The sequence below is a fragment of the Corynebacterium sp. 401_CJEI genome, assembly GCF_001076435.1.
GTDB lineage: Bacteria > Actinomycetota > Actinomycetes > Mycobacteriales > Mycobacteriaceae > Corynebacterium > Corynebacterium jeikeium_D.
This window is the reverse complement of record NZ_JVIP01000018.1, coordinates 173,015-227,907: the sequence shown is the minus strand read 5'-3', so window position 1 is coordinate 227,907 and position 54,893 is coordinate 173,015. Positions and strand designations below refer to the sequence as shown.

The following is a 54,893-nucleotide window of genomic DNA, read 5'->3' as shown; positions in this document are numbered from 1 at the left end:
GGGTTAAGTAGCAAAAAGTGTGTCCGCTCGGCGTGTTGCGGGGCGGGCACACCGTTTGTTACTTCATGGGGCCTTTTCTGATTCCTATCGAGTGTTCGTACTCGGTTGGGATAGCGTTGTCGTAGAAGGCTGGTCGGCCTGTTTCATGGTCGGCTTTGTTGTGGTCTTCTTCGACAAGATCGTTGACTTTGGCGAGTTGATCTTGGCCGAAATTGCACTGCCTGGCGATCTTTAATGGGTCGTCAGGCAGTTGCGTTTTCGAGTGCAGGTACCACTCGAGCATTTTTCGTTGGCGTTCCCCGGACCTGCCGCGATGCGCGTCGGCGATGCGTTTGAGCCCGGCGTTGATGCCGCCTTCCAGACTGTTTGTCGTTGAAGCCCAGCGTTGAGGCTCAAGCGCATTCGGTGGTGGCTGCAGGTAGGTAAACAGCCATCCTTTCCGTGAGAGGTGCAGCAGGGAGTTGTATGCCTTGCGAACTCGCAGATGGGTCCATTCCCACTGGTTGTTGAGTGTGCGGCGCTCTTTTGACACGGGCGTTTTCTCGTTGAGGAATGCTTTGAATACCTGTCCGAAGTCGTGCAGACGCAGCGTCCACTCCCGTGCCTGGTCGAGTGTGGTGATACGGGTCAGTTTCAACGCCAGGGCGTAGATGGCTTTGCCGGCGTCGGTGCGTGGTCGTGATGTGGTGTAGCGGCGGATGACGCGTTGCGCATGGACGAGGCATCGTTGGATTATCGCGTTCGGCCAGCAGGCTTTAATCGCAGTAAGTGCGCCTTGTCCGCCGTCGAGGACGACGCAGAGCGGCTCAGCGATTTTGCGGAGTAGCTGCGTGTAGGCGTGGGCGGTTTCGTGTTTGGTCCAGTGCCATGCGATGACGTGGTCGTGGCTGGCTGCGACGAGCAAGCATCCGGCGGCGGTGTAGGTACCGTCGATGAAGATCTGGTCGTAGATGCGCTGTGGGTCACCGTCGTTGGGGATGTCGATGAGCCAGAACGGTTTGAATCGGCGGTCAAGTGTCCAACGGCTTACCCCTTGTTGCTGGGCGAGTTCAGACAACGTTGCTGTGGAGGTGGCATAAGAGACGAAGGCTTTAAAGTCGCGGGTCTGCGTGCGGTCGGTGCGGGTTCGTGTCGTGGAACTGCCGCAGTTCGGGTCCTTGCATCGCCACCTGGTTGTGCCTTTAGAAGTGGTTCCGTTTTTCTTCATTTGCCCAGCGCATATCGGGCATCGTGGTCTGTTTTTACTCACCCGGAAAGCACACCAACCCCCGATTAGCACATGCGGGTGCCATTCCGGTGGATTGAACACTAATCGGGCGGATATAAGGTCTTGATGCTTATATCCGCCCGATTTACCCAGCCTAATCAGCAGTAATGCTGAAAGTCAGACACACTTTTTGGGGATGCGGACGTTTTTTTGGACAGTTTCAATCTCACGCTACATTGACTTTTCGGTATTCGGCAATGCTCAAACCATCGAGGCTGATCTTGATTCGGTGATTGTTGTAGAACTCAATGTATGTCGCGATTGCTTCTTTGAGCTCTTGAGGGTTCTGCCAGGTTCTGCCGTAGTACATTTCGTTTTTCATTCGGCCGAAGAACCCCTCGCATGCTGCATTGTCGGGGCTACAACCTTTCTTCGACATCGAGCGAAGTATTCCGAACTTCTCGGTCATACTTCGCCAGCTGCTGCCTCGATAATGTGCTCCGCGGTCTGAGTGAATCACCAAGGAGCCATCCATTGCCGGCTTTTCGGTTGCGATTGCTGCGTACAAAGTTTCTTCTGCTAACTCCATGGTGGGATGAACACTTGTTTTTGCTGCCACGACCTTCCCGTCAAAACAGTCAATGATGGCAGACAGGTACACGCGACCTTGGTTAGTAGCGAAAACACTGATGTCAGTCAGCCACAACCGATTTGGATGCTCAGCATGAAAATTACGGTTCACCAGGTTAGGTGGTGCGGGAGAAATTTCCCCTTGATAGCTGGAGTAACGCCACTTTCGTTTCGGGAACCAGGGACGAATTCCCTCTTCGTGCATGAGACGGCGGACGACCTTCTCACTGATAACGATCCCGCGATGGCGCAGTTCCCACCAAAGTCGGCGATAGCCGTAGGTGTTATTCGACTCAGAACTAATCTCATGAAGCAATTCGCGGATATGCGCGTGCTTATCCGGAGCAAATCGCTGTTGGAGTTGGTAGTAGAAGCTTGATGCCGCAAGATCAATAGCAGCAAGCAGCATAGATAACGGAAACTCGCCGCGTAACGCGTCAACCACTTCAGCCTTGTGCTTATTGCTGAGCTGCCCCGGGATGACGCTGACGTCTTTTTTTACAAGTTCCAGCTCCTTTTCCAAAACAGCCTTGTCAACGAGCAGTTGAGCCATTTGCTTTTTCAGTTCTGCAGGATCATCGGCTAATGATTTCTCGAATGCTGCTCGGGTGGGCATGCGAGTGTGCTCTTTGCGTTCTCTTTTCGACATCAAACCCCATTTTCCCTCTTCACGGTGGCGTTGTGCCCAAGAATAGACACTCATCTTTGAGCGCAGCTCGCATTCCACAGCGGTGTCAGCTGGCCTCCAACCAGCGTTGAAGAGCTCAACAGCACGAAGCTTGACCTCAAACGGGTAGCGGGTCAATGTTTTTGACTGTTTGCGGGGTCGACCAGGTTTGGCGGGTTCACGCAACCATTTGTACAGCGTCCATCGCCCTGGATAACCAAGTTCACGGACGGTCTTGGTCACCGATTGAGTACGCTTGTAAACCTGCAGAGCTCTGCGTCGCTGCTCCTTGGTGTATGAGCGGTTCATGATGGAATCCTCCAAGATTCCGTCCGCATCCCCTTTTGCTACTTAACCCTCAACGGGTAGCAGGTCTGAAAGTGACTAGGTTCATGACACATGAATTGAATTCACCCGCGGTTTTTTGTCATAAACCTAGTCACTTTCAACACCTTTTCGATGCCTCGTCGATACCGCATCCTCGCTTTCCGGATTAACCATCCGCCAGAACCTTACCAGCGAGTTTGGAGCCCAAACCCCACCGGAGTAACGTCTGATAACAGAGCTTTTACAGCAGCTCCAGCTAGGTTGCTCGAAAGCAATGGGGCTATAGCTCAGTTGGTAGAGCGTCGCGTTCGCAATGCGAAGGTCAGGGGTTCGATTCCCCTTAGCTCCACAAATAGCTCCACAAAAATATCCCAGGCCACATCACCGTGACCTGGGATTTTCCCATTACGCATTACGCATTACCGTATTACGCAACATCGCATTAAGCATCAAAGGAATACGCGCCAAAAGATGACGCACCTAACCTAGCCGCCAGCAGCTACCTGCGATACTCCACCCGCGTATAGGACACACGAATCCGAGTGGTAATGCGCTGACGGAGGTCCTCAGGGGCAGGTTGCTGGCAGCACCGGCGCAGCAGCCGTCGTATAGCTTGCTCGGAACCGAACTCTTCCAAGCACTGAGGGCATTTGTGAATGTGTTCCTCGAGAAAGCGGCGTTCCTCCGAATCACACTCTCCATCCAAAAATGCGTGTAGGCGCGAGTGGACATCCTGACAGAAAGCATCTTCACAGGCGTGCCCGCGCTCTGGCGTCTGCTCCATATCTTGGCTCGACTCTCGGCTCATCGCGGAGAATCTCCCTTCTCTTCTTTCAAGAATCCACGTTCCACGGCTACGTTGTGCAACGCGTCTCGGAGCTGTTTTCTTCCACGGTGGAGCCGACTCATCACAGTTCCGATGGGCGTGCCCATGATTTCGGCGATTTCCTTGTAGGGCAATCCCTCGACATCGGCGTAGTAGACCACCATCCGGTAGTCCTCTTTGAGGCTCATCAAAGCGTCACGAATTTCCTCATCAGGAAGCTTTTCCAGCGCTTCAACCTCAGCAGAGCGCAGCCCTATCGAAGTGTGCGACGCGGTTTCCGCGATCTGTGAATCCGTGATGTCATCGGTGGCGTACTCGGCAGGACGTCGCTGCGCCTTGCGGTAGCTGTTGATGTACGCATTCGTCAGAATGCGGTAGAGCCACGCTTTCAGATTCGTGCCCGGCTTGTAGGAGCGGAAGCCCTGAAAAGCCTTGATATAGGTCTCCTGCACCAGGTCTTCGGCATCGGCGGGGTTGCGTGTCATCCGCAGCGCCGCTCCATAGAGCTGATCCAAAAGCGGCATGGCATCACGCTCAAAGCGCTGCGCAAGCTCCTCATCCGACTCATCAGTCCGGATGGCCGATGTTCCTGTCTGATCACCTGACATGCTACCTATCCTAAAACATCCGCACCCACGAGTCGGCCAGACCCCCGTCACCAGGCATTTCGTCGCGTAGCTGCACTGGTGTGCAACGATGGGAAATTATGTCGAAGAAGTCCGCCAAGAAATCCGCTGCCGCCACCCCGGCAATCGCCGTCTGTCAGAACGCCGGAATCGACTTCCACGTTCACCAATTCCCCCACGGCAGCGACAACTTCGGCGAAGAGGCCGCCTCTTGGCTACTAGAGCATCTCGGAGTCGAGCCCGAACGCATCTTCAAAACTCTCATTATCGAGCTATCCGGCAAACGCACTGGGCTGGCCATCGCCGTCGTCCCCGCCACCGGAATGCTCAACCTCAAGGCCGCCGCCGCGGCTGTCGGGGCTTCCAAGGCAACGATGGCCGACCCCCATGACGCGTCACTTGCCACCGGCTACGTTCCCGGCGGCATCTCCCCGCTTGGCGGTCGCCGCAAGCTCCCCACAGTCATTGATGAGACAGCCACTCTCGCCGACACTGTGTTTGTCTCCGGTGGTCGCCGCGGGTGGGACATCGAACTGTCACCCGCTGATCTGGTTTCGCTTTGCGACGCCACGGTCGCCGACATCGCCCGCTAACCCTGCGGCTACTCCTGCAACCTCCCCGCTGATACGGCCTTAAAACAGCTCCTCGTTGTGGCCGGGTGCTGCTCCATCGGGCCCATTCAGCAGGTGCGATCCTTCATTCGCAACATTGCCGACGGCGCGGTTGACCGGTCGGATGGTCAGCTTGTCCACCACTTCTGCGCTGGTCATGCCAACATCTCCGTCTGCTGCCCAGGCCGAGAGATCCAACCAGTCACTGACTTCGTCGTCGGCAAGCACGCGCGGCATACGATGATGAAGATCCGCGAGCTGTCTCACGGCGTCGGTGGTGAGAATTGTGGCGGAGACGATATCGCCCCAGCGCGCCCACAGCCCCGCGACGGTGAAAAGCGGTGCGTCATCGCTGAAGCTGACGAAGTAGGGCTGGCGATTCTTCCACTCGTACCAACCGTTCATGGGGATTGCGCAGGGCAGGCTGTCCCGGAAAGTCGGTTTGGACTGCCAGGTTTCCGCACGAGCATTGAAGAAAGGTGTTGTTGGCACTTCGCGGGCCCACTGCGGAATTAAACCCCAGCGCACGGTGGCAGCAATGGTTCCTGTGCGGCCGGGGTGCTCGCGGGCAAGAGCAACTATTGGCATGGTCGGTCCGATGTTGTAGCGGGAGGTGGGCAACGGGCCGTCGGCACGCACGGGCGCCAAACCGGGAATCTCAGCCGTGGTGCTGAGCAGTTCTTCGGCGACTGTGAAATTGACGAAACGACCACACATACCAACTGATTGTGCCGTTGACTCCCCCTCTAGTCGAGGTATGGAGTGAAAGTGTTCCATAATTGGTTGTGTGTGTTCCCAAAATCAGAATTGGTCCGCCCCTACTGTAAGTGTCGACGGTGCCGAGGCCGGTCGACAGCCTTTTAGTGCCACGGTGCAGATTGCCGGCTCGAAGTCGATTACGAACCGTGCCCTTGTCATCGCGGCGATATCTTCGACACCATCGGTTATCCATGGTGCTCTGCGCTCTCGCGATACCGATCTTATGATTCGCGCACTGCAGGCTCTGGGAACTGACATCAGTGCCGACTCGACATATTCGGGTGCCCCGAACCACACGCTCCGCGTCACTCCACGCATGCTTCGCGGTGGTGTCGTGGAATGTGGTCTCGCAGGTACGGTTATGCGCTTCGTGCCACCTATCGCAGCTCTTGCGCAGGGGTCGGTGTTCTTCGAAGGCGACGTAGAAGCCAAGGCTCGCCCGATGTCGGCCGTGCTGGATGCCCTGCGCAGCCTCGGTGTGAACATCGCGGGCAATGGGCTTCCCTTCACGGTCAATCCGCAGGGTCCGAATCAGGGCAACCGCCTCGGTGACTCGGTCCAGGAGCAGGATCTGCCGGACATCGGCGGCGAAGTGGAAATTGACGCTTCGGCTTCGAGCCAGTTCGTCTCTGGCCTGTTGCTGTCAGCACCGCGCTACGGCCGTGGCCTGGTACTTCGCCCGACCGGTGAGATTCCTTCCCGCCCGCACATTGACATGACCCTGGACATGCTTCGCGAGGCCGGTGTGCAGGTCGAGGAGACCACGGCCGACACACCTGAGGGACCACGCACAACGTTCACCATTCACCCGACCGAAATGATGGGTCGTACTTGGCAGGTCGAGCCTGATCTGTCCAACGCCGCCGCCTTCCTGGCCGCTGCGGCTGTCACTGGTGGCAGCGTCACCGTGCCCGACTGGCCAGAGCACACCACGCAGCCGGGCGACCGCATCCGCGAGATCCTCACCGCTATGGGCGCTACCGTGACGTTCAACCGTCACGAGAGTGGCCGCACCAGCCTCACCGTCGTGGGCCCAAAGCCGTCCGAGCTGCGCGGAATCACGCTGGACATGTCCGAGATTGGCGAGCTGACCCCCACCGTCGCGGCCATCGCCGCCTTGGCCACTACCCGCACCGAGCTGACGGGTATCGCACACCTGCGCGGTCACGAGACCAACCGTCTCGCCGCGCTCACCACGGAAATCAACCGTCTCGGCGGTCGCGCCACCGAGCTTGACGACGGCATTGCGATCGACCCCGTTCCGCTCCACGGTGGCCTCTGGCACAGCTACGCCGACCATCGAATGGCCACCGCTGGTGCCATTGTTGGCCTGCGCACGGAGGGCGTGGAAGTCGAAAATATCGGTACCACTGCTAAGACCATGCCTGGATTCGACCTGCGCTGGCTGGAGATGCTCGGACTGGCCTCCCCCAGCCCTAGTTCGTTGGAAAAGTCAGTCGAAGCTCGACTTGATGGTGTGGACAACGGAACCGAGGCAGGGAAATAACAGTGGCGGCACGCAGGCGTGGACGGCAATGGGACGAGTCCGATGTACGCATCCGCCCCGGTAAAGGGTCGCGACCACGGACGAAGGATCGCCCCCGCCACGCCGATGCCCACTGGGGCATGGTGGTGACCAAGGATCGTGGTCGTTGGGGTGTAGTCCTCGATAACAACCCTGATGTTGCAGTGACATGCATGCGTGCCCGCGAGCTCGGCCGCACCAATATCGTTGTCGGTGACCGTGTCGGTGTCGTAGGCGATGTCAGCGGCCGTGCGGGCACACTGGCCCGCATCGTCAAGCTGGCAGAGCGCAGCACGGTTTTGCGTCGCACCGCCGATGACAATGACCCGTATGAGCGCATCGTCGTGGCCAATGCCAGCCTGCTGCTCATTGTGTGCGCAGTCGCCGATCCTGAACCTCGCACCGGTTTTGTCGAACGCGCGCTGGTCGCGGCCTACGCCGGCGGTGTCCGCCCCGTGCTCTGTCTGACTAAATCCGATCTGGCCGACCCAGAGGAATTTGCCGGGGAGTTCTCGGCACTCGGAGTGGATGTCGTTGTCTGCGGTATTAATGATGACTTGGCTCCCTTGTCAGAGCTCATCGATGTCCCCGGACGAGTGACAGCTTTGGTTGGGCATTCCGGTGTGGGGAAATCAACCCTTGTCAACCGGATTGTTCCTGAAGCCAACCGTGAGACTGGCGAAGTCAGCGGTGTGGGTAAGGGCCGCCATACCTCCACACAGTCGGTGGCGCTGATGCTGCCGTCGGAAAGCGAAGACAGCGCGACGTCGTGGATCATTGACACCCCGGGCATTCGTTCCTTTGGTCTAGCCCATGTGACACCGGAGACGCTGCTGGCGGCGTTTCCAGATATCCAGGCAGCGACAGATGAATGCCCACGTGGTTGCACCCATTTGGGGCCGCCCGCGGATCCAGAGTGCGCCCTCGACAAGCTGGAGGGAGTTCAGCACCGTCGAGCGATGGCCGTGCGTCGCCTGTTGAGCGCCATCAGCGACAACGAGGACTGGGAGCTGGACATTGAAAGAGACTAGCCACACCGATTCTGTGGAGACGCCCTCTGAAGCCGCGGCTGGTGCTGAGTCGGACAAAGCGGGCTCCGGACTCTACCCCGCTCCCGGCAGTTGGATTCGGCTGTGCATCTACACGCTTATCGTGGGTCTTGCGACGGGGCTCGGAGCTGCCGGGCTCGCGCTGATCATGCACGGCATCGAGTACGCGGTCTACGGGCAGCACGAGGGTGACGTAGCGGTCGTAACCGATGGCACCACTGGCCTCCAGCGCTTTGTCGGAATTGTGTTGGCGGGACTGATTGCAGGACCGGTGTGGGCAGCGCTGCGCACAAAGGCCACGCCCATTGAGAGCGTTGAGGCAGGCATGAACGGTCGACTCATGCCGGTGTGGTCAACTCTTGTCAATGTGTTTTTGCAGATGGCGACCGTCGCTGCAGGTGCATCCATGGGACGCGAGAATGCCCCGCGTGAGCTCGGTGCGATGGTGGCTTCACAGATGTCGCATCGACTGCGCATCGATCCGCTACACCGCCGTATTCTGGTCGCAGCAGCAGCCGGTGCCGGCCTGGGGGCGATTTATCACATCCCGTTGGCTGGAGCGGTTTTCTCGTTGGAGATTCTGCTGGGCTCACTGAGCATTACCGCGGTGATGGTGGTGCTGGCGTGTTCAGCCATCGCCACGGTGACGTCGGGCATCGTGGTCGGCAGTAGCCCGCTCTACAGCCCAATAAATCTCTCGGACGGCTGGGGCAACCTCGGGGCAGCACTGCTCATCGGTGTTATCTGCGGTGCCATCGGCTACGCATTTCGCATTCTCAGCTCGCGGATGTCGGACACAGCACCGACTGGCTGGCATTCTGCCTGGGCCATCCCCCTCGCATTCACACTGGTTGGTGTGATTTCACTGTGGGTTCCAGAAGTGTTGGGCAATGGCCGTATCGCTGCGACCACAGTTCTCATGGATCGCCCGCTGCTGGGTTTTGCAGTCATCCTGCTGATTGCGAAAGCTGTCGCGGTTCTCGTTACTTTCCGTTCGGGGGCCGTCGGTGGGCTCTTGACTCCCGGCTTTGCCCTTGGCGCGCTCAGCGGTTTCATCGTCGGCTGCTTCGTACAGCCATTGATGCCCTCAGTTCCGCTGAGCGACTTTGCGATTCTCGGCGCGGCGGCCTTCCTGTCGGCGTCCATGGCAGCTCCACTTTTCGCACTGATCGTGACAGTGGAGTTTACCGGCCAGAATTCCTCGGCTTACTTAGCGCTCTTCCTCGCTGGTGCAACTGCGACGCTGACCGTGACCATGATTCGCGCCTGGCTGCGGCTGCCCCACAAGCAATCAATGCCATGGAACCGCGAACCGGCAGTCGCGGCTGCGGTCCGCAAGCGGGTCGAGGACTAACCGCGCGCAGCAGTGTGCGTCGAGCGACCTGTGTAGGCCCGGACAATTTCCCGGACACCTGGGCGAAGACGGCGGAGCATTCGCAGGCCCGTCGCTAAGCCCTTGCGTTGCGGGGAACTGGACTGGAGCTCCGCTTCAACCTGCGGATATTTCTTGAACGCCGCCTCCGAACGCACCTCTGGGGCGTTGTCCGGGTCAGCGACTAAGAAGCGATCCGGCAGCGACAACTTTAGTAGTGTGCGCTGGACCTGGAAGAACTGCTTCGGGAACGACCCCGTGTTGTATGGCAGGTCGTATTCCCGGCAAATCTGCTGAACCTGCTTCGAAATCTGCGCAAGCCGGTTGGATGGCATGTCTGGGAAGAGGTGGTGCTCAATCTGGTAATTCAGATTTCCCGAGAGCACCGACAACGCCAGCCCACCGTGGAAGTTCGCCGAGCCCAGCATTTGGCGCAAATACCACTCACTCTTGTCCTCGGTGTTGTACTGCTCCTTGGTGAAAGTCTCGGCATCATCCGGGAAGTGTCCGCAGAAGATGACAGCGTAGGCCCACAGATTACGGGCGAGGTTGGCCATCATGTTCGCAAATGCCACTTCGCGGTAACGCGGACCCGCCATCGCCGGGAAGAGAACGTAGTCCTTGAGCACCTGGCGCCCCGACTTGTTGAGCACCTCCATGAGCTGCGGCCGAGCCTCATCCCAGGATTTCTTGCCTGCGAACACGCGCCCGAGCTCGACGTCGTAGAAGGCCACTGCCCATTGGAAAAGGCTGGCCAACACCACGTTTGTCACCGGCTGCAGCAGCGTCGAAGGCTTCCAACGGCGGTCACGAGTCACCCGGAGAATGCCGTATCCCACATCGTTGTCCATACCGAGCACATTGGTGTACTTGTGGTGGACAAAGTTGTGGGAGTGCTTCCACCCGCTGGATGGGCAGGAATTGTCCCACTCCCAGGTGGCCGAGTGAATCTCGGGGTCATTCATCCAGTCCCACTGACCGTGCATAGTGTTGTGGCCGATTTCGAGGTTTTCCAAAATCTTTGCCAGCCCCAGCGCTGAGGCACCCGCCCATTTGAAACCCCAGTGCGCGGTGTTCTTCCACGACTTCGGCAGCATCCCTAGTTTGTTTAGGGCCATGCCTGCGGTCGGCACCATCAGCAGACCTCGACCAGTCACCTCAAGGGTGCGCTGAATGCGGATGAGCGTGCGGATGTAGCGAGCATCCTTCTGCCCCAGCGAATCGCGGTGTTGCTTTTCGATTTCCGCAAACCGACGCCCAATCTCTGCGACGTCTTCTTCGCTCAAGTGCGCATACGATGCGATATCGGAAATTGCCATGGGAAGGGTCCCAACTCCTTTAGGTAGTTTCTCCTGGTTAATGTAGGTTGAGATAGATGTGGGGCGAACTTACAGTTCGATACGCGCGTGCCCCGCCGGCGCACAGACGCACGTTCGGACCCGCTCGCCCGCCACAAACGTCGCACCGGTGCGGATGTCCCGCGCTGTGCCGTCGGAGAGTTGCTGCACGCACGTCGCACAAATTCCCATCCGACAGCCGTACGGCAGGTCGACCCCGACGCTCTCGGCCGCCTCCAGGATGGTGGTTGCACCGTCTACGTCGATATCGCCTCGGCTGCCGAAACTCACCGTGCCGCCGACCTCCCCCGCCGCCGAGCGGTCAACGGTGAAACGTTCCGTCCGCAGCCCGGGAAACTCCGGCTCAAGGTTTTTCAGCAGTTCAACCGGACCACAGGCATAGGCGCTTGCCGACGATGCCAGCGCTCCAAAGTCAGCAATGATGTCGGTAACCGCCGCAGCGTCAATCCGCGGCTGCGTCTCCGTATTCCGGGCATGCAGGCGATACTTCAACGCGCTAGTAGCACTGCGCTGTTCCAGCTCGCGAAGCTCATTGACAAACACAGCTTCTGCCTCGCCGCGGTAGGAGTGAATGTGCTCGACTTCCACTGAGGCATTGCGAGCTGAAAGATCACGCAGCATGGAAATCACCGGAGTTACGCCGGAGCCTGCGGTAACAAACGCAATGCGGGCTGGGAGCGGCTCCGGAAGATGGAAATCCCCAGCCGGGGCAGCCAGGCGGACGACAGTACCCGGCTTGACATTGGCGACGAGGTGTTGGGACACGTAGCCGTCGTTGAGCGCACGGATGTTGATAGTCAGCAGCCCGTCATGAGGCCGCGGCGCATTTGTCAGCGAGTAGGAACGCCACAGGTATTTCCCCTTGACCTCTACGCCAAGTCCGATGAACTGGCCTGGCTTGAAGTCTGTTGGCATCCCCCAACCCGGACGGATTATCAACTCTGCTGAAGTAGGAGATGTGGGATTGATGGCCTCAATCTGACCGCGCAGCTCGCGACTTGACCACAGCGGATTTAGCAAATGCGTGTAATCATCGGGCAAAAGTGGCGTGGATAAATGCTTGAATACCCGGGAAACTTTGGTCTTAAGCCCCATTTTTGGCCCTCCTGACTGTCACGGGCGAACAAGTAATAACGCTGTTCATCAGTAGGCATGCCCCACCCGATTCATTATTACGTGTCCGTAGGTTACTTAGACGTAGACTACGGAGCGGTAAGTTATTGGTCAAGAGAAACAAATGATTTTGACACAAATAGCGAAATTGTCATTACCCCCACTCCCGTGCGAAACACCCCCTTTGACATGGAGCTTATCCACACAAAACAATCCCGTCTTTTATACCCCCACTGAAAACACTTGTGCCATACAAAAAAGGGGCTGGGTTCCTAAACCCAGTCCCCTTCTTTAACGCCGAGCACGCGCTACTACAGGAAGTCGACCACCATGCCGAGCTCAGCTACGTCGTACCACGCCAGCGGGATCTCCAGCGCATCGCCGACAGTGAGCTCCGCATCCTCGTCACCGAGATCTGCCTTATCGACGGCATCAATCGCAGCCTCAACCTTGCTTTCCGCCTCTTCCACATCAATGTGGAGAGCTGCAACGTCGGCAAGCGAAATTGGGCCGCCGACCTTAACCACAGCATCTCCCATATCCGACTGCGGCTCCGCCTCCACATCAACGGAAATGACCACTCGACGGTGCGGGAACTTCTCTTCTGCGGCATCGAGCAGACGGAGCGACGCACGCGCAGCCTCATCAAAGGCTACGTCTGCCAGTTCCTCATCATCGCCCTCAGTAAAGAAATCGCGCAGCGCTTCAGTGACAGCAAAGCCCCAACCACCGCGGGCGTGGAAGAGCTCATCCTCCTTAAGCGCCTCAAGCATGGAGAAAGTCGCTGGGATATAGACGCGCATTAGAACTCGCCCTCGAGACCCAGCAGACCGGCAATCTCGACCACTGCGCGGTCGAACTGCTGATAGAAGACTCCCACCATGCCGTTAGAGACGGCCGCATGGATGTTCTCAATCGAATCATCTACCAACACGCAGTCCCGTGCCGGCAGTTCAATAGCCGCAGCGGCTGCATTAAAAGCCTCTGCCGAAGGCTTCTCATGGCCAATTTCACCAGAGAGCACAACTGCGTCTACCAGGCCCTCATCTTCGAGCTTGCGAATCGGATCCGCCGATGGGCCACCTGGGTCATTCGACAGGACTGCCAGGCCAACACCATTTGCACGCGCCTCTACCAGCAAATTACGCCAACGTGCCTGGTCTTCATCCGTGCCGTCAAGGACACCACAGTAATCGATAATCATTCCGCGCATGGCCTGTAGTTTATCGCATGACCTGCACGTTTGCCTTTTTTCCAGTTCAGCGTGTTAATTGGCTGTTCGTTACGCCCATTTGTAGACGACCAGAACGGCCTTGACGGAAACCGATAGGACCATTAACAGCGAAACACTCAGCCCATTTCGCGACTGCGCCTTCTCCACAATCCCCCCACGCCGGCCGTGAATTCCCCTTCACAAGCTGCACACTTAAAGCACTTGTAGGACAATGGTCTTCAGCAAGGGGGAACTTGCCAATGGAGAGTTTTTAGGGGGATTAATCCATGGCACCAACGTCTCACGTACCAAAATCTCAGACACCGATGCCTTACGCGCTGTCGCACGCCGCTGAGCACCGCTCCAGTGGCAGGGAATCCATTGAACCGGCAACGGGCTTTTCGCTTCTCCACACAATTCAACTCGGCCAGTCAGCTAATGCCGCCGCCTCTCAAACCGCAAAAGTGGCACCGACCTACAGCGGATGCTCGGCTGCCACCGGAGCCGCTGTCATGACGGCATTACCGCCCGTCGCGGCCGCTCCTGCTGCAAAAAAGACGCCGCAAACACCGCACGTCGTCCAGCACTGTGAACAGAATCTGAGACAGGAGCTTGGCACGATTACTCGCCGCGTCTTCGACATCATCGCGGGTCGCAGGCGAGTCAACGATCTACGTCGCATCAATATCGACCCGATTATTCACGCTGCGATACTCACGCTGTCGAAAAACACCAGCCTCAAGGGTGTCGCGTTGCAATCCTTTCACGCCAGCGCTTCCGCGGACGGCAAGAAGGTCGAGTTCCTGGGTAGTTGCCGTGTCGGTCCGCGCGTTCGCGCGTTCACGGGCACTTTCCGCCGCGGAACAGCAAAAACGCGGCCATGGACCATGACCGCGTTTCGGGTGCTTTAGTGCTTAGCGACGGCGCTTGCGAGCCGCCTTCCGACGCTGCGCTCGGTTGCCCTCAGACTCTTGATCCACGCGCTGCTGCTCTGCACTGCCGTCCTCGCTGGGGCCGGAGTAAGTCATCTGCTGATTTTGCTCAGCAGCTTCCGTTGGCAGAGCTGGAGCCTGGTTCTCCTGCCCCTCGGCGTTTTCCACTGCGGGCATAACCTGCTTACGGATCAGGAACAACTGACGAACCGATTCTTCCTTGATGCCGTCCATCATCGCGGTGAACATGTCGTAGCCCTCACGCTGGTACTCCACCAGCGGGTCAGCCTGGGCCATGGCGCGCAAGCCAATGCCCTCCTTGAGGTAGTCCATCTCGTAGAGGTGCTCGCGCCACTTCTGGTCCATGACGTTCAGGATGGTGAAGCGCTCGATGTTGCGCATCTGGTCGTCGCCGCCAATTGCGGAGACCGCATCCTCAAGCTGGTCGTAGCTGGCCGAGATGTCCGTGTGCAGAGCCTTGGACAGCTCATCGGCCGAGAGGTCACCTGGGGTACCGAAGTCAGAGCCATCAATAAGCTCTTGCGCCGTAAACGTCGGGCTGTAGAGCTGCTCAAGGGCATTCCACAGCTCGTCGAGGTCCCAATCCTCCACGTAACCGTCAGCGGTGGCACCGTTGACATACGCATCGACGACGTCGTCCTGCATGTCACGGACCTGAGTCTTCAAATCCTCACCTTCGAGGATGCGACGGCGCTCAGCGTAGATGACCTTACGCTGCTGGTTCATAACCTCGTCATACTTCAGAACATTCTTACGGATTTCGAAGTTCTGGCTTTCCACCTGAGCCTGAACGCTCTTAATGGAGTTGGAAACAACCTTGGAGTCAATAGGAACGTCATCCGGGACATTCAGAGTGTTCATCAGCGCTTCCATGCGCTGACCGTTGAAGCGAACCATGAGATCATCGCGCATGGACAGGTAAAAGCGGGTAACGCCCGGGTCACCCTGACGACCGGTACGACCACGCAACTGGTTGTCAATGCGGCGTGACTCATGACGCTCAGTACCCAGGACGTAGAGGCCACCGGCCTCACGTACCTTGTCAGCTTCTTCCTTCGACTGCTGACGAACACGCTCAATCTCAGCGTCCCACGCCTCTTCGTACTCTTCCGGAGTTTCCACCGGGTCCAGACCACGAGAGCGCAGATTCAGGTCAGCGATAATGTCCGGGTTACCGCCCAGCACGATGTCAGTACCACGACCGGCCATGTTAGTTGCCACGGTAACGCCTCCGAGACGACCCGCCACTGCGACAATCTCAGCTTCCTTCTCGTGGTGCTTAGCGTTCAGCACAGAGTGAGGAATACCTTCGCGCTGCAGGAGCTTGGAAAGGTACTCGGATTTCTCGACTGACGTCGTACCAACGAGAACTGGCTGCCCCTTTTCATGGCATTCGCGGATGTCTTCGACAACAGCGGCGAACTTTGCCTCCTGCGTCTTGTAAATCAGGTCGGGCAGATCCTCACGCTGCTTCGGGCGATTCGGCGGAATCGCCATGACATTCAGCTTGTAAATCTGGTGCAGCTCAGCCGCTTCAGTCTCAGCCGTACCGGTCATACCGGACAGCTTGTCGTAGAGGCGGAAGTAGTTCTGGAGCGTAACGGTTGCCAGCGTCTGGTTCTCGTTTTTAATCTCCACCCCTTCCTTGGCCTCAATTGCCTGGTGCATGCCCTCGTTATAGCGACGGCCTGCCAGCACGCGACCGGTGAACTCATCAACGATGAGAATCTCACCATTACGGATAATGTAATCCTTGTCGCGGGTGAACAGCTCCTTGGCCTTCAGGGCATTGTTCAGGTAACTGACCAGCGAAGAGTTTTCCGGAGCATACAGGTTGGCAATGCCCAGCTGATCCTCAACGAATTCAACACCCTCTTCACGAATACCGATGGTGCGCTTTCGCTCATCGACTTCGTAGTGAATATCGCGCTTCATACGCGGCACAATCTTGGAGAACGCCAGGTACCAGTGCGGATCGCCATCTGCCGGACCGGAAATGATTAACGGAGTACGGGCCTCGTCAATCAGAATCGAGTCAACCTCATCGACGATGGCGAAGTGGTGCCCACGCTGCACCAAATCGTCGAGCGAATGCGCCATGTTATCGCGCAGGTAGTCAAAGCCGAACTCGTTGTTCGTGCCGTAGGTGATGTCGGCAGCATAGGCCTTGCGGCGCTGATCCGGGCTGAGCTCAGAGAGAATCACGGAAGTCTCAAGCCCCAGGAAGCGGTGGACTCGACCCATCCACTCCGCGTCACGCTTAGCCAGGTAGTCATTAACCGTAACGACATGAACGCCCTTGCCTGCCAACGCATTGAGGTATGCGGGCAGCACACAGGTCAGGGTCTTACCTTCACCAGTACCCATCTCGGCAACGTTGCCGAAGTGCAGTGCCGCACCGCCCATAACCTGGACGCGGTAGTGCTTCTGCCCCAGCACGCGCCAGGATGCCTCGCGCGCCGTGGCGAAAGCATCCAGAAGCAAATCGTCTACATCGGCACCGTCAGCCAGCTGCTTCTTAAACTCCTCGGTCTTGGCACGGAGTTCATCGTCTGAAAGAGCTGCGTACTCGTCTTCCTTGGCGATGACCTGATCTGCAATATTGCCAAGCCTCTTGACAGCGCGGCCTTCACCAATGCGGAGCAACTTGCTGAGCGAAAACACTAAATTGGGACCTTTCCGGCCGATTCACGTCGAACTTTAATGTGCAACGGTTGATTATACGACGAACCCGCCTTCCCTTCTAAGAGAAGACGGGCTCATGTGAGCAATTACTTACCAATACACAGCTCTGCGCGGTATTGCGTGCTCTTTTTGGTGAAGACTTACTTCTCGTCTTCGTCTGCCAGCTCAATCAGACCGTAGTCGTACGCGTGACGACGGTAGACCACGGACGGACGAGAGGTTGCCTCGTTAACGAAGAGGTAGAAGTCGTGACCGACGAGCTCCATCTCAGACAGAGCATCTTCCACCGTCATCGGAGTTGCGGAGTGCTGCTTGGTACGCACAACCTGGCCCGGGGTCACGTCCTCAACCAGATCCTCGTACGGATCAGCCTTTTCCGGAGCCGCTGCCTCAGCCTCTGCAACCAGCGAAGCAGTTGCCTCGCCGACGGACATCGGTGCACGGTGGCCAGAACGGCTAATCTTGCGGCGAGCCTTCACCTTACGCAGGGAGCGCTCCATCTTGCCCAGAGCAGACTCCAGTGCAGCGTAGAAGCTATCTTCCTTGGCTTCCGCACGAGCCAGGTGACCCTTGCCAGTAGCGGTGATCTGAATACGGTCAGAGCGGTCTGCACGGCGCGGATTCGGCTCGTGCTGGAGCTCCACGTGGAAGAAGGTCAAAGTCGGGTCGAGGCGCTCAATCTTCGCCAGCTTCGCCTTAACACGATCTGCGAAGTGCTCTGGAACCTCAACATTGCGCCCGGTGATGGTCACCTGAGCGTTCGGGCTGAGTACCTCGTTGTTGTCAGCAGGTGTGGACACTTGCTACCTACCTCCCGGTATGGCCACCGCCCTTCCGTGAGCGGGATTACTCACGGCGTCTACGGTGACGAGTCTTTCTGCACCCCCAGGATACAGTTCCGGGGGTAACCAATGCCACGTTCCCCTCGTTTATTTTTCGCTTGCCGACGACACCCCCTGCGTCTACGCCCGGGCGAGCACCAACACCATGTCGATGCGAATCCCCAATGACGCTGCCACCAACTCGGTTTCCGCTGCAGTGGCACCAGTGGTGGCCACATCATCAACCAGAATTACTGTCGCCTGCGCACAGCGTTGTCGCAGCTTGTCGCTAATTCCGCGCTTGAATTGCGTCAGCGGCACAATGTGGCCAGAAAGATTTCGTCTGCGTTGAGAAGCCCCCAGCTCCGCGGAATCCCGCGTGCGCCCGCCAATGCGCACCAGGGGCAATACCGAACTGGAGGGGAGCTGACTGCAAGCAAAGTCGCAGGCAATTGTTACCGGGTCCCCACCCCGTTGTCGACGGGATGACGATCTTGTCGGCGCGGGAATCAAAATGACGGGGGTAATTTCCGGGGGCATTATATGGCCATCAGAGGCCAGCCTTCGTACCGCAGCGGCGAACACGGCCCCCATGATTCGTCTGGCTTCACCACTGCCCCGTTCTTTGGCCGACAAAATGAGATGTCTCCTCGCACCCGAGTACGGACCGCAGGTCCACGCTGCTGCGCGTAACGCAGCCCGCGGTGAAAACCGCACTGGAGGTTGCTGAAGATCGTCCTTGCAACCGCGACACAGCGCCCCGGAGCAGCCGCACACCGGACAGGTTTCCGGTATCACGAGGCCGATCGCGTCGCGAGTGACGTCGTAAAGCGCGCGCAGAAATTCCTGCGATGACCTCCCCTGCGCCATTAATCCCCTCCCCGATTTGCGCTTATTCCACAGACACCGGGGCCATTCGACCGCGCGCACCCGGAACCTGGCGCCAGAACTGCTGCTGCCCCTCGCTGGAGATCAGCTCCATGACACCGGTGGCATCCAATGCGTAACGCTTCGACGAGGTCGCGGTAACTACAGGAATTGGCGGTGTCAGGTTGAGCTTCGGCAGAACGGAGCTAGTCGCACCGTCCGGGAAGGCACTCCACATCGGGGTGTCTCCGCTGTAACCACCCACCGTGACCGTTTGATTCGGCGACCACGTCAGCGACACCGGGGAAACGTTTTCAGGGAGCGGCAGAGCACGCGGGTGCGTCAACTTCCACGGTTTATCGTCATGCCTTTCGATGGTGGCGATATAGACTTCACCAGCGATAATCATCGCTACCTGCGTGCCTGAAGAATCGACGCGGAATTCAGAAATGCCGGCGCTCGGGCGCCCCGTGCCTGCGCCGCCGTCAAGAAGGTGATTGAGCTCAGAGGTATCAACCTCCTCCTGCTGAATCCGAGATGACGTCGACTGCCGAACCAGGCGTACGACGGTTGTACCGTCCTTCACTGTCCAGACCGCCTCGGCGTCTGGAGACCATGTCGGACGGGTGAGACTCTCGCCAGTCAGCACAGGAACCGGCTGATCTTGTATTCCGCCGAGCATCAATGTGGACTCCCCGAGGTCATACGACCCAGCACGACCATCCACGGCCGAGCGGAACACGGCGGCAATGAGCTCGCTGCCATTGGGGTTGGTGCCCACTGCCGCGGAGAACACCGCGGTGCTGCCGCTGGCGGTCCAGCCGCGTCCCACAGGTGTGGCGTGGCCGTCAGCGATCTCGTAGATACCGCTGCGGTCGACCGTCCGTAACGGTGCGTTATCAGCCGGTAGATGATTCGGGTCGTAGAGCTGGATTGTGTCGGTGTCCTTCGTCCACGGCTCGTCGTGGCTGGCAACTAGTGGTTCGCCGTCGGCCATGAGGATCCACGGACCACGGAAATCTGCCGAGTCGAGAGTCCAGATAATCTGCGCCGCGAGCATGACACGCAGTTCCTCGGAAACATCACCCAATCCGGTGATTTCGACCCTGCGACCGTCCGCGTTGGACACAGGTCCTGCTTCCACCGCAATTGAGGCATTGGGCTTGAGCACGGTGGTGACGCCCGGCCGCAGTGGTGCTGATGGGCCGTTCTTCAGCTTCGTCAACAGATTGGTCGCGCCATCGGTGACGCCACGATAGAGCCAACGACGATCTGTGACCAAATGATTACCCGCCGGATCGAGGAAATAGATATTGCGAGGCACATTGTTTTCCAGGAATGCCTGACGCTCCATGACAACACCGTCGGGCAGCGAGGAAATGCGCCACTGCCCATCCGAACCAAGCTTCATCTCCACGGTTTCCTCATAGTCACCGGACTGGGGCTCATACGCACCATCAGTACCGAATTGACCAACGCTGCGACCTCGGGCAACGAAGGACTGTCGCGATCCTCCTTCATCCCTCTGGGCGATGAGGTTGACACCGTCGAGAATGCGGGCACTATCCTGCGGTTTCCAACTGGCCGCAAGTTCCGGGGTCATGAAGGCACGCATAGCTTGAAAATCATCAACCGGATGCGCGGCCGCGGCGAAAAAGTCGCGCAGGACAATGTCTGCATTGACATTCGGTCGTGGCTGAGGAACTTCAATACGAACTTGGGGCGGCTCAAACGGACGCAGCACCTGGGGGCTGGTGTTTCTCGGAATGGTGGTACATCCTGCGGCCGTGCCCAAAATGATCACTGAGCTAAGCGCCACTGTCTTACGCAGGACGCGACGAGCCTTTGACTGTTGCTGCGCCGTCATTTAAATATCCTCCTCTCGTGCCTGTCGGGATTCGCTATCGCTAGTCGGCTGCCCCTTACCCTGATCCTGGCTCTTGACTTGCGGTGCAATCGAATCCGATTCCAACTCCCGTGCACCAATTTCCTGCTGATGCGGAATCTGATCGGGCAGCGGCGGAACTTCCAGGCCGAGCGGATGCTCACCGAAGCTCGCATCAGGCTCCAGTGGCACAGTCAGGCGGAAACAGCTACCGACCGTCGGCACGCCAAATGCCTCCAGTTCCCCACCGTGCAATTGTGCGTCCTCGCGCGCGATTGCCAGGCCAAGTCCGGTACCGCCGGTGCGTCGGACGCGCGAGGGGTCAGCACGCCAGAAACGGTTAAACACCAGTTCCTGCTGCTCCGGCTTTAGCCCCACACCGTGGTCAACGACCGTAAACGAAACCGCGGAATCGCTCGCCCGCACTGTGACATCCACCGGATTGCCCTCACTGTGGTCAACAGCATTGGCCATAAGATTGCGTAGCACGCGCTCGATACGACGCGAGTCGACTGTTGCCATTACCGGTTCATCGGGCAGGTGGAAGCGGATGGGCGTACCGGTCTCCTTAGCCACGACTGTTACCTGCTGATAGGCAGCATCCACACAGCGACGGACATCGACCTTTTCTGCAGACAGGTCAGCAACGCCGGCATCGTGGCGTGAGATCTCAAGCAGGTCATTGAGAAGCATCTCAAAACGCTCAAGCTCCTCATTCATCAGCTCAGCTGCGCGGCGAGTCGCCGGATCGAGGTCCTCAGCGCCGTCAGCAATAAGGTCGGCGGCCATACGCACCGTGGTCAGAGGCGTCCTCAACTCATGCGAGACATCGGAGGTGAACTGTCGCTGCAGACTGCCGTATTCCTCCAGCTGTCTAATCTGCGTCGACAGCGATTCGGCCATCTTGTTAAAGCTCATGGCCAGTCGCGCCATGTCATCTTCACCCTGCACGACCATGCGTTCGCGCAAGTGGCCGTCGGCAAAGCGCTGGGCAATCTGGGCGGCGGAACGCACTGGTGTCGTCACCTGATTGGAGAAGAACCAAGTAATACCGCCGAGAAGCGCCATGATGATTACTGTCGCACCGGCGAGCAGACCACGAACCAACTTAATAGTCGATTCCTCTGCGGCCATAGAGGTGACCAGATAGAGCTCGAGCCCATCAACCGAAGTAGAAGTGGGGCTACCGATAATTAACGCCGAGTACGTATCGCCGCGGTTATCAGTGACTTGGCGTACCTGATACGCAATTTGCCCTTGTCGGACTACTTCATGCAATCGTTCTGGGACATCAGCCTTAATCGGCGATGAAGCCAACACCGTGCCTCGCGGCACCGGCGCCACGAGCAGTGGTTCATAACTTGTCAATGGTGCAGCACCGGAACCGGCTGCACGGTTCACAAGGGCATCGCGCCCCACGTTGAGCAGAGCTTGCAGCTCGTTGGACGAAGAGTTCTCAATCGCCCGCTCCACCACTGCGCGAGCACGGTCAATTTCCTCGTCGGCAGCGGTAACCTTTGCGTCGATAAGCCGCTGGGTAACAATAGTCGCCAGCGCGAAACCGAGTACCGCAATCACCATCGCGCTCAGTACCACCACAGAGGTCAGAATGCGCGCTTGGATAGACGTGCGCCAGAGCGTAACCGCCCAGGTCACTCCCCTATTGGTGAAGTCTCGAAGCTTCGTTATTAATCGACGCAAGAATCGGCTCCCACTAAAGCTGACTGGCCTTGTTTAGTCACCCGTCTTGTACCCGACACCGCGGACGGTCAGCACAATCTGGGGGTTTTCCGGATCCAGTTCAATCTTCGAGCGCAGACGCTGAACGTGAACGTTGACCAGACGAGTATCCGAGGTGTGCTGATATCCCCAGACCTTTTCCAACAACTCATCACGGGAAAAGACCTGCTTCGGACGGGATGCAAGAGTGTGCAATAGGTCAAACTCCAACGGGGTCAGAGAAATCTCCTTGCCATCACGGAACACGGCGTGACCGGGCACGTCGATGGTCAAGTCGCCGACCTCGAGAGTCTCACTCGGGCTGTCGTCTTGACGACGCAGCCGAGCGCGCACGCGCGCCACGAGTTCCTTCGGCTTAAAGGGCTTTGTGACATAGTCATCCGCACCGGATTCCAGGCCGAGGACCACATCGACCGTGTCGGTCTTCGCAGTCAACATGATGATCGGCACCGCCGATGTCTCTCGCACAGTGCGACAGACATCGACACCACTCATGCCCGGCAACATGAGATCCAGCAGAATCAAATCTGGGTTCTCCCGCTCTGCTGCCTTGACAGCTTCGAGGCCATCGTCGACTACTACTGTGTCGAAGCCCTCGCGCTCCATCACCATCGTGAGCATTTCGGCGATGGCCGGATCATCATCAACAACCAGGATTTTTGAGCTCATGCATCATATTCTAAACGTAAAGCTATCTAGTTCTGTAGTTTCCCGTTGAGGTGGCTAGCGCAGGCGTGCACTGATCCATTCCACAAGGCGGTCCGCCCCATCGTCCCCCGTAAGCATCAGCCATGGTGACTGCCACGAGCCTTCCGCGAACTTCTGGTACGCCGCTAGTGTGCGCTCCTGCAAACTCGAGTCCTTTTCGTAGGCATCCCTCGTTCGCTGCACATCAGAGGCTTCCCGCTTGCGTGCGCGGTCGGCTGCCACTCCCACCGACGTGGCCAGACAGACCTGAACGTCGGGAAGCGGAAGTTGGAAATCTCCGAATTCGGTCTTCTCAATCCACCCGACGATCGCCGGATCCTGTGTGCGCGCCAGGGAGTATGCCGCGTTGGATGCGACGTAGCGATCGATAATCAGAACATCGTTCTCGCGCACTGCATCAACAATCGCTTCACGACGTTCTTTGCGGTCCAGAGCGAACAGGAGTGCCATTGCCCAAGCGGAGTCCGCGGTGTCGCCGAGCTGACCGTGCAAGGCTTGATCGGCGAAATCAGCGAAGATTGTCTGCCGGTACGCCGGAAAGGTCATCGAAGAAACGGAGTGTCCTTGACTTCGGAGTTGATTGGTAACAGCTGTGACAAGCGTGTTCTTGCCAGCACCGTCGATTCCTTCGACTGCGATAATCAAATTCTTCTCCTCGCACACATGGCTACGGCCTAGCCTTGGCTAGAACTAGTAGCGGTAGTGCTCTGGCTTATACGGGCCCTCGACGTCAACGCCGATGTATTCGGCCTGTTCCTTGGACAGTCGGGTGAGCTCACCGCCGAGTGCCTCGACGTGAATGCGAGCGACCTTCTCATCCAGAATCTTCGGCAGACGGTGGACAGTGTTGTCGTACTTATCACCGTTGCAGTAGAGCTCAATCTGCGCGATTGTCTGGTCGGCGAAGGAGGTCGACATTACGAAGGACGGGTGTCCGGTGGCATTGCCCAGGTTGAGCAGACGCCCCTCGGAAAGCACAATCAGAGAGCGCTCCTCGCCGTCTGCATGCGGGAAGATGTACTCGGTGACCTGCGGCTTGATCTCCACACGACGGACATCATCGCGGTGGTGCAGGCTGTGCATGTCAATCTCGTTGTCAAAGTGGCCGATGTTGCCCAGCAGCGCGTGGTTCTTCATCTGCTGCATGTGCTCGAAAGTAATGACGTCCTTGTTGCCTGTGGCGGTGATGACAATGTCGACATCTGCGATGACGCTCTCAGTAGCGACGACGTCGAAACCGTCCATCAATGCCTGCAATGCGTTAATCGGGTCGGCCTCGGTGACCTGAACGCGAGCGCCCTGCCCCGCCAGCGCCTCCGCGCAGCCCTTACCCACATCGCCGTAACCGCAAACCAGCACATTCTTGCCGCCAACCAGCATGTCGGTACCGCGGTTAATGCCGTCCAGAAGGCTGTGGCGGGTGCCGTACTTGTTATCGAACTTGGACTTGGTGACGGCATCGTTGACGTTCATGGCCGGGAATGGCAGCACGCCCTGCTCTGCGAAGTGGTAGAGGCGGTGGACACCAGTGGTGGTCTCCTCTGTGACACCCTTGACCGACTTTGCAATTCGGTGCCAACGGCCGGCATCCTTCTCCAAGCTGGCGCGAAGCATGTCCTTGAAGGCAATAAACTCGTCCGAATCCGACTCTTCTGCAGGCGGCACCAGGCCAGCATCCTCGAATTCCATACCCTTAATGACAGCCATGGTGGCGTCGCCGCCGTCGTCCAGAATCATGTTGGCATCTTCATCGCCCCAGTCAAAGATGCGGTCGAGGCACCACCAGTACTCCTCCAGCGTCTCGCCCTTCCAAGCGAAAACCGGAACACCCTGCGGATCCTCCGGAGTGCCGTTTCGCCCAACGACGACAGCCGCAGCGGCCTCATCCTGAGTGGAGAAGATGTTGCACGAGGCCCAGCGGACCTCTGCGCCCAGCGCCGTCAAGGTCTCGATGAGCACTGCGGTTTGAACCGTCATGTGAATGGAGCCGGAAATACGGGCACCGGCCAGTGGCTGCTGCTCTGCGTACTCTTCGCGCAGCGCCATTAGGCCTGGCATCTCGTGCTCAGCCAGACGAATCTGGTGACGACCGGCCTCAGCCAGGGAGAGGTCTGCAACCTTGAAATCAATGTTCTTCGAGGACATGTAACGCTTTCTCTAGATTCTTTGACGTGAGATTCTTCTTAAAGAATCACTACTGGGGACGCGAGAATTACTCTACCGCTTCGACGCAGTTTTCCAGCGCCGCCTGGTCAGACTCACTGAGTTCCCCCAGAAGACTATCGAACACCTCGGAGGCGATAGCCAACGCATCCTCCTCGCTGCCGTGTGCCTCCGAGATTCCCTCCCGAATGAAGCTGTAGTCCTCCACAATGTCACCGCCGCTAAATGGCGCACCATTCCAAATTGCAATAATCACAGCCGCCGCGAGTGCGCATGCTTTCTCATCGCTACTTTCGGAATCCACCCCAATGCGGCCAGCATCAATCAATGCACCAACGCGATCCTGCGAGTCGAGATCCTGAACCTCATCGAACAGTTCAATGACCGAATCGCTACCAAAAACCTCAGTCTCCCAGATGGACATGATAGGTGGCCACGCTCCTTTCGCGCTTCGAACCAATTGCCAGTTTTCGTCTTCGACGAGCGCTTTCCAAAGAGCGCTTTTCGACGAGCCCACGGTAATCTGGCCGCCGACCAAATAGCTGTCGCCTGCACGTACCGCTAGCCGGAAAACCGCATGTGGCCTTACCGAAGTTCTACCCGACTTTTCGCCACTTTTACAGTGCGAGAGACTTATTTAATCCCCTCAACACAATTTTCACCCTAGAGAGAAGATAACGGGCATGTTAAGTTAGTTCCCAGACCTCGTAATGTAACTGTTATCTTTTTCGTTACAGGGCGATTTCACGCATGACACGAAAGGAGTACCTACCATGGTGAAGAAGGCCTTTGGAGCTCTTCTGCTCGCAGCCCTTCCCCTGAGCGTTTCGCTCGTTGGCTGCTCCGATAGCAGTGCTGCCGAGGGGGCGAATCCGGAAAACGCCGGCTCTCAGTCGAAAATGGAGACCTCTGCTCCACTACCTCCAGTTCCTAGTGATGCCGAGCTGCAGCAGAGCACTGAATCGAATTCAGATTCCTCGCTGACTGAGACGACTGGCAGTCTGGTACCTCGTCCGACCACGCCATCGAGCACCGAGATTGTAGAGGATCCGTACCTGCCACCGCAGGCGTACATCCCGCCGACTTCCACAAACTCAAGTACGACAACTCCGACGTCGACCACATCAACACCTCCGACGACCACGGAGACCACAGAGCCCACGTCTGACGACGTTTCTTCGCCGACGCCCAGCAAGCCGGTGCCACTGCTACCGGAAGATAACTCGGAAAAGCCGAACGACAGTCTTCCGGAAGGCGACGGTGACGCAGCAGCTGAGCCGAAGCCGCCTTCATCGCAGGCGCAGTCTCAGTCGGGTACGCAAACCACAACTCCGTCCGAGACTCCTCAGAAAACTCCTTCGAACGAGCCGACGTCCCCGAAGGGGCCGACACCTCCGAACAACCAGGCCCCTTCGAAGGAGAAGGACACCGCTGGCGGCAATGGGGCTAGCAATAGCAAGATTTCCCCAATCCCGGAAAAGCCAAAGGACTCCGGATTCCTGGGAAATCTCTTCGATAACGACGAGGACTAACCCACCCGCGGGACGGTCGCGACAAAGACGGTTGCCCCGTCTTGGCGCGCAGTCAGCTCAATATCGGCTGCGTCGACAGCCGGAACCCAGGCCGCATGGCCGCTGGGAACCTCAACCACGGAGTCGTCGTGACGCAACGTAACCGTGCCCGCTGTAGACAGCACAACCGTGGCGGAATCTTCGTCGAGCAGAACATGTTCGCCCGGCTCCAGGTCCCGCGAACGAAGGCGGAACTCGCGCACCGGCGCGTCATAGTCATTCCAGCCATCATCGGTCAGCCGCGACTGCAGCACCGGATCTGGCAGCGGGCGGAAAGAGAGCACGCGCAGTAGCTCTACGACATCGACATGCTTAGAGGTCAGGCCTCCGCGCAGCACGTTGTCGGAGTTGGCCATGATTTCCACGCCCATGCCATTGAGGTAAGCATGCAGCTGTCCCGCACCAAGGTAGATGGCTTCGCCCGGCTGTAAGCGAAGGCGATTAAGCAGCATCGAGCCCAGGACTCCCGGGTCCCCCGGATACTTTCGAGCCAGTTCGCAGGTGGTCTCGGCTACTCGCGAGAACTCCTCGTCCTCGCCACTGTAATCCGCGCACTTGGCAGCCACGGCTTCGACCAGCTCATCGAGGACATCCTGGGGCAACGTCAACCACGTTGTAAACAATGCCCGCAGAGCGCTCTCGTCATCGGCGGCATCGAGCAGTCCCATGTAGTGGTCGAACTCCGGTACCGCCAGCGCCGCGAGCAACTCCTTCGTGCGCTCCACCGGGCGGAATCCGGCCAACGCGTCGAAGGTAGTCAGGGCGACAATGAGTTCTGGCTTGTGGTTATTGTCCCGGTAATTGCGGAAATGTGCAGTGGCCGGAATGCCCTCCGCATTTTCGCGTGCAAATCCCTCCTGAGCTTCTGCCAAGGTGGGGTGTGCCTGCAGCGACAGCGGCTCATCGGCTGCGAGCAGTTTCAACAGGAACGGCAGCCTGCCGTTGTCGGTGTCAATTGCGCATCCGAGCGCAGCCGCCGGATCCTGCGCAATGAGCTCATCCAGCGGCGTGCCGGCTACGGTGGCCGATGCCAGTGCATGCGCACCAAACCACAGTTCCGCCCAGGGCTTCGATGTGGGAGCGTCCGCACCGGTGATTCTCGCCAAATGTGTACGAGACCCCCAGGGGTACGACTGCAGCACGGGGTCCAACAGCTCCATGCCCGTATCACTCCTCTAATAGTCACTACTGGCGCAAGCACGCCAATCTCACCGAAGCCCCAAAAGCCTTCGGTGACACCCGGCGATTACGCAGAAAACGCCGCAATCGCACCAACTCTGGCTGCAGTAACACATACTTCAACCAGTGGATGATGAGTCTCCGCATCGAGCGCAGGGCACTCCACACGAGCCCATCCAGCTTCGCCGTAGTGGTCCCGGTAGTGGCTCACATTGTTCGGCGCAGCTAAAACAATCGCCCCCAACGGTAGCACTGTCGCCCCTTCATCCCCACCATCAATGAACGGGTCATAGAAAATATCCCGGCTTGCCTGGGGTTCTGCAGCGAGCAATGCGCCCACGCTAAGAGACAATTCGCTTATCGACGACGCTGCCGAGACCACGCCTGCCTCGAGCATCTGTAACGATGCCAGCTCCGCTACCGGCGCCAGCGCCGAGGTCGTCGACACTGCAAGCATTCTGCGGCCTGCCACCCACTGCGCTACCTGCCGCGCGGGGTTAACTGTTTCATCTCGCTGCGGAGCACAAGCGGCAATATCGGCGTCCACCGCATCGGCGACTTCCTCGACTATCCCAGCCGGAGCCAGAGCGGTGGCGCCACATTCGGTGAGCGCGCTGGCGATGGCACCGACATAGGCGGTAAAGGACGCCGACTCCGCCATCGCCGGGCGCGGAACCACAACCGTATCGGGGCTACCTGCGGCACGCAATGGCCCTTCACCGGGATCCACCACGACCGTGGCTGCTCCTCGCCTATGAGCTTCAGCCAGAGCTGCACCGAGTGGGCTGCCGGGGTTGTCGTCACAGACGATGACCAAATCGAGGGCGCCGACATAACTGGGCAACTGACGCGCAATTACGACCGGGCAGCGGATGTCGTCGGCAAGCGCGCGCACGGATTCGGCGGCGAGCTGCGCCCGACGATTTCCCACGAGGATGACCGCGCTGCGCGGCAGTGGAAGTTGAGCAAACGCTCCCCCGCGAGTCGCGGAGGCAGCAGCTCTGAGACCTGCGCCGGCAGTGGCCATACGGTAGAACAGGGCCTCTTGGCGCGGGTTATGGGAGGAGTCGAATGACGAGGTCATACTCCCAAGCATGCCTGAAAACGGGCGTGTGGGGTTGATTAACCGCGGATGATGCCGAGAACTTCGTCGACAAGCGCATCGACCTCAGCACGCGTCGGCGCCTCGACGTTCAGACGCAGCAGCGGCTCCGTATTGGAGGCCCGGACGTTGAACCACGCCTTGGAGTCCGCCAGCTCAATGGTCAGGCCATCCATCCAGTCCGAGGACTCGGTGCGATCGGCAAAGGCAGTCTCGATTTCCTTCTGCTTTGCCTGCTGCTCCTCTGCGCTGCCCAGGCGGGAATTAATCTCGCCGGAGGCCTCGTAGCGGTTGTACTCGGCCATGAATTCGCTCAGTGGCTTATCCTGCTCTGCCAGTGCGGCCAGGACATGCATGGCGGCGAGCATGCCGGAGTCAGCGTTGAAGAATTCCTTGAAGTAGTAGTGCGCCGAATGCTCGCCACCAAAAACAGCACTGTGCTCGGCCATTTGCGCCTTAATAAAGGAGTGCCCAACACGGGTACGAACCGGGGTTCCGCCGTTTTCCACAATCATCTCCGGCACGACGTGTGAGGTAATCAGGTTATGGATGATAGCCGCGCCCGGGTTCTGCTCCAGGTAGCGGGTGGCCACCAACGCACAGATGGCCGATGGGCTGACCGGGTTGCCCTTCTCGTCGACGACGAAGCAGCGGTCAGCGTCGCCATCGAAGGCAATACCGATGTCTGCGCCCTGCTCCACCGTGAACTTCTGCAGGTCAACGAGGTTGGCGGGCTCCAATGGGTTGGCCTCGTGATTCGGGAAGTTGCCGTCGAGCTCAAAGTAGAGGTCAGCAACATCCATGTCTTCTCCGAGCACTGCCGGGACTGTCAGTCCTCCCATACCGTTACCGGCATCGACTGCGATCTTCAGGCGACGGCCAGAGCGGATGTCGACCAGCCCATGGAGGAACGCCGCGTAATCCTGCAGAACATCCTCGTGATCAATTTCGCCCGGAGTGCCGGTGTACTCCGGGATTCCGTCGACAAGCAGATCCTTAATCTGAGCAAGCCCTGTCTCCTGCCCGATCGGGCGGGCGAGCGAACGGCACATCTTGATGCCGTTGTATTCAGCTGGGTTGTGGCTGGCAGTGAACATCGCGCCCGGGCATTCCTTTACTCCGGAGGCGAAATACAGCTCGTCCGTAGAGGTCAGGCCGAGCAGGGTGACGTTGAGCCCCTGTGCAGCCGCGCCGTCGGCGAAACTAGCCGCCAACTCCGGTGAGGACTCACGCATATCGTGGCCAACTACGGCACGTGTTGCGCCCTCTGAACGCATGATGTGTCCGAAGGCGGCGCCGATGGCTCCGACAAGATCCGCGTCGATGCCCTCACCGACAACACCGCGCACGTCATAGGCCTTGATGACGGCATCCAAATCGGAACGATTGTAAGTGCCCACGAAAAACCTCTCTGGGTAAGTATCAGTTTTGTGAAAAATGATACTAGCCACAGAGAGGCTCTCACAAAGAAATGCCGCGGCAAGATGGCATGAGCTGGGGCACGGCGCCCGACCCGTTAGTCGTCCGAATCCTCCGGATCGCGAACTACATGCAGGTGACCGCGCGCGGATTTCCGCGTCGACGGGTGGCGGCTGGAATCAATCTTGTAGGTCTGCGGACGGTTGTCGACCTCATCCCGCAGCACCAGGCCAGTCGCGTTGCGGCCAGCTTCACGGACGGCTTCCGCCAGTGCGGTCAAATCATCATCGTCCTGGGCGGGCGTCGGCACGTCGTAACGCACGAGCTCCCACCCCAGCGGTGCGGTGATAGAACGCGCGTGCTTCTCACAGAGATCCCAGCTATGCGGTTCGGACGCGGCGGCGAGCGGACCCACCACAGCCGTCGACTCCGCGTAGGCATACGTCAACGTAGCTACGGCAGGTTTGCCACAGCCGGGCCGGCAACAACGTCTAAAAACACTCACGGCATCAAAGTCTAGACCCTAACTTTAAGTTTCGATAGTTTTTCTCCCACTCGGGCGTTTTTCGCTTTCCGACGCTCCCCCGGGGCACCCCAGCCTTACCCAGTAAACCTGCGACATGGCCGGAAGCTGGCCTCACCCACGTTGACGATCCGACCGATTAAGCTCAACAAATATGAATTCATCGGCTTATACTCCGCGCTCTTTGCGACGCTCACTGCGACGCGGTCGCGGACCTCGGGGTCCTCTGTTGCCGCCGGAGGTACCCCGCTGGAAGAGCCGTTCAGAAGCTTTTGACCAGGCGGTTATTGACGCCTACGCCCCATTGGATCAGCACTGGTCCCGGCAACTGTCACACCTGGACATCGCCATCGACACGATTCCTCGCATGCAGTTGCGCCCGGACATGTATTTCCCGGAAGAGATTGTCGCTGACGGACCTGTACCGCTGGGACGGCTTATCCCCGCTGGCATTGACCGCGTAGGCAACCCCACCCGCCCCTGCGTAGTAGTGTTCCGCCGCCCCATTGAGCGCCGTGTCTCGGGTCGAGTGGAACTGGACCAGATGCTGCAATATGTACTGATCCGCCTGGTGGCGGTATATCTGGGCATTGATCCGGTTGAGGTGGACCCTAGTTTCAACGAGAACTTCCTGTAGAAAGCTTTCTTCTAAGGAGCTCCCTAGAGACCGGGTTAATAGACAAACAGTGTGTGATTCTCAAGATAGTAACTGGTCAGGCCCCATAAATTACCGGCTGCACGCGTGAATACGGGCTGCAAATGTGAAACTGTGCAAGTTTATGACACTTTCAGGCCATTTTTCGGGCGATTTTTGTCATAAACGCAGTCAGTAACTCGCATTAAGAACTAAGCGACAAAAGGGCCCACCCAGCGACATGCTGAGCGGACATATTTTCGTCTATTAACCCTAGAGAGCAGGAAAAACTCCTTCACCGAAAAATCCCCCAGGGTATTACCCAAGGGGAAACTGCGAGGTCGAGCGAGGGATAAAATGCAGACCCGGCTGCCCTAGCCAATCTGCCGCTTCAAACGGCGGCGCTCACGCTCAGAGAGGCCACCCCAAATGCCGAAGCGCTCATCATGCTCGAGAGCAAACTCCAGGCATTCATCTCGCACACCACAAGCACGACAAATACGCTTTGCTTCGCGAGTGGACCCACCCTTCTCAGGGAAGAAAGCTTCTGGATCGGTCTGGGCACACAGAGCTTGCTCCTGCCAGTCCTGATCGACGGCTTCAAACAACCCCGAAAGGTCATCTGCCCACTCTGTCAACGGCCGAGGCTGGTTTTCAGAGGAGCTATCATTCACAGCGATGTCACCCGCATTCGTCTCACTATCCACAGCAGAGCCGCCATCAAACATGCTGGACTTTTCCATGCCGAGGGCCTCCTGATGGTTGTTGCTGCGGGTCTTTAAATTGGGCTTAGTGTGCGAAACACACATTTGTGATTACACACGTGTAACCCACCATCGGTCAAGCCGAATAGAGAATTTGCCCCAATACTTTTCATTGCCCCTGAAGCCCCTCCCCCCGCGTTGGGGATTAAGTTCAGGTTGAAGGATGGCCCCCGGACTCTAAACCTGCCACCTGAACTCAATCACATTCGCCACATGCCTCTCACCAGCACCTTTGGCGACACTTCGGCAATTCTAATCAGATATTGCCGACAAAAGTCTGACACGCCGAAGGCTGCAGACTAGACATCCGTCGAAAAACGTACTCCGTGATCGGGGATCTGGACACCCGGCCACACACGGATACCGTTGATCAATTCACAGCGCGCACCAACGACGGCACCCTCGCCGATAATGGCATCACTGATGACCGTCCGCGGGCCAATATCGGCGCCATCGGCAATCACAGAGCGCTCAATCACAGCACCGGCACCGATGCGTGCGCCGTCGAAGATCACCGATTGATCAATCCGAGCTCCCGCACCAATCTCCGCCCCACGTCCGACGACAGAGCCACCGTAGAGAAGAGCGCCGCCACCGACCGACGCTGATTCGTCGACAAGCGCTTCGCCGTGCTTACCCTCTAGTAGCGGTGACGGCGCGATACCGCGGACCAAATCGGAGGAGCCGCGGACGAAGTCACCCGGAGTCCCCATGTCACGCCAGTAGGCGTAATCAACGTGACCGTAGACGTTCATACCGCGGTCAAGCAGCGCTGGGAAGATTTCACGCTCAACGCTAATAGGACGACCAGCCGGAATCGATTCGATAATCTCGCGGCGGAACACGTAGATACCGGCATTAATCTGATCGGTTGGCGGATCCTGGGTCTTCTCCAGGAACTCCAGGACGCGCCCATCCTCATCGGTCGGGACACAGCCGAACGCGCGTGGATCCGGCACACGTACGAGGTGCATCGTGACGTCCGCATCCTTCTCCGCGTGAGTACCCAACACCGCACGCAAGTCGGTACCGCCGAGGACATCGCCGTTGAAAATCATCGCGGTGTCATAGCGCAGCTTGTCTAGGACGTTTCGGATACCGCCACCGGTACCCAGCGGCTCAGCTTCAAAGACATATTCAATTTCGAGACCCAAATCCGAACCATCGCCGAAGTGTTCTTCAAATACTTCAGCTCGGTAGGAGGTACCCAATACCACGTGCTTCATACCTGCTGCACGAATGCGGCCAAGCAGGTGCTCCAGGAATGGATGCCCTGCCGTGGGCAGCATCGGCTTCGGCGTATTCACAGTAAGGGGGCGCAAACGCGTACCTTGCCCGCCGACCAGAATGACAGCGTCAGTCTGTTCAGCCAACGTGGCTCCCGCCTGCTGTGCAGCATCCGCTCCCGGCTGGAAGGCGGAGCCATTCCCAGCACTCGGACGAACTTCGGTAGTCATGAAATCGGTAACTTTCTTCGATGGATTATTCCAACAGTTAATTAATTCCTACGCTTTTTGACCGCGATTATGACTTTGCCACGCAGGAACAGCCCCAAACGCAATGCCAGTCGCACAGGTGCCAGCGCCGGCCCCGGCAGGCGATCTGACATAAAACGGTATGCCGACTCGTGATGGGCCTTTACAGTAATTTCTGGGTGCTTACTGGCAGAATGCCCCTGCGCGTGACGAATCTCTGCACGAGGACAGAAAATATTCCTCCAACCAGCCTTGCCCAGTCGGTCGCCCAAATCCACGTCCTCCATGTACATGAAGTAGCGGGTATCAAAGCCATCAATCTGGTCGAACGCATCCCATCGCAGCAGCAGGCATGCGCCCGACAACCAGCCGGCCGGTCGCTGGCGATCCATATCCGCGTCATCCCGATAGCGCCGTGAGAAAGGGTTAGTAGGCCAGATGTCGGCGAGCAGCGCGTGTCCGATACCGCTGACAAGCTCAGGAACCGCGCGTGCCGACGGGTACACGCTGCCATCCGCCTCGCGAATCAGCGGACCAATCGCTCCGGCTTTGGGATTGCGCTGCGCGCATTCCAACAGAACATCGATTGCGCCAGGGGCAAACACCACGTCAGGGTTGACCAGCATGACGTAGTCAGGATTAATCTCACCGGCACGGCGAGCCCGTCCCAGCTCCGCAATGCCACGGTTGGCGGCCGCGCCATAGCCAATGTTGCCGCCGGTGCGCAGAAGCTGAACATCCGCTCCGGTCTCCTTAGCCCGAGCTTCTTCCTTCTCCACGGAACCATCCGTCGAGCCGTTGTCGGCCATGATCAGACGCGTGGAGGCACTGGCGGCGGAGCCCAGCGAATCCACCAGCTTGCTCAGGTGCTCACCGGGCGAAAAGGTCACGGTGACCACACCGAGCGGAAGCTGCGAGGGTTGCGGGGAATTCGAGGTTGCATTCACAAACCTAGACCCTAGGTCAGGACTGCCCGCAAAGTGTCCTGCCACTCCGGAAGTGAATGTAGACCTACCTCACTCCATGCGGAACCATCCAACACGGACCAGGCCGGACGCGGGGCCGGACGAGGGAACTCACTGCTGGTACACGCCACCACACGCTGTGGATCGTGACCGATGAGCCGAAACACTTCGCGAGCCACTTCGAACCATGTTGACTCACCGCTGCCCGTGACATGGAAGGTGCCGGTCGGTGCGCTGCTCGGTTCGGACAACACGCGATCGCACAACTCCCAGATAGCTCCGGCGAGGTCACCAACAAAGGTGGGGTTGCCGTGCTGATCGTCAACGACCTTAATAATTGCCGGATTGCCCTTGTCATCAGTCGCCGTCTCCGCCAGACGCATCATCGTGGAGACGAAGTCCTTGGCCTCTGGCTGTGTGGGGCCCGACCAGACCCACGCCGTACGCAAAATAGCGGAACGCGCGCCCGAATCACGCACATTGTTCTCCCCCACTAACTTGGTACGTCCATACATAGTCTGAGGTGCGGTGAAATCATCAACTCGCAGCGCTCGGCGCTGCCCCGTCATCTCATCGATTGCTACATCACCGAAGACATAGTCGGTGGAGATGTGAATGAGATACGCGTCTTCCTTTTTCGCCCGAGCCGCCAAGTACTTCGGTCCGAGTGCATTGATTAGGTGTGCCGAACCGGGATCGGATTCTGCACCATCGACATCGGTCGCCGCTGCCGCGTTAATGATGATGTCGACGTCGTCAAGCAGAGGCGTTGCCTCCACAGCATCCGAATCAGTGATATCCAACTGTGCCCGAGTGAGAGCGCGCACCTCAACATCGGCGGCGAAAGAATCACGCTGAAGCGCAGTACCCAGCTGTCCAGCAGCACCAGTTATGGCGACAATGGGACGCCGCGAATTGCTGTGGGTTGGTCCATGAGTGGCGAAATGCGAGACTGATATTTCAGACATATTCTTCTTTATCACTATCGTAGATACGATTGACACTGTGTTGAGGTGCAACCGGATACGGATTGACACTGTGTTGAGGTGCCACCGCACACGGTTGGACGGTTAAGGTTTATGTAGTTTCCGCAGCTGCTTACTGCTCTCCACGATGTGTGGAATGCCCACGCAGACATGCAGCACAAATTATATTTTCGAAAACGGTTTAAGAGGAGCCCCGGTTTGAGCAGCCACACGCCACGCGCGCGTCACGCACGCGATATTCAAGCGCCACCGTCCTCTGCAGAGAGTACCGCCCAAGCTTGGCCGCCGATGCTGCGCAATGCGCTTGTGCTGCTCTCGGCCATTATCCTGGTTATTTCCGCAGTTGGCTGGTGGACACTCGGTAGGACCACCGACAACTTGGGTTCGGGTGGCGACTTCGGTCTGGGCAGTGAGAAGGACGGTGCAACCGATATTCTGCTCGTCGGCTCCGACTCCCGCACCGATGCCCAGGGCAACCCGCTGACTCCGGAAGAAGTTGAGCTTCTGCGTGCCGGCGACGAAGAAGCCACGAATACAGACACGATTATTGTGATTCGTGTTCCTGCCGATGGTTCTTCAGCGACGGCAATTTCCATTCCGCGCGATACCTATGTCCACACCAATCGCCTAGGCAACACAAAGATCAATGGTGTCTACGGCAATACAAAGCAGATGGTGGAAGAAGAACTCGCAGGAAGCGGGGCCTCGCCGGAAGACATTGAGCGTCGCTCGACCGAGGCCGGACGTAGAGCTCTGATTGAGACCATTAGCGACCTCAGCGGTATCACCGTTGACCACTACGCAGAAGTTGGCCTGCTCGGCTTCGTCCTGCTCACCGACGCCATCGGCGGTGTCGATGTATGTCTGAATGAGGCTGTTTACGACGAGTTCTCTGGTGCGGACTTCCCGGCGGGCTCACAGACGTTGAAGGGTGCCGACGCGCTCTCATTCGTCCGCCAGCGCCACGGCCTGCCCCGCGGTGACCTCGACCGAATTACTCGCCAGCAGGTCTTCATGGCCTCGTTCACCAATAAGCTGCTCGGCGCTGGCACACTGTCCAATCCCGCGAAGCTGTCTGAACTGGGCAACGCTGTCCAGCGCTCAGTGGTGCTCGACGACAACTGGGATGTCACCGGATTTGCTACCCAGATGCAGGGCCTCAGTGGTGGCAACGTGAAGTTTGAAACTATCCCGGTGACCTCGATTGACGGTGTTGGTGACTATGGCGAGTCGGTGGTCACAATCGATAAGGGCCAAGTCCACCAGTACTTCGAGACCCTGCTGGGCACCAAGGAAGAAGAAGCTCCGACGAAGGAAGAAGACGATAAGAAGGCTGACCCCAACGCGGCTGAAACTACAGTCAGCGTTTACAACGCCACAGGCATTGAAGGTTTGGCCAGCGGCGTCTCAGGTTTCTTAACAGAAAAGGGCTACACCCAGGGAGAGGTCGGCAACGCTGAGTTCGCCGGCGTTGCCTCCAGCCAGATCAATGCGGCTGACCCAGAGGATCCGGCAGCTCAGGCCATTTCTGAAGCACTCGGTGGCGTACCGATTGTCCACGATCCATACCTCGATCCGCACCACATCTCAGTGACGATTGCCGGTGACTACGACGGCCCAGGATTGACATCAGAGGGAATGGCCACTGATTCGGGCGACGGTGCCGAACCTGCGCCTGAAGTTGAAGATGGTTCCAATGGCGACATCATCGGCCAAGAGGGCGGCGAAATTCCGCAGGAAGATCGCCCCGCTATTGACGCCGCTGGCGTGACCTGCGTGAACTAGGTCCGCCCCTTCGGGGAGACCTCAGCGACATGTTCGATGAGGTTATATTCCTCAATTGCGGCTAAGGACTCCTTGGCCTCCTGTTCGTCCAGCACGTTCATGATGAACCCGTTCTGGACGAACACCCAATCACCTGCCACCAGCTCAGGCACGTACATTGCCGAGCATTGCCGCTTCTGCCCCGCCATATCCACTGTCGCCATCGGCAGTGGACCATCGGCTATTGCCAAAACCCGGGCAGGAATTCCAAGACACATCGTGTTACTTCGTCCTCTCCGCTACAGTCGGGGCGTCCGCCGAACCACGGCTATCCGTTGTCATATTGTCCGCAGGTGCACCGGCATGTTCCTGCATCGTGAATGTCATCACTCCCGCAGGTGCCGAACTACACGGTAAGCACGGATCAGCGGCCCAGATGGACTTCTCGACCCCCGCAGCCTCTCCGCCGCCGCACAGCTGCTCGGTGAGCATACGAGTCAGCCAGGGTTCGTTCTGCGCAGTTGGTGTCATGATCTGACAATCCGTGATGATGCCGTCAGCCCCTGCCGTATAGCGATGCACTAACAGCCCGCGCGGCCCGTCAATCATCCCGACACCACTGCGATGCCCTTCAAAGTCAGCATTCTCAATCGCTGTCGCAGCATTCGGATCGCACACATGCTCGCCGAGCAGTTCCCCGTCGGAAAGCACCCGCCTCGCCCAAGCCACGGTGTCAGCGAGAAGCTGGCGTTGGGCGTCGCGTGGGCTCACCCCACGCTTATCGACGACAACCTGTCTGGAGACCGGCCCCACCCGGTAGAAATCGGCCCGCTGACCTTCACAGCCATGCTTGCCCAACTCCTTCGAGGCATCAAACACCGGTCTGGGAGCGGCATCGCCCGGACGGGATTCACGAACGCGTGTGGGCCAATCAGCAGCCGGGAAAATCTCCGCCGCGGTATCGGTGTCATGCCGCGCGACTGCGAGGTAATTTCCCAGCGGCGCAAGCTCACCGTCGGCATCGACAACTGCCACGTCGAGGCCGTCAAAAGTATCCGTCCAAGCATCAGGGGCATCGGGAGTGGGAAGAAGCTCCACTTCCTTGATTACCGCCGTCTCAGCCAGTACCTCCAGAGCAGTTTCTGCCTCAGAAACCAGCGTCTTATCCACTGTCGCGCGCACACCGCCGGGGACGGCGACATCCGGGAAGTGCGACGGTGCCCCCGCTGCACGCATCAGAGCTTTTCCGGCACGCTTCATTGCCCGCGCCCCCTCGCGGTCGACGGCCACAAATTTGGTCGCTAGATTATCCAAGGTCGACCCGGCCGCCAGCAGCTCTCGAATCAACTGTGCGGTTCGAGGAATGTCGAAGACCCCGTAAAGGTCCTCTACCGCCCGCACGCCTGCAAGATGATGCACAACCGGGCACAGGCCACACAGCCGCTTGGTGATATCTGGTACAGCCAGCGCCTGCTTGCCCACGAGCATCCCGTCGATACGCGGTAGCCCTGAAAGGTCGAAGGACACCTGTGTGATGGCGCCGTTGTCATCGCGATAGACATCCAGTCGTGCCTCGAATGGGTCAACAAGCTCATCGAGCTGGATGTGCTGGGTAACCGGAACGGATTTGGATGACATGGTCCGCCTGCGCCTCCTTTGCGCTGAGTGCTTCGCCATAATGGTATCTGTGCATGAGCTTGGATTGTTGACCAGCGTGGTGGAAAAGATTGCCGAGGTCTGCCCGGGACGCACCGTGACAAAGGTGTCAATGCGTGTGGGCGACCGCTCCGGAGTCGTCTACGATTCCCTCATCGCCGCGTGGCCCGTGGCCAGTGCCGCGACACAGTGTGAGGGCGCGGAGTTAGACGCCGAGCTCATTGTGTCGACGGTCTACTGCCCCACCTGCGAGGCCGAGCATGAGATCGATGAATTCTATGCTCTAACCTGCCCCGTCTGCGGCACCCCAACTGCGGATCTACGGCACGGCCGCGAGTTTGAAATCTCCAGTATTGAGGTCAACGCTGAGGGCGAGAGTTAGACGCCGCTGTCGTGCTCGTCGGCAAGCCAGCTGTCGATGAGCTCACGCGCAACCTCAGTCGCTTCCTCAATGCCGACAAGTGCCGTGTCGCTGAGCCCCACCACCATGTCAGCCGACTCGTAGACCACTCCCACCACACCGACGCGCGCAGGCTCCTGCCCCAACAGGCGCGCCGCGGTGAGCAAATCCAACAAGCCGACCTGGTGCGCGGACAGCTTTGCCGCCAATAGTCGAGGAATCTGGTCACCGACAAGCTTGACGACGGTACCGGGATCCCCCGGACCAGCGAGAGCATCGAGCAGCAATAAGTTCTTGGCCTCCTGCACGAGGGGCAGCAACTCCATACCGCAGGTGCCGCCATCGATGTAGGCAACCGCACCCGTCCATTCGTCCCCTCGCCCGGCGATGTTCGCAGGATCATCGAGATTAGAGGGCGACCAGACCAAATGCGCAGAATCTCCGGCCTGAGTTGCCTGCCTCATGCCTGCAGATTCCAGTTCCGGGGCGAGGCGCCTCAGCAGTTCGAGACCAATGCCGTCGTCGCCCATGACGGGGTTGCCGATGCCAAGAACCGTCACCAACGGAGTGCCAGCATCAGCACCGGTGACTGCGTCGGACACCTTATCGTTACCCAATGATCTCCTATCCAATGCGTGGAGAGTCAACCGGTTGCGTGCCGCGCGGTAGCCAGACAGAGCCACCAATCATCGAGGACAGACCACCGTGGTTGTGTACCGCATCAGAGCGGATAACCAGGTAGACGTGAATGATGGCGAAGAGCCAAATCAGGTACATGATGATTGTGTGAATCAGGCGGAAGTAGCCGATGCCAATCCAGTGCGTGGGCATAGCCAACAGCTGGAAGAACCAGTTGGACTGGTCCATCATCGCGTATAGCGACAAACCTGTGAGCATCTGGATGAAACACATCGCGTAAATGCCGGTGTACGCCAGCTGCTGCAGCGGATTGTGTGCGAAGTAGAACGGCCCTTCCTTGCGCAGGAAGAGGTAGTACTGCATCGTGTGCCAGAGGTCTTTAACATCCTGCTTGTTATAAATCGGCCATAGCGCACGCCATCGTGTTTGTCGGTCGTGGGTAACAAACAGCAGAATGACACGCCATAGCCCCACCGCGATCCATAGGAATCCGGCTAAGAAGTGCGCGAAACGGACATATCCCATCGCGAATCCCGCGGCCGAGCCGTCATAGGTGCGCTCAGTCAAATAGGGCTGCATGATGTACCAGCCAGTAAAGGTCATCACCAACATCAGCGCCAGGTTCAACCAATGTTGAACGCGCAGCGCCCATCCCCACAGGTGAACCTCGACCCACGAACCGGAGCCCTTCTTGTTCTCCGCAATGGCCTCGTCGAGTTTCCGCAGCCCCATTGCCACGAATCCTTCGAAGATGAACTCTCCGATGATATTTCCGTCTTTGTCAATGGGCGCAAGCGCGACGCCCATGCTGCGGTGCCCGCGACCATGATGCATGTTCGCGTTACGACGAAGTAGAACGCCTTCCTCACGGGACATCGTGGATGCCTCAACGACCGCATTCAATTCACCGCGCATGATGGCGACATCGACCGTTTGATCCGCAATGTTGAGGCCGTGCACCTTGGCAATGGAGTAACGGCGGTCAGGCGTCGCCGGGTCGTAGGAATCCGGGGTCAGTTTCATCAGTGGCGTGCCGTCGAGGTGGAAAAGATCGTCACGACGACGACGCAAGCTGACCTTTAGCGCAAGGTCGACAGGATCGCGGGAGTCGTCCGGGACAATTGCTGCGGCCTGAATGACCTCGGATGGCGACAACCAGTGGCTGGTGTGTGCGTCAATAACCGCAATAACCAGGGGGTTGCCCTTGGAATCTTTTAGTCGCAGTTCCGGATTTTCACTCACTGGGGGTGTCATGCCGTCGTCACCTTAAACATTTCCTGACCAGCCGGATCCAAAATGTGGACTGCGCAGGCCATACATGGATCGAAGGAATGAATCGTGCGAAGTGGTTCAAGCGGCTGCTCGGGATCAACCAGCGGATGTGTGCCATCGCCAGCCAGCGCGTGCTCGTATGGGCCAAGCTGCCCCTTCGAGTCACGGCCACCGGCCAGCCACGTGGTGGGAACCACGGCTTGGTAGTTGGTCACCTTGCCATTTTCAATTTTGACCCAGTGGCTGAGCATGCCACGAGCGACCTCGAGGAAGCCCACGCCCTGGCACTTTTCCGGCCACGTGGTCGGCTCCCAACGGCTGTTGTCGAAGACATCGATGTCGCCGTTCTTCAGGGCCTCAACGAACTCCGGGAAAATGTGATCTGCCAAGTAATTGGCGGTGGTCACAGACTCCACAGCACGTGCGTAGGTGCGTCCCGCAGTGGAGTTCATCTGCTCAATGCGCAGGTCGAGCTTATCCATGACCTCGTCGACCAGGCGCATTGTCTCCGGCTCCTTCTGCAGGTATGCCAACAGCACACGAGCAACCGGGCCAACTTGAACAGCGCGACCGTCGTAACGCGGCGCCTTCGACCAGGTGTACTTTTCATTGTCCGACAACCACTCGTACGGCGGCTTCGGGCCGGTGTAGTTCACAGTTGTTTCGCCGTCATACGGCTTGAGGCCGACATCATCGCCGGCTTCCTGCGTATACCAGGCGGAGTTGATGAATTCCTCGATCTTTTCCGGCTGGAATGGGTGGAGCTTGGTGTAGTCACCGTCGAGAATGACACCGGGCTTGATGTCTGGATGCACGGTCTGGACACGGGACTTAGCCGGGTCGCCGGAGTAAGTGGCGCCGGCCATGCCTACCGCCAGGAAGCTGTCGGAGGAGCGACCGATGTCGAAGTAGTCCTTGTAAACGCTCATGATGGCGACTGCATCTGGGTAGAAGCAGTCATTGACGAACTCCACAATCTCGTCGATCCAGGACTTGATCTGATCAATGCCGACTTGGTTGACCGTCTCAGAGCGTTCCGGGTCGATGGAGCACGCCATGCCTCCGACCAGGAAGTTCGGGTGTGGATTCTTACCGCCGAAGACGGTGTTAATGCGGATGATAGAGCGCTGGAAAGCCAAGGCGTCGAGGTAGTGCGACACTGCCATCAGGTTGGCCTCAGGCGGCAAGCGGTAGTCCTCATGTCCCCAGTAGCCGCCGGTGAAGATGGACAGCTGGCCGGAGTCCACAATGCCCTGCACGGTCTCCTTGACCCGGGCGAAGGTTTCTTCGTTGTTGCCCTTCCACGTCGAGCCGATCGACTGCGCGAACTCAACGGTCTTCTTCGGATCTGCCTCGAGAGCCTTCGTGACATCAATCCAGTCCAGACCGTGAAGATGGTAGAAGTGCACGACGTGGTCGTGAATCTCCTGCGAGCCAATCACCAGGTCGCGAATACGACGTGCCTGCGGGGGCGGTGTCGAGCCAATGGCATCTTCGACAGCGGCAATGGACGCCACCGAGTGAGTACCCGTGCACACACCACAGATACGACCAACGAATGCCCAGACATCGCGAGGATCGCGGTTTTTCACAATGGTTTCGATACCGCGGAACTGAGTAGTCTCACTCCACGCGGTTTTGATCTGGTCTCCCTCGCGTTCCAGCTCAATGCGAAGGTGTCCCTCGATTCGGGTAATCGGGTCGATTACAACTTTTTCCGTAGCCATGTCCTATGCCCCCTTAGTTGTCCTTCGAATCGGATGCTGTCTCGCTCTGCGTGCCTGGTGCGTTTGAAGGAAGGTCGACCATCGGTGGCTTCCGGCCTTCCACACCACCAAACGCAGCCAACACCTTTTCTTCGCCGTTGGAGCGCCTTATCTTCAGTTCCTTCACCAGTGTGAGTCCGCCATGGACCGCGGCACCTGCGGCAGTGGCAGCCAGCAGTCCAACGCCGACCGTGTTCACGCTGGACTCCACTCCAATACCCGGGATTCCCGGCAGCTTGTCGTAGAACGGAGTGAACTGGTCGAAGAAGTCCTTCTCAGTACAGCCAATACATGGGTGACCAGCACCAATTGGCCAACCGGACTTAAGGTTCCACTGCACGATTGGGCATGGGCTAAACGTGGATGGCCCCTTACAGCCGACCTCGTAAAGGCACCAGCCGTTTCGTGCGCCTTCGTCGTCGAAGGTTTTCACGAACTGACCGGCATCGTAATGCGCGCGACGCGGGCAGGAGTCGTGAATACGCTGGTCATAGGCAAACTTTGGCCGCCCCTCAGCGTCGACCTCCGGTGTCTTGCCATAAGTGAGTACGTACGTCAGGGTGGCCGTAATCACCTCACCAATCGGCGGACAACCAGAGACGTTAATCACCGGCTTGTCCTTGATAATCTCATCGACACCCTTGGCACCGGTCGGATTCGGCTTAGCAGCCTGGACAGAACCCCAGACTGCGCAGGCACCAACGGCCAGGATTGCCGTGGCCTTCTCAGCAGCCTCGAGCAGCACCTGTTCTGCCGACTTACCGCCAATGGTGCAGTACGCACCGTTCTCGCCGGTCGGAATCGAGCCATTGACCACCAGAATGTGATCCTCGGCATTCATGTCGTCCAAAGCCTTTTCAGCCGCATGCCCGGACGGTGCCATGAGCAGCTCGTTGTAGTCCATCGAAACCAGGTTCAGCACCACATCTTCAGCAGTGGTGCCTCCGGAACGCAATACGGATTCCATACATCCGGTACATTCCTGCAACTGCAGCCAAGCCACCTTCGGCTTCTTTACAGCCGAGAGCTTATCTGCGATTTCCTCCGCCGAGGGAGTCAGTGACTGCGCCGCAGCCTCACCGACATTCGGAGTTCCGGCGGCAAAAATTGCCGCCATAGTGCCACAAAACTTCATGAAACTGCGCCGTGAGACACCAGCTCTAGCGAGGTTTTCGCCGAGGGTCCCTTCCTGCCAATTCGCGCCACTAATCATTTTTTCGCTGCGCCTTCTGCTTAGTTATTAGGAATATTGGTTTCGAGGTTTTACAACTACCAAGGCCCATTGCCTATACATGGCCAAGTATAGCGACCTAAGAACAACCTGAATAATGGTGCTGCGCTGCGGTTATAACAAAATAATATGCAAGATAAATGTTGCGTAAATATAGCTCCAGGTACAGGTAGTGAACGTGAAAAACCGCCGCAGATTACAGCGGGATATCACCTATCCCCCACTAAGGTGGAGCGAAGCGAGGGGGGGGTAACGGGGCCGTCGTCAAGCATGCTGTGACGCCCCCATTGCTTCACGACGGCCCCCGGCGCGCGCTTAATCAACCAGCGCAGGGTTGACCCAACGGAGCCATTCGTCGATGCCCTCCCCGGTCTTAGCGGAGACCTCAATCACCTTCACGCCTGGATTGACCTTTTCCAGGTTGGCGCGGAAGAGCTCCATGTCGAAGTCAAGGTACGGGGCAAGGTCCATCTTGTTGATAACCACCACCTGTACAGAGCGGAACATCACCGGGTACTTGACCGGCTTATCCTCCCCCTCGGTGATGGAGTAGACCATTGCCTTGCGAGTCTCACCGACCTCAAACTCAGCCGGACAGACAAGGTTTCCCACATTTTCAATCATGACCAGGTCAAGCGTGGACAGATCCAGCCCCTCGAGCGCGCGGGAGACCATCGGGGCGTCCAAGTGGCATTCACCACCGAATCCGTTGCCCGTGTTCAGCAGCGAAATCTGTGCCCCATAACCCTCCAGGCGGTCGGCATCGAGAGCCGTCTCAATATCGCCCTCGATAATGCCGACGCGCAGCTTTCCCTGCGCAGCCGCCAGTGTCTTCTCCAACAGCGCAGTCTTGCCTGAACCCGGGGAGCTCATCAGGTTGATGGCTTCCACGCCATGCTCAGCAAGCAGCTCGCGATTATGCTCCGCGCGGTGGTCGTTCTCGCTGAAGATGTCCTCGAGGATGGTCACGCGTTCCACGCCGGTTTCATAACCCGAGTGGTCGCCGTGGCTAGTGTCATCGGGATCGGCGAGATGAACGTGGTCATGGCCGTGATGGTGGTCATGGTCGTGGTCATGATGATGGTGGTGATGGTGGTGTGCGTCATCGCCGTCATGCCGGTGGAAACGTCCCATGATAAAACCGTCTTTCCTACTTGTGCGTGTCGACGTCGATGTCGACGATTGTGAACTCTTCCCCCGAGATTACGCGTCCCGGCTTTCCACACGTGGGGCACAGCAGGCCGTCGAGTGGCCCCACCTGTTCGCGATGCCCGTGCGCGCATTCGACAACCGCAGGTACCCAGTCAATATCCAATTTCGCGTCCCCCAAACCGGTATCGCGACTGACGAAATCCCACGCGTATGAAAGGGTTTCTGGCACAACCTGCCGTAGAGCGCCTATCCGCAGGTGCACAGTGCGTACAGTTCGACCTTCGGCTGCTCTCGTGACAACCTTCGCTAACTGCATGCTCAACGCTACTTCGTGCACAATCTCCAAACTAGCAGTGCGAACGGACCCGAGCCGCTTACGTAAAGTTGAATGCATGGAAAAGGCAGGCGCGACCGGGGCGGGGATGGGTACGAGCATTCAACGCATTCGCTGGCGTATCGAAGGTATCGTCCAGGGGGTCGGATTCCGCCCTTTTGTCGCCACCATCGCCCGGCGCGCGGGTCTCGTCGGCTTCTGTGGCAACGATGAGCAGGGCGTATTCATCGAGGTAGAAGGCACGTCGGACGCCCTCGCTGCCTTCCGCAGCCAGCTTTTCACCGAACTGCCGGCGCTTGCCCGCATCATCAATCACTCCGCCGAGCACATCGCGACACTGGGCCATGAGCGCGAGTTCACCATCGTGCCCTCTCGCCACAGCTACTCCGGCCGCGCACTGCTTCCGCCCGACACTGCACTGTGCCCGGACTGCCGCCGTGAGTTTTTCGACCCTACCAACCCGCGCTACCTCTACCCTTTCATCTCCTGCACCAACTGCGGACCGCGCCTGTCCATCATCACTGAACTGCCCTACGACCGCCCGCGCACCACTATGGCGGCCTTTCCGATGTGCACCCCGTGCGAGCGCGAGTACACCGACCCCACCGACCGCCGCTATCACGCTCAGCCAATCAGCTGCTTCGACTGTGGCCCGCGTCTGAGCTGGCACGATGCAGGCGGCACCACCACCGCCACCTCCCGCGAGGAGGTTCTCGCGCTCTTTCGTCGCGCACACGCACTGCTTGACGACGGCGCCCTGCTCGCCGTCAAAGGTATTGGTGGTTTTCACCTGGTCTGCGATGCCACCAATGACGCTGCCTGCGAGAAACTACGGATGCGCAAACGTCGACCCGACAAACCGTTGGCGGTAATGGCCCCCACTGTTGACACTGCTGCCCAACTGGTTGAGTTAACTGAGCAGGAGAAGCGTTTCCTCGACTCCCCTGAGGCACCGATTGTGATTGCACCGAAGCAGCGGTCGGGGCCGCTTTCCAATCTCATCGCACCGGGCCTCGACAGCTTCGGGATTATGCTTCCGTACTCAGGCATTCACCTGCTGCTTTGCGATCGCCCGCTCGTGGTCACCAGCGGCAACCTCAGTGGCGAGCCCGTCTGTACCGACAATGCCGACGCGCTGAAGAAGCTCGGTCACATCGCCGACGCTTTCATCCTCCACGACCGCGAAATCCACGTACCCGTTGAAGATTCGGTTTTCATCGGCACCGCCCCATCGCGCCGGTCCCGCGGCTTCGCTCCCGTCCCCGTTTCAATCACGCCCACCGATTCTCGTAGCCACACTGGCCCTGGCCCTGGCCCTGGCACCAGCGCCCGGAGCACGTCCCAACCCACCATTTTCGCGACCGGCGGAGAGCTGAAGAACACTTTCGCTATCGCGCATGGGGACCTCGCTCACGTCTCTGCGCACATTGGCGACATGGGTTCGTGGGCCAGCCAGAAGGCCTACCAGAGAGCAGTTGACCAGCTCCTTTCCATGCGCGATGCGACCCCGAAAATTGTCGTCTGCGATCTTCATCCGGGCTACGCCACTACCACCTTCGCCGAACGCTTCGCCGCCGAGCACGACATCGAACTCCTCGCAGTTCAGCACCACTTCGCACACGCGCTCTCCCTACTCGCGGAGCACCGTCTCCTCTCCCCCAATGCGGGTCGCGCCGTCGTCGCCACCCTCGACGGCACCGGCTATGGCACCGATGGGTCCATCTGGGGCGGCGAGGTTCTCACGCTCAGTCGCAGTTCCGCAAACTGGGAACGCACCTGGCACTGCCCCACTTTCCCGTTGGTCGGTGGAGATCGCGCCGTCACGCACCCGTGGCGGCTCGCCCTCGGTCTCGCTCATGCTTGGGGGCTTGACGACGACCACCTCCTGCGCAATCTCTCCAACGAGCGCGAAGTAGCCCTGGTTAAAAGCCAGTTGGCGACGGGAGTTGGCACAGTGCAAACGTCTTCTCTCGGCCGCATATTCGATGCCGCCGCAGCTCTGCTGCTTCCTCGCTGGCGCGGTGGCGGGGCCATCAGCTACGAGGCGCAAGCGGCCATGGAGTTGGAGGCAGCGGCGACTCGCTACGTGAGGTCACATGCGGAAGCGCTTGAAGCGGTCAGTTCAGAGACCAAGCCAGTGCCCTTCCAGGACGCCATTCGGGAGGCGGTAGCATCGCCTGACGTTGAGCAGGCCGCATTTGTATTTCACGGTGGGGTCGCGGGTGTCGTCGCCAAGCGATTGGTGCAGGCTGCGGAGGAAGCCGGCACCGATGTTGTCGGCATCAGCGGGGGTTGCGCGAATAATGCGCTGTTGATGGAGCTGCTGCGGCGCGAAGTTGCAGCTGAGGGCATTACTCTGTTGCAGCATCAAATTGTGCCGCCGGGCGATGGCGGATTGAGTCTTGGTCAGGCGGTGGCCGGCCGCCTGCTGGCGGCAACGGGCATGGATGTCTAGCAGATGCGCGGCAGCGGGTCGCCGACCAACATGTCCACCATGCGGGTGCCACCGAATCCGGTGACCAGTACCACGGAAGCGGCGGGCTCGTCCTCGATGGAGCCGATATCACAAGCCTCGGAAGCCCCGGCTGCGTGGAGTGCACTGAGCGCTGCCTCGGATTGCTCGGCGGGGACAACGGCGACGAAGGTACCTTCATTGGCGACGTAGAGCGGATCGATGCCAAGCATGTCACAGGCGCCACGGGTCATGTCACGGACTGCAATGGATTCGTCGTCAAGCACGACACCAAGACCGGTGCCGCGGGCGAGCTCGTTGGCGACCGTGCCGAGGCCGCCGCGGGTGGCATCGCGCATCCAGCGAGTGCCGGGTGCAGCTTCAAGTAGCGCTTCGACCAGACCGTTGACAGCGCGGGTATCGGACTCAATAGGCGCGGCCAGAGCCAAGTCGCCGCGGGCGAGCATGACGGCCATGCCGTGATCGGCGATTGGACCGGAGACGAGGATGCGGTCTCCGGCCTCGATGTTTGCGTAGACAGATCCTGCCGTAGCGGCACCGGCGTAGTCGCCGCGGACCACGCCCACCCCGGCCGTGGTGATGTAGACCTGGTCACCTGCGCCCTTCGGCACAACCTTGGTGTCGCCGGCGACGATGCTCACCCCTGCGGCATCGGCAGCGACGCGCATACTCGCCACAATGCGGCGCAGAGTCGCAATCTCCAGCCCCTCTTCCAGAATGAACGATGCGGTCAGCGCCAGGGGCCTGGCTCCAGCTACCGCCAGATCGTTAATCGTGCCGTTGACGGCCAAATCCCCGATGTCGCCGCCCGGGAACTCGATGGGATTGACCACATAGGAGTCGGTGGACATTGCCAACCGCGCCCCACCATGTGCAGAAGCTGCCGCAGCCTCGACGACGGCATCGGCAGCGAACAGCCCGGAGTCGCCACCCTGCCCTAAAATTTCATTGCCATAGGCGTCGAAAAAGACCTGTTCAACCAGAGCTGCGGAGGCCTTTCCACCGGAGCCGTGTTGCAAGGTGACATAATCGTCGAGAAGCCTGAACGGACGTGCCCGAACGCGACCAATATTGGTGTTTACCTTGGCTTCGTTGGTGTTCAGACGATTCTTCGGCTGCATGCTCACTATCCCTAACTTCACAGCTGGTGGCGGACAAAACTGCTTGCGTCACTCGTCCTTCGAAAACGAGGTTCGCTGCCTCTGATGGTAGTCTCGATAAGTATTGCAAACGAGGAGAAGCGTATGTGTCTTGGTGTCCCTGCCGTCATCACAGAAGTCCACGATGCTGCCCGTGCAACAGTGGAAATTGGTGGCGTCGCACGCATGATTTCCACCGATTTACTTGTTGACGAGAACCTCACCGCCGGTGACTGGGTTCTCGTACATGTCGGTTTCGCCATGAGCAAGATCGACGAGGAAGAAGCCAGACTTTCGCTCCAGCAAATCAAACAGCTAGGCGGCGACACTTACGAGGATGAGCTGGAATCCTTCTCATCGTCACAGATCAACTGAGGGGCTGGACGGCACCATGAAATACGTTGACGAATTCCGCGATCCCGCCGCTGCGAAGAAGCTGCTCGCACGCATTGAACGCGAGGCCACCAAGCTGGAGAAGCCCATCGCGCTGATGGAAGTCTGTGGCGGGCACACGCACACCATTTACCGCTACGGCTTGGAAAACCTCCTACCCGAAAACATCGAGCTGATCCACGGACCCGGCTGCCCCGTCTGCGTCATCCCCATGGGTCGCGTCGACGATGCCATTTGGCTGGCACAGCAGGAAGACGTCATTTTCACGACCTTCGGCGACATGATGCGCGTGCCGGGGTCCGAAACGTCGCTGATGCAGGCACGTGCGCGCGGCGCCGATGTGCGCTTTGTCTACTCGCCTCTCGACGCGCTGAAGATCGCCACCGATAACCCCGATAAGCAGGTCGTTTTCTTCGCCGTTGGGTTTGAGACAACCGCCCCGTCGACTGCCGTGACCATTGAGGCCGCGCGCCGGCAGGGAGTGGAAAACTTCTCCGTATTTTCCAACCACGTACTCATCGAGCCGCCACTGCGCGCCATCGTCAACGGCGGCGAAACCAAGGTCGATGGTTTCATCGGCCCAGGTCACGTGGCTACAACCACCGGCACGGACGCCTTTGAGTTCCTGCCGCGCGAGTTTAATCTGCCAGTGGCGGTCACCGGTTTTGAGCCATTGGATGTGCTCCAGGCCGTCGTCATGCTGCTGGATCAATTCGTCAGCGGCGACGTTGCTGCCGGTAAGTCGCGGGTGGACAACCAGTACGCGCGCGTCGTTCGCTCCTCCGGCAACACCACCGCGCAGAAACTTATGGACCGCGTCTTTTCCCTCCGCGACACCTTCGAGTGGCGTGGCCTCGGCTGGATTGAAAACTCCGGCCTCGGCATCTCTGAGGAATACGCGGCATTCGACGCCGAGCGCCGTTTCCAGGTGCCGGGGCGCCGTATCCCAGATCCCGTGACCTGCGAATGCGGCTCTGTGCTCACCGGCCACATCAAGCCCTGGCAGTGCGCGGTCTTCGGCACCGCCTGCACCCCGGCGACCCCCATCGGCACCTGCATGGTCTCCCCCGAAGGCGCTTGTGCGGCGTACTACAACTTCGGCCGCATCGATCGGAAGGTCACCGAGAACCTGGCGAAATCCCGCCGCTAGTTACTCCGTAATTCCCGCACGCGCGAGCGCTGCCACCGCCTGCTTTACGACGGGCGCGTCAATCATCTCGCCATCGAGCTGAAAGGCGCCAGTGTGCGTACCTGCGTGATCGACAATCTTCCGGGCGCGGGCGAGCGTTGCTTCCGACGGCTTATATGCCTTGCGCACCGGCGGCACCATCGCCGGGTGGATGCAGGCCGTAGCCAGGAAACCACAGCCCACGGCATCGAGAGCCTCTAGGTACTGGCCGCGCTCATCGCGAAAGTCAGTATGAACGGCATCAATGGCGGCAATACCCGCCGCAGCTGCATGCACCTGAACGAGTGCACGAGCCAATCGCTGCGGATCGCGGTAGTGGCGACGAGGGTTTTCATCCACACTCTGGCGCGAGGACACGCCACCGAGTTCGGCGGTCAGGTCTTCGGCGCCCCAGAACAGACCCACAACGTCCGGGTGCATGGCAATCTGCTGGATATTAATCATGGCCTGCGGGGTTTCAATCATCGCGATGATCTTCAACCCTTCGAGCTCTGCGGGGATGGAGTCTCGAATCTTGGGCACCATGACGATGTCGTAGTCACATGCACGGGCAAAGGCGACATCCTCCGCGAAGGTCGGAGTCCCGGGACCGGTGATCCGAAGAATAGTCGTCTCCGGGTCGAGCGGATTGTTGATGATGTTCGCACGTGCCTGCTCGTGATTGTCAACGGCAGCGCCGTCTTCCAGGTCAATGATGACCATGTCCGATCGTTCAGCAGCTTTCTGGAAACGTTCCGGACGGTCAGCCGGGGCGAAGAGTAGCGCCGGGCCAGAGGGAAGCCAAGGGAAGGTCTGTTCACCATCGAGGGAGCTAAAGCCTGTCATAGCTCCTAACCTAATTGAAAACTCGAATCACCTTCGCGCAGGGGCTCCCCCAGGAGACAACAAAACCCGCGTTGTGGCATCCATAGAGTGGAAACCACAACGCGGGCTTGCTGAGTTTTCAGCCTTTGGCGATTAGTCGCGGTACAGCAGCAGCGCATCGCCCTGACCGCCGCCACCGCACAGGGACACACCAGCGCGACCCGAACCGCGACGGTTCAGCTCCATCGCAGCGGTCAGAGTCAGGCGGGCACCAGAGCAGCCAATCGGATGGCCGAGGGCAATCGCGCCACCGTGGATGTTGGTCTTCTCCAGCGGGTAGTCCAGCTCACGCAGGGACTTGACGGCCACCGCACCAAATGCCTCGTTGATCTCGATGAAGTCGAGCTCCTGCGCGTCCCACTCAGCGCGACGCAGGGCCTCCTTCAAAGAGTCCGCAGGCTGAGCGTGCAGGGAGTTATCCGGACCTGCGGTCTGGCCAGCCTTGCCCACAACTGCGAGGTAGTCCAGGCCGTGCTTTTCTGCGTAAGCACGCGATGCCAGCACAACTGCTGCGGCACCGTCGGAAATCGGCGAGGAGTTACCGGCAGTGATGGTGCCGTTTTCCTTCAGGAAGACCGGGCGCAGCTTAGCCAGGGTCTCCACCGTGGTCTCCGGGCGAATGCCCTGGTCGGTGTCGACAACTACCGGGTCACCCTTGCGCTGCGGAATCTCGATTGGAGCGATTTCCTGCGCGAAAATACCGTCTTCCTGCGCCTTAGCCGCACGCTGGTGAGAAGCGGCCGCAACCTCGTCCTGCTGCTCGCGGCTAATGCCGAGGTCGCTGTTCGGACCGTCGGTAAGCGTACCCATGGACACACCATCGAAGGAGTCGACCAGACCGTCGCGCTCCAAGGTGTCCTCCAGCTTCAGCGCACCGAAGGACTGGCCCTGACGAACACCGCGTGCAACGTGCGGAGCGTGCGTCATGGACTCCTGACCGCCTGCAACGACGACGTCTGCATCACCGAGACGAATCAAGCGAGCGGCGTGAATGACAGCGTTTAGGCCCGAGAGGCAGACCTTGTTAACGATCTCAGCGGTCGTATTCCATGGCAGACCTGCTTTAATGGCGACCTGTCGAGCCGGGTTCTGGCCAGCACCTGCGAGAATCACCTGGCCCAGAACGACGTGCTGAACCTCTTCCGGGGCAACGCCGGAACGCTGGACAGCGTGCTTGACAGCATGTGCGCCGAGTTCGACGGAAGTCAGCGGTGCCAGCTGGCCGAGCAGCTTGCCCTGCGGGGTGCGGGCACCAGCGAGGATAACGACATCATTCGGGCTGGGAGCTGGAAGGTTACTCATGGATGGATTCTCCTAAGTCAAAACTGATGAGTGTGGACTGACCATGATTGCTGCGTATTTAATTCTCGAGGTCAACCACGTATGCGGCTTCGGTGTTGGCCTCGATATCTGCCAGCGTCACCCCAGGTGCCAGCCTGCGTAGCACCAGGTGATCATCAGCGACATCGAAGCTTCCCAGGTTGCTAATAATCCTTTTCACTACTTTTGCACCTGTGAGGGGCAGTTCGCAGGCTTTTACCAATTTTGGTTTGCCATCTTTGGAAACATGATCGGTCAAAACCACCACTCGAGGGGTACCAGCGACCAAGTCCATCGCACCGCCCATGCCCTTGACCATCTTTCCCGGAATCATCCAATTGGCCAGGTCACCGCACTGGCTCACCTCCATCACACCCAACACGGCCATTTTCACGGCACCGCCGCGAATCATGCCGAAGCTGGTGGCGGAGTCGAAGATTGCCGCGCCCGGCACCAATGTCACGGTCTGCTTCCCCGCATTGATGAGGTCAGCATCCTCTTCACCTTCATATGGGAAGGCACCCATTCCCAGAATTCCGTTTTCGCTCTGCAGCAGAACGCGCACACCTTCGGGAATATGGTTTGCCACCAGTGTCGGAATGCCGATGCCCAGATTCACATAGTCGCCATCGCGCAGCTCTTCAGCGGCCTGCTGTGCCATCTCGTCACGGCTCCAGCCCTTGTCCATAATTGTCTTCGCAGGTGCCATTTAAATCTCCTCCCCTGCTGCCGCGTCACCGGCATCGTGGCTGGAATCGGTATTGCGTGGCCGAGTTGTGCGCTTTTCAATGAGCTTCTCGCGTCCGTCACCGCGAACGATGTGCTGGATATACACACCCGGAGTCATCACCAGATCCGGGTCGATCTCGCCGCGGCCAAGCAAGTGCTCCACCTCTGCAACGGTCACCTTGCCGGATGCTGCGCACAGCGGGTTGAAGTTCTGCGCGGTCCGGCGATAGACAAGGTTGCCGTCAATATCGCCGTGGTAGGCGTGCACCAGGCCGATGTCGGCAACGATGCCACGCTCCTGCACGTAGGTCTGTCCGTCGAAGTCGGCGTGGGGCTTGCCCTCCGCAACGAGCGTGCCGACGCCGGTTGCGGTGTAGAACGCGGGAATACCTGCGCCCCCTGCGCGAAGTCGCTCTGCCAGCGTTCCCTGAGGAGTGAACTCCACCTCGATTTCTCCTTCGAGGTACTGGCGGGCAAACTCCTTGTTCTCGCCGACATAGGAAGCCACGACCTTTGCCACCTGCTTGTTCTCCAGCAGAATGCCGAGCCCAGTGCCGTCAATGCCCATGTTGTTGGACACGATGGTGAGGTCTTTTGCCCCGGAGTCGCGCACGCCCTCGATGAGGGTATATGGCACACCACACAAGCCAAAGCCGCCGACTGCCAGGGTCATTCCATCAGTGACGAGGCCTGCGACAAGCTCGCGGCCGGTCTGATCAGTTGTTTTTGACATTGTTCTACACCCAGCCCAGGATTCGCGGAGCCATCTCACGCATCTCGACCTTGCGAACCTTGCCCGACGCGGTCATCGGGAACTCCTCGACGACGTGGACGTAGCGCGGAATCTTG

Annotated in this window: 52 protein-coding genes and 1 tRNA gene (1 of these 53 cut by a window edge); 13 read left to right on the top strand and 40 right to left on the bottom strand. The window is 58.8% G+C overall.

Translation table 11 applies throughout. From position 1 onward, the window contains the following. Positions 1–58: 58 nt before the first annotated feature. Together ADM64_RS04930 and ADM64_RS04925 are read right to left on the bottom strand one after the other, a co-directional pair. Positions 59–1,249, bottom strand: a complete 1,191-nt coding sequence (locus ADM64_RS04930) for an IS1249 family transposase (RefSeq protein WP_162838042.1) — start codon at positions 1,247–1,249, stop codon at positions 59–61. Between the two features lie 184 nt (positions 1,250–1,433). Next, positions 1,434–2,813 carry an IS3 family transposase gene (locus ADM64_RS04925; RefSeq protein ID WP_080969593.1) on the bottom strand — a complete coding sequence of 460 codons (1,380 nt, stop codon included), beginning with the start codon at positions 2,811–2,813 and terminating at the stop codon, positions 1,434–1,436. A 294-nt stretch (positions 2,814–3,107) separates the two neighbouring features. On the opposite strand from ADM64_RS04925, the gene ADM64_RS04920 reads away from it, so the two are divergent. Then, a tRNA-Ala gene (locus ADM64_RS04920) sits at positions 3,108–3,180 on the top strand. A 150-nt stretch (positions 3,181–3,330) separates the two neighbouring features. On the opposite strand, the gene rsrA is transcribed toward ADM64_RS04920, so the two are convergent. Both rsrA and ADM64_RS04910 read right to left on the bottom strand, forming a co-directional pair. After that, the gene (rsrA, locus tag ADM64_RS11230) at positions 3,331–3,615 is read right to left on the bottom strand and encodes a mycothiol system anti-sigma-R factor (RefSeq protein WP_038629430.1); all 285 of its coding nucleotides are present in this window, start codon (positions 3,613–3,615) and stop codon (positions 3,331–3,333) included. 20 nt (positions 3,616–3,635) lie between these two features. Continuing rightward, positions 3,636–4,265 (bottom strand): sigma-70 family RNA polymerase sigma factor, encoded by a 630-nt coding sequence (locus tag ADM64_RS04910; protein ID WP_049172829.1) that lies wholly within the window; start codon positions 4,263–4,265, stop codon positions 3,636–3,638. A gap of 98 nt (positions 4,266–4,363) precedes the next feature. Here ADM64_RS04910 and ybaK point away from each other — a divergent pair, with 98 nt between their 5' ends. Then, entirely contained in the window at positions 4,364–4,876 is a 513-nt protein-coding gene (ybaK, locus tag ADM64_RS04905; RefSeq protein ID WP_049193314.1) for a Cys-tRNA(Pro) deacylase, read from the top strand. A gap of 39 nt (positions 4,877–4,915) precedes the next feature. On the opposite strand, the gene ADM64_RS04900 is transcribed toward ybaK, so the two are convergent. After that, entirely contained in the window at positions 4,916–5,611 is a 696-nt protein-coding gene (locus ADM64_RS04900) for an SOS response-associated peptidase (protein ID WP_049193311.1), read from the bottom strand. A gap of 70 nt (positions 5,612–5,681) precedes the next feature. On the opposite strand from ADM64_RS04900, the gene aroA reads away from it, so the two are divergent. From aroA to ADM64_RS04885, 3 genes are read left to right on the top strand one after another with little or no spacing between them, the layout of a single operon-like run. Next, positions 5,682–7,160: a 3-phosphoshikimate 1-carboxyvinyltransferase gene (gene aroA / locus ADM64_RS04895; protein WP_065428883.1), complete on the top strand. Its 1,479-nt coding sequence runs from the start codon at positions 5,682–5,684 to the stop codon at positions 7,158–7,160. Between the two features lie 2 nt (positions 7,161–7,162). Further along, a complete protein-coding gene (rsgA, locus tag ADM64_RS04890; protein WP_016422217.1) occupies positions 7,163–8,209 on the top strand; it encodes a ribosome small subunit-dependent GTPase A in 1,047 nt (348 codons plus the stop codon). Next, positions 8,196–9,581, top strand: coding sequence for a chloride channel protein (locus ADM64_RS04885; protein WP_049193307.1), 1,386 nt, complete (start codon positions 8,196–8,198; stop codon positions 9,579–9,581). The genes rsgA and ADM64_RS04885 overlap by 14 nt, the downstream gene beginning before the upstream one ends. Here ADM64_RS04885 and ADM64_RS04880 read toward each other — a convergent pair. The 4 genes from ADM64_RS04880 to ADM64_RS04865 all read right to left on the bottom strand — a co-directional run bounded on the left by ADM64_RS04880 (position 9,578) and on the right by ADM64_RS04865 (position 13,283). Further along, on the bottom strand, positions 9,578–10,918 hold the full coding sequence (locus ADM64_RS04880) for a fatty acid desaturase family protein (RefSeq protein ID WP_049193306.1): 1,341 nt from the start codon (positions 10,916–10,918) through the stop codon (positions 9,578–9,580). The genes ADM64_RS04885 and ADM64_RS04880 overlap by 4 nt on opposite strands. A gap of 69 nt (positions 10,919–10,987) precedes the next feature. After that, positions 10,988–12,052 (bottom strand): flavin reductase family protein, encoded by a 1,065-nt coding sequence (locus ADM64_RS04875; RefSeq protein ID WP_049193305.1) that lies wholly within the window; start codon positions 12,050–12,052, stop codon positions 10,988–10,990. A 329-nt stretch (positions 12,053–12,381) separates the two neighbouring features. Continuing rightward, positions 12,382–12,873, bottom strand: coding sequence for a DUF6912 family protein (locus ADM64_RS04870; protein WP_049172814.1), 492 nt, complete (start codon positions 12,871–12,873; stop codon positions 12,382–12,384). Then, positions 12,873–13,283: an HAD-IA family hydrolase gene (locus ADM64_RS04865; RefSeq protein WP_038627918.1), complete on the bottom strand. Its 411-nt coding sequence runs from the start codon at positions 13,281–13,283 to the stop codon at positions 12,873–12,875. Before ADM64_RS04865 ends, ADM64_RS04870 begins: the two co-directional genes overlap by 1 nt. Before the next feature lie 287 nt (positions 13,284–13,570). Between ADM64_RS04865 and ADM64_RS04860 the strand changes: the two genes are divergently transcribed. Next, positions 13,571–14,194, top strand: coding sequence for a hypothetical protein (locus ADM64_RS04860; RefSeq protein ID WP_049172812.1), 624 nt, complete (start codon positions 13,571–13,573; stop codon positions 14,192–14,194). Positions 14,195–14,197: 3 nt separating this feature from the next. Here ADM64_RS04860 and secA read toward each other — a convergent pair whose 3' ends face one another. The 9 genes from secA to ADM64_RS04815 all read right to left on the bottom strand — a co-directional run bounded on the left by secA (position 14,198) and on the right by ADM64_RS04815 (position 25,529). Then, positions 14,198–16,900: a preprotein translocase subunit SecA gene (secA, locus tag ADM64_RS04855; protein WP_049193304.1), complete on the bottom strand. Its 2,703-nt coding sequence runs from the start codon at positions 16,898–16,900 to the stop codon at positions 14,198–14,200. A gap of 161 nt (positions 16,901–17,061) precedes the next feature. After that, positions 17,062–17,721 (bottom strand): ribosome hibernation-promoting factor, HPF/YfiA family, encoded by a 660-nt coding sequence (gene hpf, locus ADM64_RS04850; protein ID WP_016422210.1) that lies wholly within the window; start codon positions 17,719–17,721, stop codon positions 17,062–17,064. Positions 17,722–17,883: 162 nt separating this feature from the next. Further along, complete coding sequence (locus ADM64_RS10775) at positions 17,884–18,141, bottom strand: hypothetical protein (RefSeq protein ID WP_141737802.1); 258 nt, start codon at positions 18,139–18,141, stop codon at positions 17,884–17,886. A gap of 493 nt (positions 18,142–18,634) precedes the next feature. Beyond that, positions 18,635–20,476: an LpqB family beta-propeller domain-containing protein gene (locus tag ADM64_RS04840; RefSeq protein WP_049193303.1), complete on the bottom strand. Its 1,842-nt coding sequence runs from the start codon at positions 20,474–20,476 to the stop codon at positions 18,635–18,637. After that, on the bottom strand, positions 20,477–22,150 hold the full coding sequence (gene mtrB / locus ADM64_RS04835) for an MtrAB system histidine kinase MtrB (protein WP_049193301.1): 1,674 nt from the start codon (positions 22,148–22,150) through the stop codon (positions 20,477–20,479). 78 nt (positions 22,151–22,228) lie between these two features. Then, on the bottom strand, positions 22,229–22,903 hold the full coding sequence (gene mtrA, locus ADM64_RS04830; protein WP_049172802.1) for an MtrAB system response regulator MtrA: 675 nt from the start codon (positions 22,901–22,903) through the stop codon (positions 22,229–22,231). Positions 22,904–22,957: 54 nt separating this feature from the next. After that, a complete protein-coding gene (locus tag ADM64_RS04825; protein ID WP_049193300.1) occupies positions 22,958–23,587 on the bottom strand; it encodes a dTMP kinase in 630 nt (209 codons plus the stop codon). A gap of 45 nt (positions 23,588–23,632) precedes the next feature. Further along, positions 23,633–25,087, bottom strand: coding sequence for an adenosylhomocysteinase (gene ahcY / locus ADM64_RS04820; RefSeq protein ID WP_049172800.1), 1,455 nt, complete (start codon positions 25,085–25,087; stop codon positions 23,633–23,635). Positions 25,088–25,154: 67 nt separating this feature from the next. After that, positions 25,155–25,529, bottom strand: a complete 375-nt coding sequence (locus ADM64_RS04815) for a DUF4259 domain-containing protein (protein ID WP_049191146.1) — start codon at positions 25,527–25,529, stop codon at positions 25,155–25,157. 349 nt (positions 25,530–25,878) lie between these two features. On the opposite strand from ADM64_RS04815, the gene ADM64_RS04810 reads away from it, so the two are divergent. Then, positions 25,879–26,637 carry a hypothetical protein gene (locus tag ADM64_RS04810; RefSeq protein WP_048731662.1) on the top strand — a complete coding sequence of 253 codons (759 nt, stop codon included), beginning with the start codon at positions 25,879–25,881 and terminating at the stop codon, positions 26,635–26,637. On the opposite strand, the gene manA is transcribed toward ADM64_RS04810, so the two are convergent. The 4 genes from manA to ADM64_RS04790 form a co-directional block, all read right to left on the bottom strand. Then, on the bottom strand, positions 26,634–27,836 hold the full coding sequence (gene manA, locus ADM64_RS04805; RefSeq protein WP_048731660.1) for a mannose-6-phosphate isomerase, class I: 1,203 nt from the start codon (positions 27,834–27,836) through the stop codon (positions 26,634–26,636). The genes ADM64_RS04810 and manA overlap by 4 nt on opposite strands. A gap of 86 nt (positions 27,837–27,922) precedes the next feature. Then, entirely contained in the window at positions 27,923–28,939 is a 1,017-nt protein-coding gene (locus ADM64_RS04800) for a hypothetical protein (RefSeq protein WP_049193299.1), read from the bottom strand. A gap of 38 nt (positions 28,940–28,977) precedes the next feature. Next, complete coding sequence (locus ADM64_RS04795) at positions 28,978–30,357, bottom strand: phosphomannomutase/phosphoglucomutase (protein WP_080985611.1); 1,380 nt, start codon at positions 30,355–30,357, stop codon at positions 28,978–28,980. Positions 30,358–30,473: 116 nt separating this feature from the next. Then, positions 30,474–30,881: a DUF3499 domain-containing protein gene (locus ADM64_RS04790; protein WP_005509890.1), complete on the bottom strand. Its 408-nt coding sequence runs from the start codon at positions 30,879–30,881 to the stop codon at positions 30,474–30,476. A gap of 172 nt (positions 30,882–31,053) precedes the next feature. Between ADM64_RS04790 and ADM64_RS04785 the strand changes: the two genes are divergently transcribed. Continuing rightward, the gene (locus ADM64_RS04785) at positions 31,054–31,536 is read left to right on the top strand and encodes a metallopeptidase family protein (protein ID WP_049172790.1); all 483 of its coding nucleotides are present in this window, start codon (positions 31,054–31,056) and stop codon (positions 31,534–31,536) included. A gap of 371 nt (positions 31,537–31,907) precedes the next feature. On the opposite strand, the gene ADM64_RS04780 is transcribed toward ADM64_RS04785, so the two are convergent. The 4 genes from ADM64_RS04780 to rfbD form a co-directional block, all read right to left on the bottom strand. Next, positions 31,908–32,276 (bottom strand): WhiB family transcriptional regulator, encoded by a 369-nt coding sequence (locus tag ADM64_RS04780; protein WP_005510060.1) that lies wholly within the window; start codon positions 32,274–32,276, stop codon positions 31,908–31,910. Positions 32,277–32,596: 320 nt separating this feature from the next. After that, positions 32,597–33,754, bottom strand: coding sequence for a sugar phosphate nucleotidyltransferase (locus ADM64_RS04775; protein ID WP_049191147.1), 1,158 nt, complete (start codon positions 33,752–33,754; stop codon positions 32,597–32,599). Positions 33,755–33,795: 41 nt separating this feature from the next. Continuing rightward, positions 33,796–34,719, bottom strand: a complete 924-nt coding sequence (locus ADM64_RS04770) for a glycosyltransferase family 2 protein (RefSeq protein ID WP_049193297.1) — start codon at positions 34,717–34,719, stop codon at positions 33,796–33,798. 11 nt (positions 34,720–34,730) lie between these two features. Beyond that, on the bottom strand, positions 34,731–35,705 hold the full coding sequence (gene rfbD / locus ADM64_RS04765; protein ID WP_049172786.1) for a dTDP-4-dehydrorhamnose reductase: 975 nt from the start codon (positions 35,703–35,705) through the stop codon (positions 34,731–34,733). A gap of 168 nt (positions 35,706–35,873) precedes the next feature. Between rfbD and ADM64_RS04760 the strand changes: the two genes are divergently transcribed. Then, positions 35,874–37,508, top strand: a complete 1,635-nt coding sequence (locus tag ADM64_RS04760; RefSeq protein WP_370449382.1) for an LCP family protein — start codon at positions 35,874–35,876, stop codon at positions 37,506–37,508. On the opposite strand, the gene ADM64_RS04755 is transcribed toward ADM64_RS04760, so the two are convergent. Both ADM64_RS04755 and ADM64_RS04750 read right to left on the bottom strand, forming a co-directional pair. Then, positions 37,505–37,765, bottom strand: coding sequence for a HypC/HybG/HupF family hydrogenase formation chaperone (locus ADM64_RS04755; protein ID WP_049172782.1), 261 nt, complete (start codon positions 37,763–37,765; stop codon positions 37,505–37,507). The two genes, ADM64_RS04760 and ADM64_RS04755, sit on opposite strands and share 4 nt — an antisense overlap. Positions 37,766–37,769: 4 nt before the next feature. Beyond that, positions 37,770–39,125 carry a nickel-dependent hydrogenase large subunit gene (locus ADM64_RS04750; protein WP_049172780.1) on the bottom strand — a complete coding sequence of 452 codons (1,356 nt, stop codon included), beginning with the start codon at positions 39,123–39,125 and terminating at the stop codon, positions 37,770–37,772. A 40-nt stretch (positions 39,126–39,165) separates the two neighbouring features. Between ADM64_RS04750 and ADM64_RS04745 the strand changes: the two genes are divergently transcribed. Beyond that, on the top strand, positions 39,166–39,525 hold the full coding sequence (locus ADM64_RS04745; protein WP_187271236.1) for a hydrogenase maturation nickel metallochaperone HypA: 360 nt from the start codon (positions 39,166–39,168) through the stop codon (positions 39,523–39,525). Here ADM64_RS04745 and ADM64_RS04740 read toward each other — a convergent pair. From ADM64_RS04740 to ADM64_RS04715, 6 genes are all read right to left on the bottom strand, one after another. After that, a complete protein-coding gene (locus tag ADM64_RS04740) occupies positions 39,522–40,106 on the bottom strand; it encodes a hydrogenase maturation protease (RefSeq protein ID WP_049193329.1) in 585 nt (194 codons plus the stop codon). The genes ADM64_RS04745 and ADM64_RS04740 overlap by 4 nt on opposite strands. Before the next feature lie 61 nt (positions 40,107–40,167). Continuing rightward, positions 40,168–41,436, bottom strand: a complete 1,269-nt coding sequence (cybH, locus tag ADM64_RS04735) for a Ni/Fe-hydrogenase, b-type cytochrome subunit (RefSeq protein ID WP_016422187.1) — start codon at positions 41,434–41,436, stop codon at positions 40,168–40,170. Beyond that, positions 41,433–43,181: a nickel-dependent hydrogenase large subunit gene (locus ADM64_RS04730; protein ID WP_049193295.1), complete on the bottom strand. Its 1,749-nt coding sequence runs from the start codon at positions 43,179–43,181 to the stop codon at positions 41,433–41,435. Before ADM64_RS04730 ends, cybH begins: the two co-directional genes overlap by 4 nt. A gap of 13 nt (positions 43,182–43,194) precedes the next feature. Next, a complete protein-coding gene (locus tag ADM64_RS04725) occupies positions 43,195–44,433 on the bottom strand; it encodes a hydrogenase small subunit (protein ID WP_016422185.1) in 1,239 nt (412 codons plus the stop codon). A 333-nt stretch (positions 44,434–44,766) separates the two neighbouring features. After that, positions 44,767–45,585, bottom strand: a complete 819-nt coding sequence (hypB, locus tag ADM64_RS04720) for a hydrogenase nickel incorporation protein HypB (protein ID WP_049193294.1) — start codon at positions 45,583–45,585, stop codon at positions 44,767–44,769. Between the two features lie 16 nt (positions 45,586–45,601). After that, complete coding sequence (locus tag ADM64_RS04715) at positions 45,602–45,919, bottom strand: hydrogenase maturation nickel metallochaperone HypA (protein WP_081636710.1); 318 nt, start codon at positions 45,917–45,919, stop codon at positions 45,602–45,604. 76 nt (positions 45,920–45,995) lie between these two features. Here ADM64_RS04715 and hypF point away from each other — a divergent pair, with 76 nt between their 5' ends. Beyond that, on the top strand, positions 45,996–48,392 hold the full coding sequence (hypF, locus tag ADM64_RS04710) for a carbamoyltransferase HypF (protein WP_049193293.1): 2,397 nt from the start codon (positions 45,996–45,998) through the stop codon (positions 48,390–48,392). On the opposite strand, the gene hypE is transcribed toward hypF, so the two are convergent. Next, a complete protein-coding gene (hypE, locus tag ADM64_RS04705; protein WP_049193292.1) occupies positions 48,389–49,531 on the bottom strand; it encodes a hydrogenase expression/formation protein HypE in 1,143 nt (380 codons plus the stop codon). The genes hypF and hypE overlap by 4 nt on opposite strands. A 123-nt stretch (positions 49,532–49,654) precedes the next feature. On the opposite strand from hypE, the gene ADM64_RS04700 reads away from it, so the two are divergent. Further along, positions 49,655–49,924, top strand: a complete 270-nt coding sequence (locus ADM64_RS04700) for a HypC/HybG/HupF family hydrogenase formation chaperone (protein ID WP_049172773.1) — start codon at positions 49,655–49,657, stop codon at positions 49,922–49,924. A gap of 16 nt (positions 49,925–49,940) precedes the next feature. Continuing rightward, positions 49,941–51,092: a hydrogenase formation protein HypD gene (hypD, locus tag ADM64_RS04695; RefSeq protein ID WP_049193290.1), complete on the top strand. Its 1,152-nt coding sequence runs from the start codon at positions 49,941–49,943 to the stop codon at positions 51,090–51,092. Here hypD and ADM64_RS04690 read toward each other — a convergent pair whose 3' ends face one another. The 5 genes from ADM64_RS04690 to ADM64_RS04670 form a co-directional block, all read right to left on the bottom strand. Beyond that, positions 51,093–51,956 (bottom strand): HpcH/HpaI aldolase/citrate lyase family protein, encoded by an 864-nt coding sequence (locus ADM64_RS04690; RefSeq protein WP_049172768.1) that lies wholly within the window; start codon positions 51,954–51,956, stop codon positions 51,093–51,095. It lies immediately after the preceding gene. Positions 51,957–52,088: 132 nt separating this feature from the next. Further along, positions 52,089–53,297 (bottom strand): acetyl-CoA C-acetyltransferase, encoded by a 1,209-nt coding sequence (locus tag ADM64_RS04685; protein WP_049172766.1) that lies wholly within the window; start codon positions 53,295–53,297, stop codon positions 52,089–52,091. Between the two features lie 58 nt (positions 53,298–53,355). Then, a complete protein-coding gene (locus tag ADM64_RS04680) occupies positions 53,356–54,024 on the bottom strand; it encodes a CoA transferase subunit B (protein WP_049193288.1) in 669 nt (222 codons plus the stop codon). Beyond that, positions 54,025–54,777 carry a CoA transferase subunit A gene (locus ADM64_RS04675; protein WP_049193287.1) on the bottom strand — a complete coding sequence of 251 codons (753 nt, stop codon included), beginning with the start codon at positions 54,775–54,777 and terminating at the stop codon, positions 54,025–54,027. A gap of 4 nt (positions 54,778–54,781) precedes the next feature. Next, positions 54,782–54,893, bottom strand: partial view of an AMP-binding protein gene (locus ADM64_RS04670; RefSeq protein WP_049193285.1) — the end only. It continues 1,643 nt past the right edge of the window; only the last 112 of its 1,755 coding nucleotides appear in the window; the start codon falls outside the window, past its right edge; it ends in the stop codon at positions 54,782–54,784.

Coding starts and splice junctions, on each gene's coding strand:
- ybaK (WP_049193314.1), top strand. CDS start 4,364: ATGTCGAAGAAGTCCGCCAAGAAATCCGCTGCCGCCACCCCGGCAATC.
- rsrA (WP_038629430.1), bottom strand. CDS start 3,615: ATGGAGCAGACGCCAGAGCGCGGGCACGCCTGTGAAGATGCTTTCTGT.
- ADM64_RS04760 (WP_370449382.1), top strand. CDS start 35,874: ATGCAGCACAAATTATATTTTCGAAAACGGTTTAAGAGGAGCCCCGGT.
- ADM64_RS04800 (WP_049193299.1), bottom strand. CDS start 28,939: ATGACCTCGTCATTCGACTCCTCCCATAACCCGCGCCAAGAGGCCCTG.
- ADM64_RS04925 (WP_080969593.1), bottom strand. CDS start 2,813: ATGAACCGCTCATACACCAAGGAGCAGCGACGCAGAGCTCTGCAGGTT.
- ADM64_RS04715 (WP_081636710.1), bottom strand. CDS start 45,919: ATGCAGTTAGCGAAGGTTGTCACGAGAGCAGCCGAAGGTCGAACTGTA.
- cybH (WP_016422187.1), bottom strand. CDS start 41,436: ATGACACCCCCAGTGAGTGAAAATCCGGAACTGCGACTAAAAGATTCC.
- ADM64_RS04745 (WP_187271236.1), top strand. CDS start 39,166: ATGGTATCTGTGCATGAGCTTGGATTGTTGACCAGCGTGGTGGAAAAG.
- ahcY (WP_049172800.1), bottom strand. CDS start 25,087: ATGTCCTCGAAGAACATTGATTTCAAGGTTGCAGACCTCTCCCTGGCT.
- ADM64_RS04690 (WP_049172768.1), bottom strand. CDS start 51,956: ATGACAGGCTTTAGCTCCCTCGATGGTGAACAGACCTTCCCTTGGCTT.
- ADM64_RS04865 (WP_038627918.1), bottom strand. CDS start 13,283: ATGCGCGGAATGATTATCGATTACTGTGGTGTCCTTGACGGCACGGAT.
- ADM64_RS04780 (WP_005510060.1), bottom strand. CDS start 32,276: ATGGAAAAGTCCAGCATGTTTGATGGCGGCTCTGCTGTGGATAGTGAG.
- hypF (WP_049193293.1), top strand. CDS start 45,996: ATGGAAAAGGCAGGCGCGACCGGGGCGGGGATGGGTACGAGCATTCAA.
- rfbD (WP_049172786.1), bottom strand. CDS start 35,705: ATGTCTGAAATATCAGTCTCGCATTTCGCCACTCATGGACCAACCCAC.
- ADM64_RS04880 (WP_049193306.1), bottom strand. CDS start 10,918: ATGGCAATTTCCGATATCGCATCGTATGCGCACTTGAGCGAAGAAGAC.
- ADM64_RS04730 (WP_049193295.1), bottom strand. CDS start 43,181: ATGGCTACGGAAAAAGTTGTAATCGACCCGATTACCCGAATCGAGGGA.
- ADM64_RS04875 (WP_049193305.1), bottom strand. CDS start 12,052: ATGGGGCTTAAGACCAAAGTTTCCCGGGTATTCAAGCATTTATCCACG.
- ADM64_RS04910 (WP_049172829.1), bottom strand. CDS start 4,265: ATGTCAGGTGATCAGACAGGAACATCGGCCATCCGGACTGATGAGTCG.
- ADM64_RS04685 (WP_049172766.1), bottom strand. CDS start 53,297: ATGAGTAACCTTCCAGCTCCCAGCCCGAATGATGTCGTTATCCTCGCT.
- manA (WP_048731660.1), bottom strand. CDS start 27,836: ATGGAGCTGTTGGACCCCGTGCTGCAGTCGTACCCCTGGGGGTCTCGT.
- mtrA (WP_049172802.1), bottom strand. CDS start 22,903: ATGAGCTCAAAAATCCTGGTTGTTGATGATGATCCGGCCATCGCCGAA.
- ADM64_RS04750 (WP_049172780.1), bottom strand. CDS start 39,125: ATGTCATCCAAATCCGTTCCGGTTACCCAGCACATCCAGCTCGATGAG.
- ADM64_RS04725 (WP_016422185.1), bottom strand. CDS start 44,433: ATGATTAGTGGCGCGAATTGGCAGGAAGGGACCCTCGGCGAAAACCTC.
- hypD (WP_049193290.1), top strand. CDS start 49,941: ATGAAATACGTTGACGAATTCCGCGATCCCGCCGCTGCGAAGAAGCTG.
- ADM64_RS04775 (WP_049191147.1), bottom strand. CDS start 33,754: ATGACTACCGAAGTTCGTCCGAGTGCTGGGAATGGCTCCGCCTTCCAG.
- ADM64_RS04840 (WP_049193303.1), bottom strand. CDS start 20,476: ATGACGGCGCAGCAACAGTCAAAGGCTCGTCGCGTCCTGCGTAAGACA.
- ADM64_RS04860 (WP_049172812.1), top strand. CDS start 13,571: ATGGCACCAACGTCTCACGTACCAAAATCTCAGACACCGATGCCTTAC.
- ADM64_RS04815 (WP_049191146.1), bottom strand. CDS start 25,529: ATGTCCATCTGGGAGACTGAGGTTTTTGGTAGCGATTCGGTCATTGAA.
- ADM64_RS04700 (WP_049172773.1), top strand. CDS start 49,655: ATGTGTCTTGGTGTCCCTGCCGTCATCACAGAAGTCCACGATGCTGCC.
- ADM64_RS04675 (WP_049193287.1), bottom strand. CDS start 54,777: ATGTCAAAAACAACTGATCAGACCGGCCGCGAGCTTGTCGCAGGCCTC.
- ADM64_RS04810 (WP_048731662.1), top strand. CDS start 25,879: ATGGTGAAGAAGGCCTTTGGAGCTCTTCTGCTCGCAGCCCTTCCCCTG.
- ADM64_RS04785 (WP_049172790.1), top strand. CDS start 31,054: ATGAATTCATCGGCTTATACTCCGCGCTCTTTGCGACGCTCACTGCGA.
- ADM64_RS04870 (WP_049172814.1), bottom strand. CDS start 12,873: ATGCGCGTCTATATCCCAGCGACTTTCTCCATGCTTGAGGCGCTTAAG.
- ADM64_RS04755 (WP_049172782.1), bottom strand. CDS start 37,765: ATGTGTCTTGGAATTCCTGCCCGGGTTTTGGCAATAGCCGATGGTCCA.
- ADM64_RS04680 (WP_049193288.1), bottom strand. CDS start 54,024: ATGGCACCTGCGAAGACAATTATGGACAAGGGCTGGAGCCGTGACGAG.
- ADM64_RS04900 (WP_049193311.1), bottom strand. CDS start 5,611: ATGTGTGGTCGTTTCGTCAATTTCACAGTCGCCGAAGAACTGCTCAGC.
- hypB (WP_049193294.1), bottom strand. CDS start 45,585: ATGGGACGTTTCCACCGGCATGACGGCGATGACGCACACCACCATCAC.
- hypE (WP_049193292.1), bottom strand. CDS start 49,531: ATGCAGCCGAAGAATCGTCTGAACACCAACGAAGCCAAGGTAAACACC.